The sequence below is a fragment of the Kitasatospora sp. NPDC004240 genome (assembly GCF_053603215.1).
Map to the genome: position 1 here is coordinate 1 of NZ_JBSGFD010000040.1, position 53941 is coordinate 53941.

The 53941-nt window shown below is 72.0% G+C and carries 45 protein-coding genes and 4 tRNA genes; 11 read left to right on the top strand and 38 right to left on the bottom strand.

The genetic code is table 11. From position 1 onward, the window contains the following. Positions 1–56 precede the first annotated feature (56 nt). From ACWEQL_RS13515 to ACWEQL_RS13545, 7 genes are all read right to left on the bottom strand, one after another. Positions 57–1070, bottom strand: a complete 1014-nt coding sequence (locus tag ACWEQL_RS13515) for a glycosyltransferase (protein ID WP_452150386.1) — start codon at positions 1068–1070, stop codon at positions 57–59. A 274-nt stretch (positions 1071–1344) separates the two neighbouring features. After that, entirely contained in the window at positions 1345–2538 is a 1194-nt protein-coding gene (locus ACWEQL_RS13520; protein ID WP_452150387.1) for an acyltransferase family protein, read from the bottom strand. A gap of 211 nt (positions 2539–2749) precedes the next feature. Then, positions 2750–3943, bottom strand: a complete 1194-nt coding sequence (gene tuf / locus ACWEQL_RS13525; protein ID WP_452150388.1) for an elongation factor Tu — start codon at positions 3941–3943, stop codon at positions 2750–2752. Between the two features lie 220 nt (positions 3944–4163). Then, the gene (gene fusA / locus ACWEQL_RS13530) at positions 4164–6269 is read right to left on the bottom strand and encodes an elongation factor G (protein ID WP_452150389.1); all 2106 of its coding nucleotides are present in this window, start codon (positions 6267–6269) and stop codon (positions 4164–4166) included. A gap of 39 nt (positions 6270–6308) precedes the next feature. After that, positions 6309–6779: a 30S ribosomal protein S7 gene (rpsG, locus tag ACWEQL_RS13535; RefSeq protein WP_030055803.1), complete on the bottom strand. Its 471-nt coding sequence runs from the start codon at positions 6777–6779 to the stop codon at positions 6309–6311. A gap of 2 nt (positions 6780–6781) precedes the next feature. After that, positions 6782–7153: a 30S ribosomal protein S12 gene (rpsL, locus tag ACWEQL_RS13540; RefSeq protein ID WP_014144289.1), complete on the bottom strand. Its 372-nt coding sequence runs from the start codon at positions 7151–7153 to the stop codon at positions 6782–6784. Between the two features lie 393 nt (positions 7154–7546). Beyond that, the gene (locus ACWEQL_RS13545) at positions 7547–8041 is read right to left on the bottom strand and encodes a DUF1707 and DUF4190 domain-containing protein (protein WP_452150426.1); all 495 of its coding nucleotides are present in this window, start codon (positions 8039–8041) and stop codon (positions 7547–7549) included. A 387-nt stretch (positions 8042–8428) separates the two neighbouring features. Here ACWEQL_RS13545 and ACWEQL_RS13550 point away from each other — a divergent pair, with 387 nt between their 5' ends. Together ACWEQL_RS13550 and ACWEQL_RS13555 are read left to right on the top strand one after the other, a co-directional pair. After that, on the top strand, positions 8429–9754 hold the full coding sequence (locus ACWEQL_RS13550; RefSeq protein WP_452150390.1) for a DUF2786 domain-containing protein: 1326 nt from the start codon (positions 8429–8431) through the stop codon (positions 9752–9754). A 130-nt stretch (positions 9755–9884) separates the two neighbouring features. Beyond that, complete coding sequence (locus ACWEQL_RS13555; protein ID WP_452150391.1) at positions 9885–11009, top strand: ADP-ribosylglycohydrolase family protein; 1125 nt, start codon at positions 9885–9887, stop codon at positions 11007–11009. Positions 11010–11056: 47 nt separating this feature from the next. On the opposite strand, the gene ACWEQL_RS13560 is transcribed toward ACWEQL_RS13555, so the two are convergent. From ACWEQL_RS13560 to ACWEQL_RS13660, 21 genes are all read right to left on the bottom strand, one after another. Then, positions 11057–12436, bottom strand: coding sequence for a serpin family protein (locus tag ACWEQL_RS13560; RefSeq protein WP_452150392.1), 1380 nt, complete (start codon positions 12434–12436; stop codon positions 11057–11059). Positions 12437–12503: 67 nt separating this feature from the next. Continuing rightward, positions 12504–13505, bottom strand: coding sequence for an ADP-ribosylglycohydrolase family protein (locus ACWEQL_RS13565; protein ID WP_452150393.1), 1002 nt, complete (start codon positions 13503–13505; stop codon positions 12504–12506). Positions 13506–13524: 19 nt separating this feature from the next. Next, positions 13525–14739: a cytochrome P450 gene (locus ACWEQL_RS13570; protein ID WP_452150394.1), complete on the bottom strand. Its 1215-nt coding sequence runs from the start codon at positions 14737–14739 to the stop codon at positions 13525–13527. A gap of 132 nt (positions 14740–14871) precedes the next feature. Beyond that, positions 14872–15624, bottom strand: a complete 753-nt coding sequence (locus ACWEQL_RS13575; protein WP_452150395.1) for an SIR2 family NAD-dependent protein deacylase — start codon at positions 15622–15624, stop codon at positions 14872–14874. A gap of 113 nt (positions 15625–15737) precedes the next feature. Next, on the bottom strand, positions 15738–16352 hold the full coding sequence (locus ACWEQL_RS13580; protein ID WP_452150396.1) for a hypothetical protein: 615 nt from the start codon (positions 16350–16352) through the stop codon (positions 15738–15740). A 223-nt stretch (positions 16353–16575) separates the two neighbouring features. Then, a complete protein-coding gene (locus ACWEQL_RS13585) occupies positions 16576–17283 on the bottom strand; it encodes a response regulator (protein WP_452150397.1) in 708 nt (235 codons plus the stop codon). Continuing rightward, positions 17283–18467: a sensor histidine kinase gene (locus ACWEQL_RS13590; protein WP_452150398.1), complete on the bottom strand. Its 1185-nt coding sequence runs from the start codon at positions 18465–18467 to the stop codon at positions 17283–17285. Before ACWEQL_RS13590 ends, ACWEQL_RS13585 begins: the two co-directional genes overlap by 1 nt. Positions 18468–18573: 106 nt before the next feature. Beyond that, the gene (locus ACWEQL_RS13595) at positions 18574–19239 is read right to left on the bottom strand and encodes a DUF4097 family beta strand repeat-containing protein (RefSeq protein ID WP_452150399.1); all 666 of its coding nucleotides are present in this window, start codon (positions 19237–19239) and stop codon (positions 18574–18576) included. 213 nt (positions 19240–19452) lie between these two features. Then, entirely contained in the window at positions 19453–23346 is a 3894-nt protein-coding gene (locus ACWEQL_RS13600; RefSeq protein WP_452150400.1) for a DNA-directed RNA polymerase subunit beta', read from the bottom strand. 101 nt (positions 23347–23447) lie between these two features. Further along, positions 23448–26924: a DNA-directed RNA polymerase subunit beta gene (gene rpoB / locus ACWEQL_RS13605; RefSeq protein WP_452150401.1), complete on the bottom strand. Its 3477-nt coding sequence runs from the start codon at positions 26922–26924 to the stop codon at positions 23448–23450. A 750-nt stretch (positions 26925–27674) separates the two neighbouring features. Further along, entirely contained in the window at positions 27675–28058 is a 384-nt protein-coding gene (rplL, locus tag ACWEQL_RS13610; protein ID WP_452150402.1) for a 50S ribosomal protein L7/L12, read from the bottom strand. A gap of 88 nt (positions 28059–28146) precedes the next feature. Further along, complete coding sequence (gene rplJ, locus ACWEQL_RS13615) at positions 28147–28710, bottom strand: 50S ribosomal protein L10 (protein ID WP_452150403.1); 564 nt, start codon at positions 28708–28710, stop codon at positions 28147–28149. 380 nt (positions 28711–29090) lie between these two features. Continuing rightward, positions 29091–29963, bottom strand: a complete 873-nt coding sequence (locus ACWEQL_RS13620) for a hypothetical protein (RefSeq protein ID WP_452150404.1) — start codon at positions 29961–29963, stop codon at positions 29091–29093. A gap of 55 nt (positions 29964–30018) precedes the next feature. After that, a complete protein-coding gene (locus ACWEQL_RS13625; protein WP_452150405.1) occupies positions 30019–30978 on the bottom strand; it encodes a hypothetical protein in 960 nt (319 codons plus the stop codon). Positions 30979–31048: 70 nt separating this feature from the next. Beyond that, on the bottom strand, positions 31049–31873 hold the full coding sequence (locus ACWEQL_RS13630; protein ID WP_452150406.1) for a hypothetical protein: 825 nt from the start codon (positions 31871–31873) through the stop codon (positions 31049–31051). Positions 31874–31969: 96 nt separating this feature from the next. Continuing rightward, positions 31970–32758: a hypothetical protein gene (locus ACWEQL_RS13635; RefSeq protein WP_452150407.1), complete on the bottom strand. Its 789-nt coding sequence runs from the start codon at positions 32756–32758 to the stop codon at positions 31970–31972. 195 nt (positions 32759–32953) lie between these two features. Then, positions 32954–33676: a 50S ribosomal protein L1 gene (rplA, locus tag ACWEQL_RS13640; protein ID WP_452150408.1), complete on the bottom strand. Its 723-nt coding sequence runs from the start codon at positions 33674–33676 to the stop codon at positions 32954–32956. A gap of 76 nt (positions 33677–33752) precedes the next feature. Next, positions 33753–34187 carry a 50S ribosomal protein L11 gene (gene rplK, locus ACWEQL_RS13645; RefSeq protein WP_452150409.1) on the bottom strand — a complete coding sequence of 145 codons (435 nt, stop codon included), beginning with the start codon at positions 34185–34187 and terminating at the stop codon, positions 33753–33755. Between the two features lie 162 nt (positions 34188–34349). Beyond that, positions 34350–35225, bottom strand: a complete 876-nt coding sequence (gene nusG, locus ACWEQL_RS13650) for a transcription termination/antitermination protein NusG (RefSeq protein WP_452150410.1) — start codon at positions 35223–35225, stop codon at positions 34350–34352. A gap of 212 nt (positions 35226–35437) precedes the next feature. Beyond that, entirely contained in the window at positions 35438–35764 is a 327-nt protein-coding gene (secE, locus tag ACWEQL_RS13655; RefSeq protein WP_452150411.1) for a preprotein translocase subunit SecE, read from the bottom strand. 149 nt (positions 35765–35913) lie between these two features. Next, positions 35914–35986 (bottom strand) — tRNA-Trp (locus ACWEQL_RS13660). A gap of 258 nt (positions 35987–36244) precedes the next feature. Here ACWEQL_RS13660 and ACWEQL_RS13665 point away from each other — a divergent pair. Then, complete coding sequence (locus ACWEQL_RS13665; protein WP_452150412.1) at positions 36245–37492, top strand: pyridoxal phosphate-dependent aminotransferase; 1248 nt, start codon at positions 36245–36247, stop codon at positions 37490–37492. Between the two features lie 137 nt (positions 37493–37629). After that, entirely contained in the window at positions 37630–38670 is a 1041-nt protein-coding gene (locus tag ACWEQL_RS13670; protein ID WP_452150413.1) for an adenosine deaminase, read from the top strand. Positions 38671–38718: 48 nt separating this feature from the next. On the opposite strand, the gene ACWEQL_RS13675 is transcribed toward ACWEQL_RS13670, so the two are convergent. From ACWEQL_RS13675 to ACWEQL_RS13700, 6 genes are all read right to left on the bottom strand, one after another. Continuing rightward, complete coding sequence (locus tag ACWEQL_RS13675) at positions 38719–39759, bottom strand: UDP-N-acetylmuramate dehydrogenase (RefSeq protein ID WP_452150414.1); 1041 nt, start codon at positions 39757–39759, stop codon at positions 38719–38721. A 51-nt stretch (positions 39760–39810) separates the two neighbouring features. After that, complete coding sequence (locus ACWEQL_RS13680; RefSeq protein WP_452150415.1) at positions 39811–40233, bottom strand: MaoC family dehydratase; 423 nt, start codon at positions 40231–40233, stop codon at positions 39811–39813. 4 nt (positions 40234–40237) lie between these two features. Next, a complete protein-coding gene (locus ACWEQL_RS13685) occupies positions 40238–40696 on the bottom strand; it encodes an FAS1-like dehydratase domain-containing protein (RefSeq protein WP_452150416.1) in 459 nt (152 codons plus the stop codon). A gap of 119 nt (positions 40697–40815) precedes the next feature. Then, positions 40816–40980: a 50S ribosomal protein L33 gene (gene rpmG / locus ACWEQL_RS13690; protein ID WP_006604855.1), complete on the bottom strand. Its 165-nt coding sequence runs from the start codon at positions 40978–40980 to the stop codon at positions 40816–40818. Positions 40981–41064: 84 nt separating this feature from the next. After that, positions 41065–41137: transfer RNA gene (locus tag ACWEQL_RS13695), tRNA-Met, on the bottom strand. A 44-nt stretch (positions 41138–41181) separates the two neighbouring features. After that, a tRNA-Thr gene (locus ACWEQL_RS13700) sits at positions 41182–41254 on the bottom strand. Positions 41255–41451: 197 nt separating this feature from the next. Here ACWEQL_RS13700 and ACWEQL_RS13705 point away from each other — a divergent pair. After that, positions 41452–42717, top strand: coding sequence for a hydrolase (locus ACWEQL_RS13705; protein WP_452150417.1), 1266 nt, complete (start codon positions 41452–41454; stop codon positions 42715–42717). 327 nt (positions 42718–43044) lie between these two features. Here ACWEQL_RS13705 and ACWEQL_RS13710 read toward each other — a convergent pair whose 3' ends face one another. Continuing rightward, complete coding sequence (locus ACWEQL_RS13710) at positions 43045–45036, bottom strand: APC family permease (RefSeq protein ID WP_452150427.1); 1992 nt, start codon at positions 45034–45036, stop codon at positions 43045–43047. Positions 45037–45579: 543 nt separating this feature from the next. On the opposite strand from ACWEQL_RS13710, the gene ACWEQL_RS13715 reads away from it, so the two are divergent. Beyond that, complete coding sequence (locus ACWEQL_RS13715) at positions 45580–46236, top strand: HAD family hydrolase (protein ID WP_452150418.1); 657 nt, start codon at positions 45580–45582, stop codon at positions 46234–46236. 100 nt (positions 46237–46336) lie between these two features. Here ACWEQL_RS13715 and ACWEQL_RS13720 read toward each other — a convergent pair. Beyond that, positions 46337–46417, bottom strand: a tRNA-Tyr gene (locus ACWEQL_RS13720). 216 nt (positions 46418–46633) lie between these two features. On the opposite strand from ACWEQL_RS13720, the gene ACWEQL_RS13725 reads away from it, so the two are divergent. Then, entirely contained in the window at positions 46634–47122 is a 489-nt protein-coding gene (locus tag ACWEQL_RS13725; protein WP_452150419.1) for a YajQ family cyclic di-GMP-binding protein, read from the top strand. A gap of 207 nt (positions 47123–47329) precedes the next feature. Continuing rightward, positions 47330–48646, top strand: a complete 1317-nt coding sequence (locus ACWEQL_RS13730) for a VWA domain-containing protein (RefSeq protein ID WP_452150420.1) — start codon at positions 47330–47332, stop codon at positions 48644–48646. Between the two features lie 103 nt (positions 48647–48749). On the opposite strand, the gene ACWEQL_RS13735 is transcribed toward ACWEQL_RS13730, so the two are convergent. Further along, entirely contained in the window at positions 48750–49475 is a 726-nt protein-coding gene (locus ACWEQL_RS13735; RefSeq protein ID WP_452150421.1) for a DUF998 domain-containing protein, read from the bottom strand. A 189-nt stretch (positions 49476–49664) separates the two neighbouring features. On the opposite strand from ACWEQL_RS13735, the gene ACWEQL_RS13740 reads away from it, so the two are divergent. Together ACWEQL_RS13740 and ACWEQL_RS13745 are read left to right on the top strand one after the other, a co-directional pair. After that, a complete protein-coding gene (locus ACWEQL_RS13740) occupies positions 49665–49988 on the top strand; it encodes a YciI family protein (RefSeq protein WP_452150422.1) in 324 nt (107 codons plus the stop codon). A gap of 76 nt (positions 49989–50064) precedes the next feature. Then, the gene (locus ACWEQL_RS13745) at positions 50065–52284 is read left to right on the top strand and encodes a DUF6596 domain-containing protein (RefSeq protein ID WP_452150423.1); all 2220 of its coding nucleotides are present in this window, start codon (positions 50065–50067) and stop codon (positions 52282–52284) included. Positions 52285–52328: 44 nt separating this feature from the next. On the opposite strand, the gene ACWEQL_RS13750 is transcribed toward ACWEQL_RS13745, so the two are convergent. After that, complete coding sequence (locus tag ACWEQL_RS13750; protein WP_452150424.1) at positions 52329–53336, bottom strand: zinc-dependent alcohol dehydrogenase family protein; 1008 nt, start codon at positions 53334–53336, stop codon at positions 52329–52331. A gap of 181 nt (positions 53337–53517) precedes the next feature. On the opposite strand from ACWEQL_RS13750, the gene ACWEQL_RS13755 reads away from it, so the two are divergent. Continuing rightward, positions 53518–53850: an ArsR/SmtB family transcription factor gene (locus tag ACWEQL_RS13755; protein ID WP_452150425.1), complete on the top strand. Its 333-nt coding sequence runs from the start codon at positions 53518–53520 to the stop codon at positions 53848–53850. The last annotated feature ends 91 nt before the right edge of the window (positions 53851–53941 follow it).

A 53941-nucleotide genomic window follows, 5' to 3' on the forward strand; every position in this document is an offset into this window, starting at 1 on the left:
TGGAGCTCGCCGCCGGGCCCCCCCGCCGCCCCCCCCCGCCCGGCCACGGCCGGTGCTCAGCCCACGTACTCGGTGACCTTCGGGGCCCGCGCGGCCCGGTTGTCCTCGGCCGAGTCGTAGCCGATGAAGTACGCCGGACGGGACTGCGCGGCCGAGTAGATCCGGCCCACGTACTCACCGAGCAGACCGATGCAGAAGAGCTGGACGGCACCGAGGAACAGCATGCCGACGAAGAGCGAGGACCAGCCCGGGACGGTGTTGCCGAGCGTGTACTCCACCGCCGTGTAGATGCCGAGGGCGAAGCAGAGCACGAAGCTGAGCAGGCCCAGCCAGGTGGCCAGCCGCAGCGGGCTGGCGGAGAAGTTGGTGATGCTGTCGATGGCCAGGCGGACCATCTTCGACAGCGGGTAGTGGGTGCTCCCCGCGACCCGCTCCTCGCGCACGTAGACCACCTCGCCGCTGGGGAAGCCCAGCCACGGCACCAGGAGGCGGTAGACGGGCTGGTGCTCGGGCAGCGACTTCAGGGCGTCGACGGCGGCACGGCTCAGCAGGCGGTAGTCACCGGCCTGGTTGGGCATCTTCTTGCCGACGAGCTTGCGCATCAGCCAGTAGTACGCGCCGGCCGTGCGCCGCTTGAAGAAGGTGTCGGTGCCGCGGTCGCCGCGCACGCCGTAGACGATGTCGAGGTTCTGCTCCCGGGCGAGCGAGAGCATCTCCGGGATCTTCTCCGGCGGGTCCTGCAGGTCGGCGTCGATGGAGACCACGTAGTCGCCGTACGCGCGGTGGATGCCCGCGGTCAGCGCGGCCTGGTGGCCGGAGTTGCGGGCGAAGCGCACGATGCGGAACTCGGGCCAGTCCTGGTGGATCTTCTGCATGATCACCGGGGTGGCGTCGGTGCTGCCGTCGTCGATGCCGACGACCTCGTACGTGACGCCGAGCCCGTCCAGGATCGGCCGCAGGCGCTGCACCGTCAGCGGCAGGGCCTCCTGCTCGTTGTAGATCGGGATCACGACCGACAACAGGGGCGTCGGCAGTGCGTCCTGCTCCGCCGAGAGTGCTGCGTTGTACATCGTTGTTCGCCTGTCCCTATGTCTTTGTGAAGGTTCGGCCCGGGCCGGGGTGCGAGGGACGGGCCGGCCGGCCGAGAGATCGGATGCGGGAGGGATGTGCACGACCGGGCCCGGCGGGCTGGGGCCCGCGCGGCCGCGGAATCCCCGCCCCGGTGTCGGGCCGGCCCGCGGGGGACGCGGGGAGAGCGGGAACTGGGCGCCAGGCTAGCAGCAGCTTTTTACCCCTGCATGAAGGGCCCTGGCCGCCCGTCTCACCCGGTTCTCATCCGGCGGATCAGTGCTTGACCACCGGCGGCTCGTCGGAGGCGCGCCGCAGGGTCGCCATCGAACGGTCGAGGCCGTTCTTCAGCACCTTGGACAGCGGCTTCTCCACCAGCTTGTGGATCAGCCAGGCCGTCACCAGCACCACGGCCAGCGCCGTGGCGAGCGCCGCGGCCACGCCGAAGTCCTTGGTGAGCAGGTAGTGGATGAGCGTCCAGCCGACTTCCTGGTGGATCAGGTAGAGCGGGTAGGTGAGCGCGCCGGCCACGGTGAGCCACTTCCACTGCACCCAGTTGAACCAGCCCAGGGCCGCGCCGAGCACCAGGGCGAAGGCCAAGGTCACCGCGGCGGCCATCACCTTCCAGGAGAGGGGGTGGCCCAACACGTTGACGTAGATCGTCTGGATGTGCTCGATCCGGGTGAGGGCGAGGATCCAGGAGAAGCCGACGATGCCCCAGAGCAGCAGGTTCTGGCCGAAGCGGTACATCAGGAACATGCCGACGCCGGCGATGAAGAACGGCGCCTCGTCCGGCAGCACCATCGTGGTCAGCAGCGGGATCCCGGCCGCGGGGGCGAGCACCGACAGGATGCTCCAGATCCCGCAGAAGGCGACCACCTTGCGGTAGGTCAGCCCGGTGGCGACGACGATCGCGAACAGCAGGTAGAAGCGCATCTCGACCCAGAGGGTCCAGTACACGCCGTCGACGTGGCGCATCCCCAGCGGGGTCTGCAGCATCGTCAGGTTGCCGAGGACGGTCCGCGCGTTCAGGCCGTCACCGGCGCCCCATCGGGCGAACTGGTCGAGGTTGAGCACCACCAGCGTGGTCAGCGCGATGCCGGCCCAGTACGCCGGGTACAGCCGCACCACCCGGGAGACGAAGAACTCGCCCGAGCGCTTGCCCCAGCAGCTCATGCAGATCACGAACCCGCTGATGACGAAGAACAGCTCGACGCCCAGCCAGCCGTAGGCGGCCACCCGGTTGAGCAGCGGCAGCGCCTCCTTGGGGGTGACCCCCTGCCACACGCCGGCGATGCCGACGTAGGCCGTCCAGTGGAAGGACAGCACGCTGAGCGCGGCGAAGAGCCGCATGCCGTCCAGCGCGTAGAGCCGGGGGCGCCGGGCCGGTGCTCCCTCCGCGCCGTCCGGCCGGGCCGACGCGCGGCGCCGCAGTCGCAACGGCTTCGTCAGAAGCGGGGCAGAAGTCATTCCAGGGCGCTTTCGGCGAGTGGGGCGGTGGCCCTCGGCCGGTCCTCGCTCCGTGCGGTGACCGCGGGTGGCTCAGTTTAACGGTCGGGGGGCGCCGGCAGATCACCGGACCGCGTCGCCGTCCACCCGACACGCCGGAGGGCCCCGCACACCTCTCGGTGTGCGGGGCCCTCCGGTTCGCCTGTGGTGCAGGCAGGTCTACATCCTCGAATTACTTGAGGATCTTGGTGACCTGGCCGGCGCCAACGGTGCGGCCACCCTCACGGATGGCGAACTTCAGGCCCTCCTCCATGGCGATCGGCTGGATCAGCACGACGGTCATGGCGGTGTTGTCGCCCGGCATGACCATCTCGGTGCCCTCGGGGAGGGTCACGACGCCGGTCACGTCCGTGGTACGGAAGTAGAACTGCGGGCGGTAGTTGTTGAAGAACGGGGTGTGACGGCCACCCTCGTCCTTCGACAGGATGTAGGACTGGGCCTCGAACTCGGTGTGCGGGGTGACCGAGCCCGGCTTGATGATGACCTGGCCGCGCTCGACGTCCTCGCGCTTGATGCCACGGAGGAGCAGACCGACGTTCTCACCGGCCTGGCCCTCGTCGAGCAGCTTGCGGAACATCTCGATGCCGGTGACCGTGGTGGTGGTCTTGGTCTCCTTGATGCCGATGATGTCGACAGTCTCGTTGACCTTGAGGATGCCGCGCTCGATACGACCGGTGACGACGGTGCCACGACCGGTGATCGTGAAGACGTCCTCGATCGGCATCAGGAACGGCTGGTCCACGGCGCGGGCCGGGGTCGGGATGCTCTCGTCCACCGCGTGCATCAGGCCGAGGAGCTTCTCGCCCCACTCCTTGTCGCCCTCCAGCGCCTTCAGCGCGGAGACGCGGACGACCGGCAGGTCGTCGCCCGGGAACTCGTACTCGGAGAGGAGCTCACGGACCTCGAGCTCGACGAGCTCCAGGATCTCCTCGTCGTCCACCATGTCGGCCTTGTTCAGGGCGACGACGATGTAGGGGACGCCGACCTGGCGGGCCAGGAGGACGTGCTCCTTGGTCTGCGGCATCGGGCCGTCGGTGGCGGCGACGACGAGGATCGCACCGTCCATCTGGGCCGCACCGGTGATCATGTTCTTGATGTAGTCCGCGTGACCCGGGCAGTCGACGTGGGCGTAGTGACGCGCCTCGGTCTGGTACTCGACGTGCGCGATCGAGATGGTGATACCGCGCTGCCGCTCCTCCGGCGCCTTGTCGATCTGGTCGAACGGCGTGAAGGGGTTGATGTCCGGGTACGCGTCGTGCAGCACCTTGGTGATCGCCGCGGTAAGGGTCGTCTTACCGTGGTCGATGTGACCGATGGTGCCGATGTTGACGTGGGGCTTCGTCCGCTCGAACTTCGCCTTCGCCACTGCAGTCCTCCTGAGGACAGTTCTGTACGCCGTGCTGACGTCAGTTGGTCTTTGATCGGGTTGGGTACGGGAGGCCGAGGCATCCCATGCCGTCCCGCGGGTGGGGGCCGGAGGCCCCCGGGAGAATCCGGCCGGATTCTCCCGGGACGCCTCCTAATAGCCTAAGGGGTCCTAATCATCCCGAATGTCGGGCTGATCGGATGGCCGGCAGTGCCGGACCTTACTCGCCCTTGGCCTTGGCGATGATGTCGTCCGCCACGTTCCGCGGAACCTCGGCGTACGAGTCGAACTGCATCGAGTAGCTCGCGCGACCAGAGGTCTTGCTGCGCAGGTCACCGACGTAGCCGAACATCTCGGAGAGGGGCACCAGCGCGGAAACGACGCGGGCACCGTGACGCTCCTCCATGGACTTCATCTGTCCACGGCGGGAGTTGATGTCGCCGATCACATCGCCCAGGTAGTCCTCGGGCGTGGTGACCTCGACGGCCATCATCGGCTCCAGGAGGGCCGGGGAGGCCTTCTTGGCGCCTTCCTTGAAGGCCATCGAGCCGGCGATCTTGAACGCGAGCTCGGAGGAGTCGACGTCGTGCGAGGCACCGTCGAGCAGCGTCACGCGGACACCCTGGAGCGGGTAGCCGGCGAGCACGCCGAACTCCATGGCCTCCTGGCAACCGGCGTCGACCGAGGGGATGTACTCCTTCGGCACACGGCCACCGGTGACCTTGTTGACGAACTCGTAGCCCTCGCCGGACTCGATCGGCTCGATCGCGATCTGGATCTTCGCGAACTGGCCGGAGCCACCGGTCTGCTTCTTGTGCGTGTAGTCGATGCGCTCGACGCCCTTGCGGATCGTCTCGCGGTACGCCACCTGCGGCTTGCCGACGTTGGCCTCGACCTTGAACTCACGGCGCATACGGTCGACGAGCACCTCGAGGTGCAGCTCGCCCATGCCCGCGATGATGGTCTGGCCGGTCTCCTCGTCCGTGTTGACCTGGAAGGAGGGGTCCTCCTCCGCGAGACGCTGGATGGCGACACCCAGCTTCTCCTGGTCGCCCTTGGACTTGGGCTCGATCGCGACGCGGATGACCGGGGCCGGGAAGTCCATGGACTCCAGGATGACCGGGTGCTTCTCGTCGGACAGCGTCTCACCGGTGGTGGTCTGCTTCAGGCCCATGACGGCGATGATGTCGCCGGCGCCCACCGAGTCGATCTCCTCACGCTTGTTCGCGTGCATGCGGTAGATCTTGCCGATGCGCTCCTTCTTGCCCTTCACGGCGTTCAGCACCGAGGTGCCGGACTCCAGGCGGCCCGAGTAGACCCGGACGAAGGTGAGCTTGCCGAGGTGCGGGTCCGACATGATCTTGAACGCGAGCGCGGCGAGCGGCTCGTCGTCCGAGGCCTTGCGGGAGATCTTGACCTCGTCGTCGCCCGGCTTGGTGCCCTCGATGGACTCGATGTCCAGCGGGGACGGCAGGTACTTGACGACCGCGTCGAGCAGGGGCTGGACGCCCTTGTTCTTGAACGCGGTACCGCAGAAGATCGGCGTGAAGTCCGAGTTCAGCGTGCCCTTGCGGATCGCGGCCTGCAGCACGTCGAGGGGGATCTCCTCGCCCTCGAGGGCGAGCTCCATGACCTCGTCGCTGACGTTCGACACGGTGTCGATCAGCTGCTCGCGGTACTCGTCGGCCTGCTCCTGCAGCTCGGCCGGGATGTCGACGATGTCGTACATCTCGCCCTTGGCGGCCTCGGCGGACCAGACCAGCGCCTTCATGCGGACGAGGTCGACGACGCCCTTGAAGTCCGACTCGGCACCGATCGGGAGCTGCATGACCAGCGGGGTCGCGCCGAGGCGCTCCACGATGGTGTCCACGCAGAAGAAGAAGTTCGCGCCCGTGCGGTCCAGCTTGTTGATGAAGCAGATGCGCGGGACGCCGTAGCGGTCAGCCTGCCGCCACACGGTCTCGGACTGGGGCTCGACACCGGCGACACCGTCGAACACCGTCACGGCACCGTCGAGGACGCGCAGCGAACGCTCCACCTCGACGGTGAAGTCGACGTGACCCGGGGTGTCGATGATGTTGATGGTGTTGTCGACGTCGTCGACCGTCCAGTGACAGGTCGTCGCGGCCGACGTGATCGTGATGCCGCGCTCCTGCTCCTGCTCCATCCAGTCCATGGTGGCAGCGCCATCGTGGACCTCACCGATCTTGTACGACACACCGGTGTAGAACAGGATCCGCTCGGTGGTGGTGGTCTTGCCCGCGTCGATGTGCGCCATGATCCCGATGTTGCGGACCCTGGCAAGGTCAAGGGAGGTTGCAGCCATGGTGGCTCGTTCTCTCTCTGTCTAGTGACGGGGTTCGGACTACCAGCGGTAGTGCGCGAAGGCCTTGTTGGACTCGGCCATCTTGTGGGTGTCCTCGCGACGCTTCACGGAAGCGCCCAGGCCGTTGCTGGCGTCGAGGATCTCGTTCATCAGGCGCTCGGTCATGGTCTTCTCGCGACGGGCGCGGGAGTAACCGACCATCCAGCGCAGCGCCAGGGTGCTGGCACGGCCCGGACGGACCTCGACCGGAACCTGGTAGGTCGCGCCACCGACACGGCGGGACTTGACCTCGAGGGCCGGCTTGACGTTCTCCAGAGCGCGCTTCAGGGTCACGACCGGGTCCGAGCCGGTCTTCTCACGGACGCCCTCGAGGGCGCCGTAGACGATCCGCTCGGCGGTGGAGCGCTTGCCGTGCAGCAGGATCTTGTTGACCAGCTGGGTGACGACCGGGGAGCCGTAAACCGGGTCGATGATGACCGGGCGCTTCGGGGCGGGGCCCTTACGAGGCATTCTTACTTCTCCTTCTTGGCGCCGTAGCGGCTGCGGGCCTGCTTGCGGTTCTTGACACCCTGGGTGTCGAGGGAACCGCGGATGATCTTGTAGCGGACACCAGGAAGGTCCTTCACACGACCACCGCGCACCAGCACGATGGAGTGCTCCTGCAGGTTGTGGCCCTCGCCCGGAATGTAAGCGGTGACCTCGATCCCGCTGGTGAGGCGCACACGGGCGACCTTACGAAGCGCCGAGTTCGGCTTCTTCGGGGTGGTCGTGTACACACGCGTGCAGACTCCGCGGCGCTGCGGGGAGCCCTTCAGCGCGGGAGTCTTGTTCTTCTCGACCTTGTCCTGCCGGCCCTTTCGGACCAGCTGCTGGATCGTAGGCACCGTTTCTCCGTTTTCTGTGTGCCAAGGCTTGGTGGAACTAACCTGCGGTGTTACCCGTCCCACACGGCCCCGTGGTCGACCCACGCGGTCGGGTGTGTTGGGTTTCTTCCGGCACGGAATCCCATGAGCTGATGTACAGCGACGGCGCTCACGCGCGGGGCGCTGGAGGGCGCTCCGGCTTGGCGCGGCGGCCGGTGTGCATGCACGCACAAGGACCCGGGGACACCCCAGGCACAAGGTCAGAGCGTACCTAGCGCATCGGGCGCGGTCAAAACAAATGCAACGCCGCAGGTCGCCGCCGTGACCCGGGGAGCGGCCGGGTGTCGCCCGGACGGCGGCCCGGTGTCGGGGCCCACACCTGCCGCTCTATCACAGTGCGGGGGGCTTCGCCACTCAGACGCCCAGGAACAGCAGCCCCATCAGCAGCAGCGCCCAGCCCGCGACCGAGAGGTAGCCGAGGACCAGGCCGACGTTCGCCATGCCGTCGCCCTCCTCGTCCCGCTCCCGCAGCTGCTGCTTCGCCTTGTGTCCGAAGATCACGGCCGGGATCCCGGTCAGCCCGCCGGAGGTGAACGTCAGCACGCCCAGGACCAGCGCGGTCACCGCGGCGCCGTTGGTCCGGCGCGGCAGCGGCGGCGGGGGCAGGAAGGTCGCCGGGACGACCGGGACCATCGGCATCACCGCCACCGGCGGCGGCGGGAGCACCGCCGGCGCCACCATCGGCCCGGCCGGCAGGTCGGCGACGACCCGCGCCAGCTCGCCGTACGTCTGCGCCTGGCTCGCCAGGTCGAAGCGCTGGGAGTACTCGTCCGGGGTGAGCCGCCCCTCGGCGAACGCGGCCTTCAGCACGTCCACCGTGCGGTCCCGGTCGGCGTGCGAGGCCCGCATCGCGGTGTGCGGCAGCCCTCCCGACGGCACGGCGACGGGAGGCACCCCTCCGCCCCCGGAGCCCTGCTGACCCCACGGCTGCACGGCCATCCGCCACCTCCCGACCCCGGCACGCCCCGCGTGCACGCTGACGCTCATAGTGCAGGACGAACGACGCCCATCGGTAGTTGCCACTTCCGCCCAACACCTCGTGCGGATTCCGTGCCCGTGGACCGGCCCCGCCGCGGACCACCCGTTCGGCCGCGCCCCGGACGGTCGCGCCCCGGACGGTCGTGCCCCGTTCGGCGGCGCCCGCCGACCGCCGCCCCGCCCCGCCCGCGCTCCGGCATCATGGCTGATGGGCCCGAGCGCCCGAGGACACCGGACGCGACGAGGGCAGGAATCACCGTGGGCAGGCGCAGGCGGCAGGCCGGGGACACGACGGCGGACGGGGGTGCCGTGGCCCTGCTGGAACAGGCGGTGCGGCAGGTCGTGACCGCCCCCGAGGAGGGGCTGGACCTCGCGCTGGACACCGGCGCCTCCCTGCTCGCCGCCTCCCCCGGGCAGTGGCCGGCCGTCGCACGCGCCCTGCTGGCGTACGCGGAGACCGCGCTCGGCCGCTGCTGGTCGGCCGGCTGGCGCCCCGCCGACCTGGCCCGGGTGGTGCGGCGGGACCTCAGGCCCGTACACCTGGCCCTGGCCGTCGACCTGATCGCCGCCGAGGGCAGGCGCCACCCGGCCGCCGCGCTGGACCGGCGCTGGCGCGAGCAGCTGCGCGAGCTGGAGGCCGAGGTGTGGTGGTCCGACGACGCGCAGTACCTGACCGCCTTCGCCCAGCGCCACCGGCTGGACCGGTTCGCGCTGGCCACCGCCGCCCTGGAGCTGCTGCGCGGCTGGGGCCGGCTGCCCCCGATCTCCCCGGTCGGCCCGGCGCCCGGTCAGGCCTCGGCGCCCCGGACGGACCACCGGTCTGACCACCGGGCGGCCCGTCCGGCCGCGCACGAGCCCCGGATGCTGCCGCGGATCCGCGCGCTGCTGGCCAAGGCCGAGTCCACCGAGTACCCGGAGGAGGCCGAGGCGCTGACCGCCAAGGCCCAGCAGCTGATGGCCCGGCACAGCATCGACGAGGCGCTGCTGGCGGTCGACGGCGAGGACGCCCACGCCCCCGGGGCGCTGCGGATCGGGGTGGACAACCCGTACGAGGGGCCCAAGACGATGCTGCTGGACGCGGTGGCCGCGGCCAACCGCTGCCGGGTGGTGTGGGCCAAGGAGTTCGGCTTCTGCACCGTCATCGGCTTCGACGGCGACCTGGACGGCGTGGAGCTGCTGTACACCTCGCTGCTGGTGCAGGCGACCTCGGCGATGCAGCGGGCCGGCTCCCGCCAGCACCTGGACGGGGCCTCGCGCACCAAGGCGTTCCGGCAGTCCTTCCTGGTGGCGTACGCGGCACGGATCCGCGAGCGGCTCGCCGAGGCCACCGAACGGGCGACCAGCGACGCGGCGGCCGGCCGGCACGTGCACGAGGACGGCACCGAGGAGCGGCAGCTGCCCGACGAGCGGCTGCTGCCGGCGCTGGCCGCGCGGACCCGGGCGGTGGACGACGAGGTCGGCCGGATGTTCCCCAAGCTGGTCTCCCAGCGGGTGCGGGTCAGCGACGGCGAGGGCTGGGCGGCCGGCCGGGCCGCCGCCGACCGGGCGGCGCTGGGCGGGCGCGCCGGCGAGATCCGTCGCTGAGCCCGGTCGCCCCGCCCGCCCCGTGGGCCCGTCCGGCCGGCGCGCGGTGGCCGGACGGGCCCACCGTCGCCCCCGCCCGCCCGCGGGGCCAGTGGTAGAACGGACGCCGGGACCAGGTGAGGGGGCAGCGGTGACACAGGCGGCGGCGACGGTGACGGAGAGCGGGTTCGCGGACCGGGTCCGCGGGGCGCTGCTCGGCGGGGCGATCGGCGACGCGCTGGGCTGGCCGGTGGAGTTCCTGCAACTCCACCAGATCCGCGAGCAGTACGGCCCGGACGGCGTCACCGGGCTGCCGACCGGCGGCCGGATCGCCGAGGTCACCGATGACACCCAGATGACGCTGTTCACCGCCGAGGGCCTGATCCGCGGCTTCGTCCGCGGCTGGTCGGGCGGCGGCGGTTCGGTGCCGGAGGCCGTCCACGGCGCCTACCAGCGCTGGCTGCTGACGCAGCAGCAGGGCTCGCCGGACAGCACCCAGCCGGGCGTGCCGTACGACGGGTGGCTGCTGCGCCAGCCGTTCCTGTACGCGCGCCGGGCGCCGGGCAACGCCTGCCTGAGCGGGACGGCGTACCACCGGGAGTTCGAGGCGCCCTCCGCGCCGGGGCGGCCCGGGCCGATCAACGCCCACTCCAAGGGGTGCGGCACGGTGATGCGCTCGGCGCCGTTCGGGCTGGCCCGGCTGGGCGCCGAGCAGGCCTTCGGACTGGCCCTGCAGTGCGCCCAGCTCACCCACGGGCACCCGACCGGCTACCTGGCGGCCGGTGCCTTCGCGGCGCTGGTCGAGCGGGTCGCCGGCGGCACACCGCTGTGGACGGCGGTCGGCGAGACCATCGAGCAGACCGCCGAGCAGCCGCGCTCCGAGGAGACCGTACGGGCGCTGCGCCGGGCCGTGCGGGTGGCCGAGGAGGACGGCGGGCCGTCGGCCGAGGCGGTGGAGCGGGTCGGGCTCGGCTGGATCGCCGAGGAGTGCCTGGCCATCGCGGTGTACTGCGCGCTGGCCGCCGCCCCCGGGCCGGACCCGGCCCGGGAGGCGCTGCTGCTGGCGGTCAACCACTCCGGGGACAGCGACTCCACCGGCGCGGTCTGCGGCAACCTGGTCGGCGCGGCGTACGGGGCGGCGGCGCTGCCGCGGGACTGGACGGAGGCGGTCGAGGGCCGGGAGGTGCTGCTGCGGGTCGCCGACGACCTGCTGGTGCTCTTCGGCAGCCGCGAGCCGGCCCACCCGGCGCTGGAGGACCGCTACCCGCCGCACTGAGCCACCCCCTGCCCGGCCCACCCGCCGTGCTGGGCCGCCCTCCCGGCCTACCCGCCCAGCGGGTCGGTGACCTGGCCGAGGAACAACGGGCGGCCGGTCGCGGTGTCCCGGACCAGGAACAGGAACGGCCGGTCGATGTGCAGCTGCACCAGGTCCTTGGGCGGCGCCGCCGCGGACACGCCGTTCACCACCCCGCTGCCGGCGGCGGCCACCGTGCCCTCCTCGTCGACCTCGACGGTGGCCTTCTGCACGACCGCGCTCACGTTCAGCGCCCGCTGCGCCCCGGGGCCGGGGATGCCGCCGAGGTCGGCGCCGTCGAAGGCGGCCTTCACCCCGAGCGTGCGCAGCGCCGGGACCAGGTCGTGGGAGCTCTCGAAGTGGAAGCGCGGCACGGTCAGCTCGACGGCGCGCCGGTCGAGCGAGCCGAGGATGGTGGCCAGCTGGGCGTCGTCCAGCGCCTTGACGAACTGCTGGAAGCCGCCCTGCGCCGGGACGATCAGGTCCATCGCCAGGGTGCCGTCCCGGTAGGGGAGTTCGACCGCGGCCCAGGGCTGGCCGACGATGCCGCCGGAGCCCTGGGCGTAGCGCAGCGCGGCGGTCTGCTTCATGGTGGGGACCTGCGCGGTGGAACCGTCGGGTCGCCGGAACGGCCGGTCGGCGGTGTCGGCGCGCTTGAACGGCGACTCCCACTTGGCCTTGAGGTAGAGGGCGTCGGTGAGCACCAGCCGGGTGTCCCCGGTGATCGCGCGCTCGCCGAAGAGGTTCTTGATCAGGCCCTCGGTGTCCTTCTCCACCTGCTGGTTGACGGTCCTGCGGGAGCCTTCGGGGTCCTTGGCGAAGTCGGTGGTGTGCACGCCGGTGTCGAAGGCGGCGGCCAGGGTGTTCAGGTAGTCCGGATTGAGCGGGAAGCCCTGCTGGGCCCAGAGCCGGTCGGACTGGCGCAGGGTCAGTTCGCCGCCGGCGCGGGTGGCGCGGTTGAGGGCGCCGGTGGCGAGGGCGTGGTCGGCGGGGGCGAGTTCGGTGTGCAGCGCCCTGGCGAGTTCGTCGGCGGTGGCGCCGCGCGCGCCGGGCAGCAGCATGCTGAGCACGGTGGAGAGCCCGGACGGCGAGAGCACCAGGTTGCGGCCCTCGCCCTGGGGGGCGGCGGCCAGGGCGCGGTAGAGATCGAGGCCGAAGGCGGTGGTGCCGGCGGCGGCCGCGGCGACCCGGTCCGGGGCGACGGGCGCCGGGGTGCCGGGCGCGGTGGCGCGGACCACCACGGGCTCGGCGGCCCCGGTGCTGCCGCACCCGGTGAGCAGCGGCGCGGTGAGCGCGGCGGCCAGCAGCAGCGCGGCCGGGCGCCGGTGGCGGCCGGCGGCACGGGTGGCCGTACGGGCGGCGGCGCGGAGGTCGGCGCGCTCGCCGGTCCGCGGTGCGGTGGGACCCATCTCGGTACGACTCATGGCCCTTCGACGTGCCACCCGGCGGCCCGGTTCCGCCCGGCCGCCGTCGTGCTCAGTCCCAGAGCGCCCCGAAGGCCAGCAGTTCGTCGCGGTGCTCGATGCGCTCCACCCACTCCTCGGGCCAGGCCGCCGCGCCGTGCCGGGCACCGGCGAAGGCGCCGGTCAGGCAGGCGATCGAATCGGAGTCACCCGAGGAGTAGGCGGCCCGGCGGACCGCGGCGACCGGGTCGTCGGGCAGCAGCAGGAAGCAGAGCAGCCCGGTGGCCAGCGCCTCCTCGGCGATCCAGCCCTCGCCGGTCGCCAGGCAGGGGTCGGCCTCCAGGTCGGGACGGGCGAGCGCCGCGTCCAGCCGGTCGAGGACGCCCAGGCACTCGGCCCAGCCGCGCGCGATGAACGCCTCGGCGTCGCGGTCCTGCGCGTGCGCCGCCAGGTCCCCCAACCAGAACCCGTCGTAGCGACGGTGATTGGCCAGCGCGTACGCCCGCAACACGGCGGGCAGCCCGGACGGCGGCAGGCCCTCGGCGAGCTTGCGGACGGCGTACGCGGTGAGGTCGCCGGCGGCCAGTGCGGTGGGGTGCCCGTGGGTCAGCCCGGACTGCAGCTGCGCGGCGCCGGCCAGCTGCCGCCCGTCCAGCTCGCGCACCAGGCCGAGCGGGGCGACCCGCATGTTGGCGCCGCAGCCCTTGGAGCCGATGTCACTGGCCACCTGCCAGGGCCGCCCGGGGTGGGAGAGCCGTTCGCAGGAGCGCAGGCAGGTCATGCCGGGGGCGCGGTTGTTCTCGGGCGAGCGCCACCAGTCGACGAACTCCTCGCGCAGCGGCCGCTCCAGGCGCAGCGGGGTCAGCGGCCCGCGCTCCAGGGCGGTGCGCAGGGCGCGGGCGAGGGCCAGGGTCATCTGGGTGTCGTCGGTGACCAGCGCCTTCTCGGGGAGCCGGAGCCGGCGCCAGTCCGGACCCTCGTACGCGGCGATCATCTCGACCGTGCGGAACTCGGTCGGCCGCCCGAGGGCGTCGCCGATCGCCAGCCCCAGCAGTGCCCCCGTCGCCTTGCCCATCCCCGGCTCCCCCGCCCGCTCAGACCTCGACCAGCAGTTCCTCCAGCCCCCGGATCACGTAGCCGGGACGCCACGACGGCTCGCGGACCAGCCGCAGCCCGGGCGCCCGGCGCAGCAGCGCCCCGTACGACTCGGTGAGCTCCAGTCTGGCAAGGGGGGCGCCGAGACAGAAGTGGATTCCGGCGCCGAAGGTGATGTGCGGGTTGTCGGCGCGGGCGAGGTCGAGCCGGTCGGGGTCGGCGAAGCGGGCGGGGTCGCGGTTGGCGGAGCCGAACAGCAGGGCGATCTCGGAGCCGCGCGGGACGGTGACGCCGCGCACCTCGACGTCCTCCAGCACCCAGCGCTCGAACATCTGCAGCGGGGTGTCCCAGCGCATCAGCTCCTCGACGGCGGTGGGCAGCAGTTCGTCCACCGAGCCGCGCAGCCGGGCGAGTTCACCGGGGTTGCGGAACAGCGCCCACCAGCCGTTGCCGGTGGTGTTGACGGTCGCCTCGTGGCCGGCGTTGAGCAGCAGCACGCAGGTGGAGACCATCTCCTGCTCGGTCAGCGCGTCCGAGCCCTCCTGGGCCTGGATCAGCGCGCTGATCAGGTCCTCGCCGGGGGCGGCGCGGCGCTCGCGGATCAGGGCCCGCAGGTAGTCGGAGAACTCGATGCTCGCGGCGACGGCCCGGCGGGCGGTCTCCTCGGTCGGGTTGAGCTCGAACATGCCGGTGATGTCGGCGGACCACGGCCGCAGCAGGTGCCGGTCGGACTCCGGCACGCCCAGCATCTCGGCGATCACCGCGACCGGCAGCGGCTCGGCGACGGACGCGATCAGGTCGCCACCGCCCGCCGCGAGCAGACCGTCCACCAGCTCGCCGGCCAGCCGACGGACGGTGGGCCGCAGCCCCTCGACCATGCGCGGGGTGAAGGCCTTGGAGACCAGCCGGCGGATCCGGGTGTGGTCGGGGGCCTCCAGATCGAGCAGCCCGTGGTCGTTGAGGGTGTGGAACGGCTCGTGCGCCGGGTCCGGCCCGGGCCGGCCGAACTCCTCGTGGCTGAAGCGGTGGGTGTAGGTGCGGCCCAGCCGGCGGTCCCGCAGCAGCGCGCTGACGTCCTCGTACCGCGAGACCAGCCACTGGCCGCTCGGCTCGTAGTACGTCACCGGCGCGTGCTCGCGCAGCTCGGCGTACGCGTCGTACGGGTGGGCCACGAACGCCGCCGACCAGGGGTCGAACTTCGCCGTCGTCGTCATCGCTCGATCACTCCAGGCCGTGAGGGGGAGCCGGGACGATCATCGTACGCATGCGGCCTGCCCGTTTTAAGACCCCCGCGCGTACGACGTCCCCCGGCACCCCTAGGCCCCCGGCCCCCTCAGCCTCCTCGGTCAGCCTGCCGGCGTCCCGTGGCGCGCGATCAGCCGCTCCACCAGCGCCGGCAGCGCCTGCGAGATCGGCTCGCGGATCACCTCGTCCGCCGCCTCGTCGAACGGGGTCGGCTCGCCGTTCATGACGATCAGCCGGGAGCCGCTCCTCACCGCGTTGTACGGCAGCGCGGCGACCGGGAACACCTGCAGGCTGGTGCCGACCGCGATGAACAGGTCGCAGGCCTTGCTGATGCCGTCGGCCCGGCCGAGCACCTCAGGGTCCAGCTGCTCGCCGAACATCACGGTGCGCGGCCGCAGCATCCCGCCGCAGGCGCGGCAGGCCGGATCCTCCTCGCCCGCCGCCACCCGCTCCAGCGCCTCCTCCATCGGCCCCACCACCCGGCACCGGACGCACTGCGTCTCCCGTGCGGTGCCGTGCAGTTCGAGCACCTTGCGGGCGGGCAGACCGGCCCGCTGGTGCAGCCCGTCGACGTTCTGGGTGAGCACCCGCACCGGCAGCCCGGAGCGCTCCAGCGTGACCAGCGCCAGATGGCCGGGGTTCGGCTCGGCGGCGAGCGCGCCGGTCTCCACGCGCAGTGCCCAGGCCCGGCGGCGGACCTCCGGGTCGTTCAGGTACGGGCCGATGGTCACCAGCCGCTGGGCGTCGGGGTCGCGCTGCCACAGGCCCTGCGGGCCGCGGTAGTCGGGGATGCCGGAGTCCGTCGAGATCCCGGCACCGGTCAGGACGGCGATCAGCGGGCGCTTCTCGTTCATGCCCCGGACGCTACGGTCCGGCCGTCGGGGGCGCCAGCGAAATTCCGCCGACGCCCCTCCGGGGTCCTTGCACCGCCGTACACCGCCGTCCACCGCCGGGCCGGCGGGGCCGCTCAGGCCCGGGCGGCCAGCGGGCGGCGCACCCCGGCGAAGCCGGCCAGCGGGGCCAGGGCCACCAGGTGGAGCACGGCGGCCACCGGGATCAGCGCCAGGTCCGCCGCCGTCATCGCGGTGCCGACCAGCACCAGCACCGGGCTCCACCAGCGCAGCGTGCGCGCCCGGCCCGCCGCGGCGGCCACCAGCAGCGCCAGCAGGCCGACGTAGAACAGCAGCGGACCGACCGAGTAGAAGGCCGGCAGCACCCCCGGCTTGCTCTGGACGACGTCGAACATCCGGTGCTGGTCCGCCTTGTCCACGGCCACCGCGCCGACGTACAGGTCGATGCCGATCTGCACCAGCGAGGCCGCCAGTCCCGCGAACGCCGCCCCCGCGACCGCACCGGCACCGATCCGGCCCGCCACCCCCCGCGGGCGCAGCCCCCGGTGCAGCGCCGCCAGCACCACGCCGAAGAGCAGCAGTCCGACGAACATCAGGGCGTGGCCGACCAGCCAGCCGGCGCCCGGCTCGCGGGAGCCGTCCAGCAGCCGGATGCCGCCGTACAGGCCCATCAGGGCGGGGCCGCCGACGACGGCGAGCGGGGTGAGGCGGGCGGGCTTCGAGCTGTCCATGGTGCGCTCCGTATCTGCGGGTCCGTTCCGACACCACCGATCCTGTCGGCCACGGCCCCCGCGCGGATCGCCCGCGCCGGTGAACCGTCCGGCTCCCCCTCGGGAGGGAGCACCCGGGCCGCGGGAGGGAGCACGGGCGAGCGCCCGGCCCCGGACACACGGACGCCGGGCCGCGGGAGGGACCCGGCCGCACTCAGCCGGGCCGCGTTCAGCCCGGCCGCACTCAGCCCTGGCCCGCCACCACCGCCCCCGCCTCGTAGGCGAACACCACCGCGTGCACCCGGTCCCGCAGCCCGAGCTTGGCCAGCACATTGCTGACGTGCGTCTTCACCGTGTGCTCGCTCACCACCAGCTCGGCCGCGATCTCCGCGTTGGAGAGCCCGCGGGCCAGCAGGCGCAGCGTCTCCTGCTCCCGTCCGGTGAGCTGCTCCAGCAGCCGCGACGGCGCCCGGACGCCCTGCACCCCCTGCGCCGCGCCGCCCGGCCCGCCCGCGCCGCCGGGCCGGCGGGCGGCGAACTCGCCGATCAGCCGGCGCGTCACCGACGGCGCCAGCAGCGCCTCTCCGGAGGCGACCATCCGCACGCCGTGCGCCAGGTCGTCCCGGCGGACGTCCTTCAGCAGGAATCCGCTGGCCCCGGCGTACAGCGCGTCGAAGACGTAGTCGTCGATGTCGAAGGTGGTCAGCATGATCACCTTGGTGGCCGGGTACTCCGCGCAGACCCGGCGGGCCGCCTCCAGCCCGTCCATCACCGGCATCCGCACGTCGAGCAGCAGCACGTCGGGGCCGTGCACCCGCACGGCCTCGATCGCCTCCGCCCCGTCACAGGCCTCCGCGACCACCTCGATGTCCGGCTGGGCGTCCAGGATCATCCCGAACCCGGCCCGCACCAGCTCCTGGTCGTCCGCGACGACCACCCGTATCGGCTGCATCAGCCCGCCCCCTCCGCCAGGCCCGCTGCGCCCAACGGCAGCCGGGCGCTCACCAGGAAACCCCTGCCGTCCGGCCCCGGCCCGGCCTCGGCGCGCCCGCCGCAGGCCGCCGCCCGCTCCCGGATGCCGACCAGGCCGCGTCCGCCGGACCAGCCGCTCGCCAGGTGCTCCGCCGACAGCCGCAGCCCGCGCCCGTCGTCGGCCACCGTGACCGACAGTTCCTCCCCCGTCCGGGACACCCGTACCGACACCCGCGAGGCCCCGGCGTGCTTCACCGTGTTGGTCAGCGCCTCCTGGACGATCCGGTACGCCGCCGCCTCCACCTCGGCCGGCAGCGGCGCGGCGGCGTCGGCGAGGTCCAGCTCGACCGCCGGTCCGGCCTCGCGCACCCGCTCGGCCAGCTCGGCGAGCTCGCCCAGCCGGGGCTGCGGGGCGAGCATCGGCGCCGCCCCCTCCTCCTTCAACACGCCGAGCACGCGCCGGAGTTGAACCATCGCGTCGCGACCGGAGTCGGCGATGGTGTCGAAGGTCCGCACCGCGCGGTCCGGGTCGCTGCGCACCACCAGCGGCCCGGCCTCCGCCTGGATCACCATCAGCGAGACGGCGTGCGCCAGGATGTCGTGCATCTCCCGGGCGATCCGGGCCCGCTCCTCGGCCACCGCGCGCGCCGCGTCGCTGGCCGCCCGCCGGCCGGCCTCCCGGGCCCGGTTGGTCTCGGCCTGCGCCACCTGGCGCTGCACGCGCACCAGCGAGCCGAAGACGAACGCGCCCACCGAGGTCAGCACGCTGAACAGCATCCCGTTCGGCGACCGGGTGCCCAGCACGTTGGCGACCACCAGTACCAGCAGCACCGACCAGCGCTGCCAGTCCGGCGAGCGGTCGGCCACCGTGTAGATCGCGATCACCGCGTAGAGCGGCACCTGCGGCATCGCGCTGTGCGCCAGCACGCTGACCAGTAGGGAGACCAGGCCGCTGACCGCGAACACGGTCAGCGGCGCCCGCCGGCGCCACGGCAGCGGCACCGCCGTCCCGGCCGCCAGCGCGTACACCCACCAGGCCCAGGCCGTGTCGTCCTGGGCGACGGCCCAGAGCGAGACCCCGGCCGCGCAGAGCGCCAGCAGGCCGTCCACCAGGTACGGGTTCAGCCGGGCCGGCCGGATCCACCGGCTCGCCACGCGTTCCATCGCCACCCCTCCCCCGGGCGCGGGGAGGCCGCCCCCGCGGAGGAGATCATGCCCCACCCCGACCGGTACCGGCGACCGGTTCCCGACGGGCACCGGCAGCCGCGTCTCAGCCATGGCGCACCGTGACCCCGCCGGTGTCCGTGTGTGCGGTGATCCGCCGCGCGCCGCCGTCGTGCCGCGGCACCCCCACGTCGACGCCGCCGGCGTCCGCCCGCGCGTCCACCGCGTACTCCTCCCCCTGCGGCACCGTCACCCGGACGCCGCCGGTGTTGGCCCGGGCCTCCACCGTGGTCGGGCTGGCCGCGAAGCCGACCTCGATGCCCCCGGTGCCGGTGCTCACCCGTACGGTCGGCGAGGTCAGCCCGCTCGCCGTCACCCCGCCGGTGCCCACCGTCGCCCGCACCTCGCCGGCCAGCCCGGCCAGCTTCACCCCGCCGGTCTCGCTGCTGACCCGGACGACCGTGCCGGCCGGCACGGTCACCTCGTAGCCGACGCCGCAGTCGTCGCAGTCGTACGTGAGGCGGAGCGTGCCGTCCTTCACCTCGTGGGTGGTCTGCGGCGGCTCGCCCCCGAAGTTCTGCCGCTCGACCACCCGCACCGCGTCGCCGGCGCGGACGTCGATGCCCCCGGTGTGACCGTCGATCACCAGCTCCCGGACCGGCTCGGCCACGCCGTACCGCACCACCCGCTCCTGGTCGTCGTCCCATCCGCACCCCATCGACCCCAGCAGCACCGCCGCCGTGATCCCGGCCGCCCCCAGCACCCGCTTCATCCCACTGCCCTCCCGCTCCGGTTCTCCAGTGCCACCACCCTCCCGCGCGGGCCCCCTCCTCCGCCTCGCCCGCGGGAGCCATTGCGCCCGCTCCCCCGTGGGAGGGAGGACGGGCGGGCAGCCGGACCGGCCCCCGGGAACGCCGCAGGGCGGCCACCCCGTGAGGGGTGACCGCCCTGGCGGTCAATGCCCGTCGCCGGGCAGTGAGGGGACTCAGCCGGTGTACGGGCCGTAGTCGTAGTCGTCCAGCGGGACCGCCTGGCCGGAGCCGGCGCCGAAGGGCGACAGGTCGTAGTCGTCGTAGCCGACGGCCGAGTACATGGCGGCCTTGGCCTCCTCGGTCGGCTCGACCCGGATGTTGCGGTAGCGGGGCAGACCCGTACCGGCCGGGATGAGCTTACCGAGGATGACGTTCTCCTTGAGGCCCAGCAGCGGGTCCGACTTGGCGTGGATCGCCGCGTCGGTGAGGACCCGGGTCGTCTCCTGGAAGGAGGCGGCCGACAGCCAGGACTCGGTGGCCAGCGAGGCCTTGGTGATACCCATCAGCTGCGGACGGCCGGAGGCGGGGTGACCGCCCTCGGAGACCACGCGACGGTTCTCCTGCTCGAAGCGGCCGCGCTCGACGAGCTCGCCCGGGAGCAGCTCGGCGTCGCCCGACTCGATGATCGTCACGCGGCGGAGCATCTGCCGGATGATGATCTCGATGTGCTTGTCGTGGATCGACACACCCTGCGAGTTGTAGACCTTCTGGACCTCGGCGACCAGGTGGATCTGGACGGCACGCTGGCCCATGATCCGCAGCACGTCGTGCGGGTTGGTGGCGCCCATGGTCAGCTTCTGGCCGACCTCGACCGCCTCGCCCTCGCTGACGAGCAGCTTCACGCGCTTCGAGACCGGGTAGGCGATCTCGTCGCTGCCGTCGTCCGGCGTGACGACCAGCTTGCGGGTCTTCTCGGTGTCCTCGACGCGGACCCGGCCGGAGGCCTCCGAGATCGGGGCCACACCCTTGGGGGTACGGGCCTCGAAGAGCTCGACGACACGCGGCAGACCCTGGGTGATGTCGTCACCGGCCACACCACCGGTGTGGAAGGTACGCATGGTCAGCTGGGTACCGGGCTCACCGATGGACTGGGCGGCGATGATGCCGACCGCCTCACCGATGTCGACCAGCTTGCCGGTGGCCAGCGAGCGGCCGTAGCAGAAGGCACAGGTGCCGACGGCCGACTCACAGGTCAGGATCGAGCGGGTCTTGACCTCGCTGATGCCGTGGCGGATCAGCTCGTCGATCAGCACGTCACCGAGGTCGGTGTTGGCCGTGGCCAGCAGCTTGCCGTCGACGGTGATGTCCTCGGCGAGCATGCGGGCGTAGACGCTGGTCTCGACGTCGTCGGCCTTGCGCAGCACGCCGTCCGCGCCGACGGAGCCGATCGCCAGCTTCAGGCCGCGCTCGGTGCCGCAGTCCTCCTCGCGGATGATGACGTCCTGGGAGACGTCGACCAGACGACGGGTGAGGTAACCGGAGTCGGCGGTACGCAGAGCGGTGTCCGCGAGACCCTTACGGGCACCGTGGGTGGAGATGAAGTACTCCAGCACGGACAGGCCCTCACGGAAGGACGCCTTGATGGGACGCGGGATCGTCTCGTTCTTGGCGTTCGACACCAGACCACGCATACCGGCGATCTGACGCATCTGCATCATGTTTCCACGAGCACCCGAGTCGACCATCATGAAGATGGGGTTCGTCTTCGGGAAGTTCTCGTTCATGGCCTCGGCGACCTCGTTGGTCGCCCGGGTCCAGATGCCGACGAGCTCGCTCTTGCGCTCGTCGTTGGTGATCAGACCGCGCTCGTACTGCTTCTGGACCTTCTCCGCCTGCGCCTCGTAGCCCTCCAGGATCTGGGGCTTGCTCGGCGGGACGACGACGTCCGAGATCGAGACGGTGACACCCGAACGGGTCGACCAGTGGAAGCCGGCCGCCTTCAGGTTGTCCAGGGTCGCCGCGACGACGACCTTGGGGTAGCGCTCCGCCAGGTCGTTGACGATCGCGGAGAGCTGCTTCTTGCCCACCTCGTAGTCGACGAACGGGTAGTCCTCGGGCAGCAGCTCGTTGAAGAGCGCGCGGCCCAGGGTGGTGTTCAGGCGGAAGGACTCGCCCTCGAACCAGCCCGGCTGGCCGTCCTCGTCCACCGGCGGGGTCCAGCCGCGGGGCGGGACGGTGCCGATCGGCAGACGCAGCTCGATCGGGGCCTGGACGTCCAGCTCGCGGGCGTCGAAGGCCATGATCGCCTCGGCGGTCGACGAGAAGGTGCGGCCGGCGCCCTTCACGTTCTCGCGGTCCGAGGTCAGGAAGAACAGACCGAGCACCATGTCCTGGGTCGGCATGGTGACGGGGCGACCGTCGGCCGGCTTCAGGATGTTGTTCGAGGACAGCATCAGGATGCGGGCCTCGGCCTGCGCCTCCGCGGAGAGCGGCAGGTGGACGGCCATCTGGTCACCGTCGAAGTCCGCGTTGAACGCGGTGCAGACGAGCGGGTGGATCTGGATGGCCTTGCCCTCGACCAGCTGCGGCTCGAAGGCCTGGATGCCGAGGCGGTGCAGGGTGGGCGCACGGTTCAGCAGGACGGGGTGCTCGGCGATGACCTCTTCGAGCACGTCCCACACGACCGGGCGGGCACGCTCGACCATGCGCTTGGCCGACTTGATGTTCTGCGCGTGGTTCAGGTCGACCAGGCGCTTCATCACGAACGGCTTGAAGAGCTCCAGCGCCATGGCCTTCGGCAGACCGCACTGGTGCAGCTTGAGCTGCGGGCCGACGACGATGACCGAACGGGCCGAGTAGTCGACTCGCTTGCCGAGCAGGTTCTGGCGGAAACGACCCTGCTTGCCCTTCAGCATGTCGCTGAGGGACTTCAGCGGGCGGTTGCCCGGGCCGGTGACCGGACGGCCGCGGCGGCCGTTGTCGAACAGCGCGTCGACGGCCTCCTGGAGCATGCGCTTCTCGTTGTTCACGATGATCTCGGGGGCACCGAGGTCGAGGAGGCGCTTCAGGCGGTTGTTGCGGTTGATCACGCGGCGGTACAGGTCGTTCAGGTCGGAGGTCGCGAAGCGGCCACCGTCCAGCTGCACCATCGGACGCAGGTCCGGCGGGATGACCGGGACGCAGTCCAGCACCATGCCGTTGGGCTTGTTGGTGGTCTGCAGGAACGCGGAGACGACCTTGAGGCGCTTGAGCGCACGGGTCTTCTTCTGGCCCTTGCCGGTGCGGATGATCTCGCGCAGGCGCTCGGACTCCTCCGCCAGGTCGAAGGTCTCCAGGCGGTCCTTGAGGGCCGCCGCGCCCATCGAGCCGGAGAAGTAGGTGCCGAAGCGGTCGCGCAGCTCGCGGTAGAGCAGCTCGTCGCCCTCGAGGTCCTGGACCTTGAGGTTCTTGAAGCGGGCCCACACCTCGTCGAGGCGGTCGAGCTCGCGCTGCGCACGGTCGCGCAGCTGCTTCATCTCGCGCTCGGCACCCTCGCGCACCTTGCGGCGCACGTCGGCCTTGGCGCCCTCGGCCTCCAGCTCGGCCAGGTCGGTCTCGGCCTTCTTGGCGCGGGCCTCCAGGTCGGCGTCGCGACGGTTCTCGATCTGCTGACGCTCGACCGAGACGTGCGCCTCCAGGGACGGGAGGTCGCGCTGGCGACGCTCGTCGTCCACCCAGGTGATCATGTAGGCGGCGAAGTAGATGACCTTCTCGAGGTCCTTCGGCGCCAGGTCGAGCAGGTAGCCCAGACGGGACGGGACACCCTTGAAGTACCAGATGTGGGTGACCGGGGCGGCCAGCTCGATGTGGCCCATCCGCTCACGGCGCACCTTGGCGCGGGTCACCTCGACGCCGCAGCGCTCACAGATGATGCCCTTGAAGCGGACGCGCTTGTACTTGCCGCAGTAGCACTCCCAGTCCCGGGTGGGGCCGAAGATCTTCTCGCAGAAGAGTCCGTCCTTTTCGGGCTTCAGGGTGCGGTAGTTGATGGTCTCCGGCTTCTTGACCTCGCCGTGCGACCACTGGCGGATGTCGTCGGCGGTGGCCAGGCCGATGCGGAGCTCGTCGAAGAAGTTGACGTCAAGCACTGGTCGTCAAGCCCTCTTTCGTAAGTCGAGAGTCGTTCGTTTGGTCTGAGGGGGGCCTGGGGGCGGGCCGGCTGCTCAGCGGGCAGCCGGCCCCACCTCCGTCAGACCTCTTCGACGCTGCTCGGCTCGCGCCGGGACAGGTCGATGCCGAGCTCCTCGGCGGCGCGGAACACGTCCTCGTCGGAGTCCCGCATCTCGATGGACTGGCCGTCCGAGGACAGCACCTCCACGTTGAGGCAGAGCGACTGCATTTCCTTGATGAGGACCTTGAAGGACTCGGGAATGCCGGGCTCGGGGATGTTCTCGCCCTTGACGATGGCCTCGTAGACCTTCACACGGCCGAGGACGTCGTCGGACTTGATGGTGAGCAGCTCCTGCAGCGCGTACGCGGCGCCGTATGCCTCAAGGGCCCACACCTCCATCTCACCGAAGCGCTGACCACCGAACTGCGCCTTACCACCGAGCGGCTGCTGGGTGATCATCGAGTACGGACCGGTCGAACGGGCGTGCAGCTTGTCGTCGACCAGGTGGTGCAGCTTGAGGATGTACATGTAGCCGACCGAGATCGGCATCGGGAACGGCTCGCCGGAGCGGCCGTCGAACAGCCGGGCCTTGCCGGTGGAGTTCACCAGGCGCTCACCGTCACGGGTGAGGGTGGTGTGGTCCAGCAGACCGGTGATCTCGTCCTCGCGGGCGCCGTCGAAGACCGGGGTGGCGAGGTTGGTGCCGCCCTCGACCTGGTCGGCGCCGATCGCCTGGAGGCGCTTGGCCCACTCGTCGGCGAGGCCGGAGACGTCCCAGCCCTGCTTGGCGAGCCAGCCGAGGTGGATCTCCAGGACCTGTCCCGGGTTCATTCGGGACGGGACACCCAGCGGGTTCAGGATGATGTCGACCGGGGTGCCGTCCTCCAGGAACGGCATGTCCTCGACCGGCAGGATCTTGGAGATGACGCCCTTGTTGCCGTGACGGCCGGCGAGCTTGTCACCGTTGGTGATCTTGCGCTTCTGGGCCACGTAGACGCGGACCAGCTGGTTGACGCCCGGGGGGAGCTCGTCGCCCTCCTCGCGGTCGAACACGCGCACGCCGATGACCTTGCCGGACTCACCGTGCGGCACCTTCAGCGAGGTGTCGCGGACCTCACGGGCCTTCTCACCGAAGATCGCGCGGAGCAGGCGCTCCTCGGGGGTCAGCTCGGTCTCACCCTTCGGGGTGACCTTGCCGACCAGGATGTCGCCGGTGACGACGTCGGCGCCGATGCGGATGATGCCGCGCTCGTCGAGGTCGGCGAGGACCTCCTCGGAGACGTTCGGGATGTCCCGGGTGATCTCCTCGGGGCCGAGCTTGGTGTCACGGGCGTCGACCTCGTGCTCCTCGATGTGGATCGAGGAGAGGACGTCGTCCTGCACGAGGCGCTGCGACAGGATGATCGCGTCCTCGTAGTTGTGACCCTCCCACGACATGAACGCCACGAGCAGGTTCTTGCCGAGGGCCATCTCGCCCTCGTCGGTGCACGGGCCGTCGGCCAGCACCTGGCCGGCCTCGACGCGGGCGCCCTCGTCCACGAGCACCTTCTGGTTGAAGGCGGTGCCCTGGTTGGAGCGGGTGAACTTGGCGGCGCGGTACGTGGTGTACGTGCCGTCGTCGTTGGCGACGGTGACGTAGTCGGCCGACACCTCCTGGACGACACCCGCCTTCTCGGCGGTGATGACGTCGGCGGCGTCGACGGCGCAGCGGTACTCCATGCCGGTGCCGACCAGCGGGGCCTCGCTCTTCAGCAGCGGCACCGCCTGGCGCATCATGTTCGAGCCCATGAGCGCGCGGTTGGCGTCGTCGTGCTCGAGGAACGGGATCATGGCGGTCGCGACCGACACCATCTGGCGCGGCGAGACGTCCATGTAGTCGATCTCGGTGCCCGGGATGTAGTCGATCTCGCCACCACGGCGGCGGACCAGGACGCGCGGCTCGGCGAAGTGCAGGTCCGCGGTCAGCGGCGCGTTCGCCTGGGCGATGACGTAGCGGTCCTCCTCGTCGGCGGTCAGGTAGTCCACCTGCTCGGTGACCACACCGTCGACGACCTTGCGGTACGGGGTCTCGATGAAACCGAACGCGTTGACCCGGCCGTACGAGGCCAGCGACCCGATCAGACCGATGTTCGGGCCTTCGGGGGTCTCGATCGGACACATGCGGCCGTAGTGCGAGGGGTGCACGTCACGGACCTCGAAGCCGGCACGCTCACGGGAGAGACCACCGGGACCGAGGGCGGACAGACGGCGCTTGTGGGTCAGGCCCGACAGCGGGTTCGTCTGGTCCATGAACTGCGACAGCTGGCTGGTGCCGAAGAACTCCTTGATGGAGGCGACGACCGGCCGGATGTTGATCAGGGTCTGCGGCGTGATCGCCTCGACGTCCTGGGTGGTCATGCGCTCGCGCACGACGCGCTCCATACGGGCGAGACCCGTACGGACCTGGTTCTGGATGAGCTCGCCGACGTTGCGCAGGCGCCGGTTGCCGAAGTGGTCGATGTCGTCGACCTCGACCACGATGTCGCGCCCGGAGTCGTCGCGCCAGTCGGTCTCGCCGGCGTGCAGCTTCACCAGGTACTTGATCGCGTTGATGATGTCGGGCTCGGTGAGCACACCGGAGTCCAGCGACTCGGCGTTGCCGAGCTTGCGGTTCACCTTGTAGCGGCCGACCTTCGCGAGGTCGTAGCGCTTCGGGTTGAAGTACAGGTTCTCCAGCAGCGTCTGCGCGGCCTCGCGCGTCGGCGGCTCGCCCGGGCGCAGCTTGCGGTAGATGTCGAGCAGCGCGTCGTCCTGGCCCTGGGTGTGGTCCTTCTCCAGGGTGGCGCGCATCGACTCGTACTCGCCGAACTCCTCGAGGATCATCTCGTTGGTCCAGCCGAGGGCCTTCAGCAGCACGGTGACGGACTGCTTGCGCTTGCGGTCGATGCGGACGCCGACCATGTCGCGCTTGTCGATCTCCATCTCCAGCCAGGCACCACGCGAGGGGATGACCTTGCAGGAGAAGATGTCCTTGTCGGACACCTTGTCCAGGGTGGAGTCGAAGTACACACCCGGGGAGCGGACGAGCTGCGAGACGACGACACGCTCGGTGCCGTTGATCACGAACGTGCCCTTGTGGGTCATGAGCGGGAAGTCGCCCATGAAGACCGTCTGAGACTTGATCTCACCGGTCTCGTTGTTGGTGAACTCGGCCGTGACGAAGAGCGGAGCCGCGAACGTGAAGTCGCGGTCCTTGCACTCGTCAATGGAGTTCTTCGGCGGCTCGAAACGGTGGTCGCGGAAGGTCAGCGACATCGACCCGCTGAAGTCCTCGATCGGGGAGATCTCCTCGAAGATCTCCTCCAGACCGGACTTCGTGGGGACGTCCTGACCACTCTCCAGGGCCGCCTCGACCCGGGCCTTCCAGGCCGCGTTGCCGAGCAGCCAGTCAAAGCTCTCGGTCTGCAGGGCCAGGAGGTTCGGGACCTCAAGGGGCTCCTTGATCTTCGCGAACGAGACGCGGAGCGGGGCGGTGGATGCGGCGGAATTGTTCGAGGCGTTGCGCGGCGCGGCCAAGAGGGGGGTCCTTCCGAGGGCTCGGAGCTCACTACGCGCGTACCAGCCGGGGCCTTGAAGAGGGAGAGTTCCCAGGTCAGGGCAGTGCACGCTCCGGGCGACGAGTCACGGAGCAGCTAACAGGCAGCGCAAAGGGACAGTGTAGCCAAAGGGCACACTGCTGTCCAGCTCTGATTCGGAGACCGAATCGGAGACTCCTCCCGGTAGCCGGCGGACGCGGACGCCCTCCGGGTACTGCACTCACCCGGGCCGGGCCCGGGCCTTCGACTCACGTGGAGTCACTTCCCTGCGGAGCCCCCGGTTATGCCTCCGGAGGCGGACCAACCGGGCGGACTCGCGCCTTGAGAATCGCGCGCCTCGCCTGGTTCGTCAAGGGCCCGCCGCGGGTGCGGGCCTCGACCTGTCTATCGGGCGGGCACCCCTCGGCGTTACAGAAGCCGTGGTGGGGGCCACTCCCCGACGTCAGCGATCACCATACCGGTCCGCACCGACGGTGCCGAGTGCGCTGTCCGCCACACCGGTGGTTCCGTGCGGCGACGGGGTGGCCCCGGACGGCTCCGCGGTGTTCCCGGCGGGCGCGGACGGGCCCGGGGCGCGGACGAACCGACCCGGCGGCGCGGACGGACGGTCACGGGAACGCGAAAGGCCGGGCCGGCCACCCGTGTGGGTGGCCGGCCCGGCCCGGTGCTCCCGTCGGCCCCCTCAGAGGGGGCGTGGGGGAACCTCCCAGCCGCTAGGGCTGGGGGAAAGTCACTTGACGGTGACCTTGGCGCCGGCACCCTCGAGGGCGGCCTTGGCCTTCTCGGCAACGTCCTTGGCAACCTTCTCCAGGACCTTGGCACCAGCGGTGTCAACGAGGTCCTTGGCCTCCTTCAGGCCGAGGGAGGTCAGGGTGCGCACCTCCTTGATGACCTGGATCTTCTTGTCGCCGGCACCCTCGAGGATGACGTCGAACTCGTCCTGCTCCTCGACGGCCTCGGCGGTGGCGGCCGGGCCGGCGATGCCGGCAACGGCGACCGGCGCGGCGGCGGTGACGTCGAACTTGTCCTCGAAGGCCTTCACGAAGGCAGCGAGCTCGATGAGGGTGAGCTCCTCGAACTGCGCGAGCAGCTCGTCCTGGGTCAGCTTCGCCATGATGGCGTCCTTCCACTAAATCGGCAGGTGGTGCCGTATGTACGGGTTGGGCGGGCACGGGCCCGCAGCGAGGCGTGAGCCTGCGGAATTACTCCGCGGCCTCGTCCTCGGCGGCGGGAGCCGGCGTACCGGCACCGCCCTGCTCGACCTTGTCGCGCAGCGCGTCCACGGTGCGGACGAGCTTCGACGGCAGGGCCTGGAAGAGCGCGGCAGCCTGGGACTGCTTGGCCTTCAGGGCACCCGCCAGCTTGGCGAGCAGCACCTCGCGGGACTCGAGGTCCGCGAGCTTCTTGATGTCATCGGCGGACAGCGCCTTGCCATCAAGGACACCGCCCTTGATGATCAGAGCGGGGTTCTCCTTGGCGAAGTCACGCAGAGCCTTCGCCGACTCCACCGGGTCACCGGTGACGAAGGCGACAGCCGTCGGACCGTTGAACTGGTCGTCGAGCTCCGTGATCCCGGCCTCGTTGGCAGCGATCTTGGTCAGCGTGTTCTTCACCACGGCGTACTGGGCGTTGTCGCCCAGCGAGCGACGCAGGGTCTTGACCTGCTTCACCGTCAGACCGCGGTACTCGGTCAGCACGGCCGCGTTCGAGCCACGGAACTTGTCCGCGATCTCGGCGACGGCAGCAGCCTTGTCGGGCCTAGCCATAGGCTTACGCCTCCTTCCGTGATGTCGAAGTCGGGCCGACCGCGAAAGTCGGACCATCGGCGCCTCGAACCGGCCGGAGGTCGGGAAGGAAAGCTCCTGCGAAAAGCAGATGAGCCCCGGTGCGCAGGCGCACGGGGCTCGCAAGACCTCGACGGACACATGGGCGACCACGTGGAACCGGAAGTCAAAGCTCCAGACACACCTGCGCGGGCTGCCTGCGCGAAAGCGCAGATCCTTCGGTCCCGCACTCCCTCTCGGGGGCACGGCGACAACCAGCGGTCTTTGGCTTCGACAACTGTAACCGGGGGGCGGAAGGCCGTGCAAATCGCCCACCGTCGCCCACCGCCCGCCGGGGGCAGCGGGAGCCTCGCGGGCCGGCCTCAGCGGGCCAGCGGCGAGACGCTGCGGGTACCCGAGTCCACGGTGTCGGCCTCGGCCGGGGCCTGGACCGACAGGGAGCCGGCGTAGTCGGAGTAGAGCACGGTGTCGTCGGCCTGACCGCCCTCCCCGGTGCCGGTGCGGCGCAGCTTCACCAGCTGGTCCTTGTCGTTCAGCCAGAGGTCCAGGGTCAGCGTGGCCGAGCCGCCGGGGGTCAGCGCCTCCCGCAGGCCGTCCCGGCGCAGCTGGGAGAGGTTGCCCTGGGCGGCCGCGTAACGGCGGGCGTCGGTGGTCACCCGGTAGTGCTCGACGGCGGAGTCGTCCAGCTTCTCCTCGCCGACGTACCGGGCCTCCACCCCGTCGGCGGTGGCCGCGGCCAGCGCCGTCACCGGGCTGAGCAGGTCGATCAGCCCGGCGTACGGGATCTCGCGGTGGCCGTCGGTGGTCGGCGCCCCGGCGAAGCGCTCCCAGTGCCGGTTGCCGCCCAGCCGGGCGGCGGTGGCCGCGTCGCCGCCCTGGTAGGCCACGGTGTCCACGACGATCAGCTGCTGGGTCTCGCCCGGGGTGCGCCGCTTCACCTGGAGGGCGGTCTTCGGCGCCCAGAACAGCGGCCCGGCGCCCGTGTCGGCGCCGAGCCGGTAGTCGACCTTGGCCCGGCGGGCGGTCTGCGCGGCGATCTGGGCCGACAGCAGCACGCCGTGCGGGGACCGGTCGGTGGGCCGGGCCGGACCGGTCGGGGAGGCGCTGCTGGCGGACGGCGAGCCCTGGGCGGGCGGGCCGTCCCCGCCCCCGCCGCAGGCCGTCAGGCCGCTCGCCAGCAGCACGACGACGGCCACCGCGGCCGTCACGGCCACCGGCCGCCGCCGTCCCGCCATCCGCGCCTCCCGTTGCTCCGTTCTCCTCCGGCCCACCTTGCCACCCCGGCCGGGGTCAGCTGGTGGCGCCCCCCTGCGACTTCTTCAGCAGCTCGGTGAAGTCCACCGCGTCCGAGGCGGCCGGCTCGACGGTGTCGACCTTGGTGCCGTAGTCGGAGTAGACCACCGAGACCTTGACCGGGCCGTTCGCGGTCTGGGCCTCCTCGACCCGCTTGACCAGCAGCTTGCTGTCGGTCTCGATCCACACCTCGACGTGCTCGCTGGTGATCCCGGCCGTCTTCAGCTGCTTGGCGAGGTCCTGGGCCTGCTGGGAGTCCAGGCCGCGGGAGCTCGCGGTGGCGAGGTCGTCCGCGGTGAGGTCGCCGCTGTAGTGGACGGTGGCCTTGCCGTTCACGGTGTCCGAGCCGACCTCGGTGACCTTGCCGGCCGCGATCAGCGCGCGCACGCCGGCCTGCGGGTCGGCGCTCTTGAGCTGGTCCTTCATCGAGTCGCCGGCCGGGCCCATGATCTTGCCCAGGTCCTCGTAGCCGTAGCGCAGCCAGTTGCGGCCGTTGTACTCGCTGACCGCCTTGGGGCCGAGCTTCAGGTACATCGCTTCCTTGAGGTAGCGGTACTTGAGGGTGGTGCCGCCGGTCAGCGGGGCCATCTGCTTGCCCATGGGGCTGTTGCCGGCGTCCACGCTGAGCTCGCCCTTGAGGCCGTCGGCCCAGGAGATGGCGCCGTCGTAGATCAGCGCGCCGTTGCTGCCGATGGTCACCTCCTGGTGCACCTTGGCGGACTTGGCGGCGCCGGTCTTCTCGCCGACCAGCTTCAGGTAGGCGGCCGGGGTGAGCTTGGCCGGCGGCTGGGTGGTGGGTGCCGACGCGCCACCGGTGCTGTCCGAGCCCGCCTGGGCGGCGGTCTGCTGCGGCGTGGGCGCCGCCTCGGTCTTGTCGTCGTTGCACGCGGTCGCGGTCAGCGCGAGGGCCGCCACGACGACCGCGGCGGCGATGGTGCGGGTACGGGTTCCAGCCATGATTCCCCCTCCGAGGGTGCCCCGGGCGCACGGTGCGCCCGGGACGGTAGCCGGCTCTGGGCTGGTGGACTCAGCCGAGCAGCTTGCTGAGGTCCGCGGTGCCGATGTCGCCGGCCGCGGGAGCCTCGATCTTGGGAGCGGTGCCCAGGCCGGAGTACTTGACGGTGACGGCGGACTTCTCGCCGTTCTTGTCGCCGTACTGCTTGACCTGCACCAGCTCCTGCTTGGCGTTGATCCAGAAGTCGATGGTCAGCGTCTGGCCGTCGGCGCCCAGGCTCTTCTCCACGGCCGAGCGCTGCTCGGGGGTGAGCGTGGTCAGCGTGGCGACCAGGGCGCTGGTCTGCTGGGTGGTGTGGTAGTGGACGGTCTCGGTGCCGTCGACCTGCTCGGAGCCGACCTTGGACGGCTTGCCGGCGGCCGCGCCCGCGGTCAACTGCAGGACGGGGTTGACCATCTGGGCGGTGGTCAGCGCCACACCGCCGATCGGGCCGAGGACCGGGTCCTTGGGGTCGGGCTTGGTCCAGTGCTTGCCGCCGAGGGCCGCCGCGATCTCCGCGCCGCCGCCGAGGTAGACGTCGCCTCCGACCACCCGGACCTTGTTGGGGCCGTCGCCGCCCTCGGCGGTGACGTCCACCGAGGACTTGCCGTCCCAGCTGGCGGAACCGCTGGCGTTGCCCTCCCCGCCCAGGATGTTGATCTTGGCGTTCTTGGCGTTCTTCATCACGGCGGCCGAGGCGGCGAGGGCCGCCTTCGGGTCCAGGTCGGCGGCCTTGGCCGCGGCCGCGTCACCCGCGGCCGCCTGGGCGGTCGACTTGGCGTCACTGCCGCAGGCGGTGAGGCCCCCGATCAGCACGGCCGACACGACGACGGCCGAGGCGAGGCGCACAGCGCGCATGAATCGTCCCCCTGTTAATGCGATTCTCAGGTTATGCCCAGCGGACTCTAGCCGACCGTGCCGACGGCCCCGCAACCGCATTCCCCCCGGTCCCGTTCACCCCGACGTGGTCGGCGGAGGCGTCACCGCCCCGGGCTCGGAGACGTCCGTCGTGGTCACCGTGGTTCCGTCCGGGCCGGTGGCGGTGGACCGCAACCGCAGCAGCCGGTCGCCCGGGGCGACCCAGAAGTCGTATTCCACGGACACCACGCCGCGCCGCTGGTAGTGGGCCAGCACCGCGGCCAGCCGCTCGTCGGAGAGTCCGGGCTCGGCCGTGAAGTAGGTGGCGACCGGCGCGCTCGCCCGGTAGTGCGCCACCGTGGTGCCCGCGAGCTGTTCCCCGCCCAGCGGGGTGAGCCTGCCGGCCAGCGCCATGGTGTGGGCCGGGCGCCCCGGGTTGCCGACCAGGCTGGTCATCCAGCCCCCGGCGTACCCCTCCGGCGTCCCCGTGCCGCGCGGGTCCAGCGACTCGGCGTCCGCCCGCCCGGCCCGCCGGGGCACGCCGCCGTCCGGGGTGAGCTCGGCCACCCCGTCCCGGACGGTCAGCCGGGACACCGCGCCCCGCTCGTCGGTGACGGTGAGCTCACCGGCGTCCGCCTGCCCCCAGGAGAGCGTGCCGCCGGCGGCGCGCCGGCCGGCCGGACCCTCCTCGACCACCTCGATCCGGGCGCCGCCGAGGTCGTCCAGGTGCTGGGCGGCCGCCAGCAGCACCTGCTTGACCGGACGGACGGTGGCCGGCGGGCCCTGCGCGGCCCGGTCCGCCGGCACCGCCAACAGGCTGCAGCCCGTCGTGGCGCCGAACAGCAGCAGGACCGCCGCCAGGGCGGCTCGACGGTGGGCGGGCACGGCACTCTCCGGCGGTCGGCGGGACGGGGTTCACTCGTCCGGCCGAGCGTACGACGACTCGATCGTCCGTTCGCCCCCGCCCCCCGCCGGGGCCTCCTCCGGGAACGCCGACGGGCCCGCACCCCCGAGGGGGTACGGGCCCGTCGAAACGGATGAGCTGCGCCCAGGACGCGGCTACCGGTCGGAGCCGAGGGCTCAGACGGCGGCCGGGTCCTCCTCGACCAGGAGGTTGCGGGTGCGGTTCGGGTCCACCGGGACGCCGGGGCCCATGGTGGTGGTGACCGCGGTCTTCTTGATGTAGCGGCCCTTGGCGGCGGACGGCTTGGCGCGGAGCACCTCGTCCAGCGCGGCGGCGTAGTTCTCGACCAGCTGCTCGTCGGAGAAGGAGGCCTTCCCGATGATGAAGTGCAGGTTCGAGTGCTTGTCGACGCGGAACTCGATCTTGCCGCCCTTGATGTCGTTGACAGCCTTGGCGACATCGGGGGTGACGGTGCCGGTCTTCGGGTTCGGCATCAGACCACGCGGGCCGAGCACGCGGCCGAGGCGGCCGACCTTGCCCATGAGGTCCGGGGTGGCGACGACGGCGTCGAAGTCGAGGCGGCCCTTGGCGACCTCGTCGATGAGCTCGTCGGAGCCGACGATGTCGGCACCCGCAGCACGCGCGGCCTCGGCACGGTCGCCGGTCGCGAAGACCAGGACCCGGGCGGTCTTACCGGTGCCGTGCGGGAGGATCACGGTGCTGCGGACCATCTGGTCGGCCTTGCGCGGGTCGACGCCCAGACGCATGGCGACCTCGACGGTCGCGTCGAACTTGGTGGTGCTGGTCGCCTTGGCGAGGCGGATGGCCTCGAGGGGGGCGTAAAGGCGCTCGCGGTCCACCTGGGTGTCCGCGGCCTTCAGAGCCTTGCTGCGCTTCACTGCTGCTCCTGAATGGTGATGGGAGTCGTGGTGTCACGGGCCTGCGCAGGCCCTACCACAGGAACGAAAGAGCTGGTCAGCCCTCGACGGTGATGCCCATCGACCGGGCGGTGCCGGCGATGATCTTCGCGGCCGCGTCCAGGTCGTTGGCGTTCAGGTCGGGCATCTTGGTGGTGGCGATCTCGCGGACCTGGGCGCTGGTGAGCTTGGCGACCTTGGTCTTGTGCGGCTCGCTGGAGCCCTTGTCGATACCGGCGGCCTTCAGGATGAGGCGCGCGGCCGGCGGCGTCTTCGTGATGAAGGTGAAGGAGCGGTCGTCGTAGACCGTGATCTCCACCGGCACGATCATGCCGCGCTGCGACTCGGTGGCCGCGTTGTAGGCCTTGCAGAACTCCATGATGTTGACGCCGTGCTGGCCCAGCGCGGGGCCGACCGGCGGCGCCGGGTTGGCCGCACCGGCGTTGATCTGGAGCTTGATAAGCCCCGTGACCTTCTTCTTCTTGGGAGGCATTTCTCTCCGGGTCCTTCCGAGAGGTGATTGCTGGTGCGTGCCGAACCGGGGCGACACCCGGTCGCCAGCACACACATCGGACCAGGCTAACGCGGATGCGCCGCTGGACCAAAACGACTTCGGGGCGGGGCCGCGGCCCCGCCCCGAAGTCGAAGACCTGTACTAGTTCTTCTGGATCTGGTCGAAGGAGAGCTCGACCGGGGTCTCCCGGCCGAAGATCTCGACCAGGCCCTTGACCTTCTTCGAGTCCGGGTTGATCTCGTTGATGGTCGCCTGCAGGGTCGCGAACGGGCCGTCGGTGACGGTGACCGAGTCGCCGACCTCGAAGTCCAGGACCTGCACCTCGACCGGGCGCACCGGCGAGGCCTTGCCGGCCTCCTTGGCCGCCTGGCGCTCCACGTCCGGGGCGAGCATCTTGACGACCTCGTCCAGGGTCAGCGGGTACGGGTCGTAGGCGTTGCCCACGAAGCCGGTGACGCCGGGGGTGTTGCGCACGACGCCCCAGGACTCCGGGGTGAGGTCCATGCGGACGAGCACGTAGCCGGGGAGCTTGTTCTGCCGGATGGTCTTGCGGTCGCCGTTCTTGATCTGGACGACCTCCTCCTGCGGCACCTCGGCCTGGAAGATGTACTCCTCGACGTTCAGCGAGACGGCGCGCTGCTCCAGGTTCTGCTTCACCCGGTTCTCGTAGCCGGCGTAGGTGTGGATCACGTACCACTCGCCCGGCATGAAGCGCAGGTCCTCGCGGAACTTGGCGACCGGGTCGACCTCGACGGCCTCCTCGGCGACGGCCTCGGCCTCGTCGGTCTCCTCGGCGGCGAGCTCCTCGCCGGACTCCACGTGCAGCGCGGCCTCCTCGGCGGGCTCGCCGGCCTCGGCCTCGTCGTACGCCTCGACCTCGTCCTCGTCGCTGTCCGCGGCGTCGACGATCTGCTCGGCGGACTCGGCGTCGTCAGCCAGCTCGGCCGCGTCCAGCTCGGCGGCGACATCCGCCTCGCGGACGGTCTCGTCGGCGTCGTACAGGGGGGACTCAGACACGGTGGCTGCTTCTTTCCTGGAGATGGTGAAGGTGGCGCGCTCCGGGACGCTCCGTCGCCGCTCCGCTACCGCGGGCGCGCCAGGAAACCTCTCGGAGACTTCAACAGTACCGAGTCAACGGTAGCGGCCTCGTACGTTCGCCGCCGACAGCTCGACCCGGACCGAAACATCGGCCCGGGTCGGGAAGCTGTTGCGCGGGTCGTGGGACCGGGTCAGCCGAAGATCCAGAGGCTGAGCTTGGAGAAGCCGTAGTCCAGGCCGGCCACGAGGGCCATGACCACCACGACGAACACGACCACGACGGTGGTGTAGTTGACCAGCTCGCTGCGGGTGGGCCAGACGACCTTGCGCAGCTCCGCGATGATCTGGCGGTAGAAGAGCCCGAGCCGGGCGAAGAAGCCCTTCTTGGCACGCTTGCCGGACTTCTTGTCGCCACGCTTGCGGCGCGACTCGCCCGAGGCAGGGGTGGTCTCAGCGCCGTCGGCACCCTCGGGGTTGCCGCTCTCAGGCGTTGCGGTGGAGCCCGTGGTCTCCGTCACTCGTCCTCACCTGAATCCGGGTCCTGCCGAGCGTCACCTGCGTACCCGAGGGGGCACGAGCGGCCGGCTAAAGCGGTGCTGTTCGGTGCCCTCTCCGCACCAAGCCCGCTCGCTCTGCGGAGCGAACGGGCTGAATACGGATCAAGCAGCAGGGCAAGAGGGACTTGAACCCCCAACCGCCGGTTTTGGAGACCGGTGCTCTACCAATTGAGCTATTGCCCTACGGCGCCTCGCGGAGCCGGTAGTGACGACCAACCTACCTCATCTCCCGCCGCCTGCGTACAGGTGGTGGATCTTCGGCTTTTCTCGGTGGCCGTCGAGAGGTGAGTGTACGTGGTCCGAGGGTGTTTGGTCGAACCTCTTCCGTCCCGCCTCCCCCGCGGACCGTTCCGCGCACGACCCGGATCGCCATTCGGACGGGTCGGTACGCATCCTGAAACCGCCATGCCCGGGCCCCGTCGGGTCTGGGACCATGCAGGCATGAGCGCTTCCACCCCGCAGCCCGACAGTTCCGTCCGCCCCGCCGACCGCCGGGTCTCCGCCCGGATCGGCGCGATCGCCGAGTCCGCCACCCTGGCCGTGGACGCCAAGGCCAAGGCCCTCAAGGCGGCCGGCCGCCCGGTCATCGGCTTCGGCGCCGGCGAGCCGGACTTCCCCACCCCGGACTACATCGTCGAGGCCGCCGTCGAGGCCTGCCGCGACCCCAAGAACCACCGCTACACCCCGGCCGGCGGTCTGCCGGAGCTGAAGGCCGCGATCGCCGCCAAGACGCTGCGCGACTCGGGTTACGAGGTGGACGCCGCGCAGGTGCTGGTCACCAACGGCGGCAAGCAGGCGATCTACGAGGCCTTCGCCGCGATCCTGGACCCGGGCGACGAGGTCATCGTGCCGGCCCCGTACTGGACCACCTACCCGGAGTCGGTGCAGCTGGCCGGCGGTGTGCCGGTGGAGGTCGTGGCCGACGAGACCACCGGCTACAAGGTCTCGGTCGAGCAGCTGGAGGCCGCCCGCACCGAGAACACCAAGGTGGTGCTCTTCGTCTCGCCGTCCAACCCGACCGGCGCGGTCTACACCCGTGACGAGGCCGAGGCGATCGGCCGCTGGGCGCTGGAGCACGGCCTGTGGGTGCTCACCGACGAGATCTACGAGCACCTGGTCTACGGCGACGCGACCTTCACCTCGCTGCCGGCCCTGCTGCCGGAGCTCGCCGACAAGTGCATCGTGGTCAACGGCGTCGCCAAGACCTACGCGATGACCGGTTGGCGGGTGGGCTGGGTGATCGGCCCCAAGGACGTCGTCAAGGCCGCGACCAACCTGCAGTCGCACGCCACCTCGAACGTCTCCAACGTCGCGCAGCGCGCCGCGCTGGCCGCCGTCAGCGGCGACCTGTCGGCCGTGCACGAGATGCGCACCGCCTTCGACCGCCGCCGCCGCACCATCGTGAAGATGCTCAACGAGATCGAGGGCGTCGTCTGCCCCGAGCCCGAGGGCGCCTTCTACGTCTACCCGTCCGTCAAGGCCCTGCTGGGCAAGGAGATCCGCGGGCAGCGCCCGCAGACCTCCTCCGAGCTCGCCGCCCTGATCCTGGACGAGGTCGAGGTCGCGGTCGTCCCCGGCGAGGCCTTCGGCACCCCGGGCTACCTGCGCCTGTCGTACGCGCTGGGCGACGCCGACCTGGTCGAGGGCGTCGGCCGGGTCCAGACGCTGCTGGCCGAGGCCCGCGACTGACGCACCGGCACGCACACCCGGCGTGTCCCCGCGGGCCCGCGCCGGGGTGAACCGCGGCGACCGCCCCCTTTTCACCCCTTCGGGGGATGTGAAGGGGGCGGTTCCCGTAGTGACCCGGGATGCGGCAGGATTCGTGAATGGAACGCCTGCTGAATCCGCGAGACGTCAGGGACCTTCCCAAGGCCCACCTGCACCTGCACTTCACCGGCTCGATGCGCCCGGCCACCCTGCTGGAACTGGCCGACAAGCACGGCGTCCGGCTGCCGGAGGCGCTCAGCTCCGGCGAGCCGCCCAGGCTGCGGGCCACCGACGAACGCGGCTGGTTCCGCTTCCAGCGGCTGTACGACACCGCCCGCTCGGTGCTGCGGGACGAGCAGGACATCCGCCGGCTGGTGCTGGAGACCGCCGAGGACGAGCGCCGGGACGGCTCGCGCTGGCTGGAGATCCAGGTCGACCCGACCTCCTACGCGCCGCGGCTGGGCGGGCTGATCCCCGCGCTGGAGCTGATCCTGGACGCGGTCGAGCACGCCGCCGCGGCCACCGGGGTCGGCATCCGGGTCCTGGTGGCGGCCAACCGGATGAAATCCCCGATGGACGCCCGGACGCTGGCCCGCCTCGCGGTCCGCTACGCCGACCACGGGGTGGTCGGCTTCGGGCTCTCCAACGACGAGCGCCGGGGCCTGGCCCGGGACTTCGACCGGGCCTTCGACATCGCCCGCAAGGGCGGACTGCTGGCCGCCCCGCACGGCGGCGAACTCGCCGGCCCGGAGTCCGTCCGGGACTGCCTGGACGACCTGGGCGCCGGCCGGATCGGCCACGGGGTGCGCGCCGCCGAGGACCCGCGGCTGATGCAGCGCCTCGCCGACCGCCAGGTGACCTGCGAGGTCTGCCCCTCCTCCAACGTCTCGCTGGGCGTCTACGAGCACCCCGAGGACGTACCGCTGCGCCGGCTGTTCGACGCCGGCGTGCCGCTGGCGCTGGGCGCCGACGACCCGCTGCTGTTCGGCAGCCGGCTGGCGGACCAGTACGCGCTGGCCCGTGACGTGCTGGGATTCTCCGACACCGAGCTGGCGGAGCTGGCCCGCCAGTCGGTGCGCGGGTCGCGGGCGCCGGAGAGCGTGCGCAAGGAGCTGCTCGCCGACGTCGACACCTGGCTGGCGGAGGGCGCCACGGACTGACGGCGCCGGGGGCTGCTCCTACCTGCGAAGGCTTCGGCCGGACACGGCCTAGAGGCGTACGCCGATCATCACCGGCTCGTTGACCAGCTCCACGCCGAAGGCCGCGCGGACGCCGTCGCGGATCTCCCGGGCGAGGTCCAGCAGGTCCTCGGCGGTGGCCGCGCCGCGGTTGGTCAGCGCCAGGGTGTGCTTGGTGGAGAGGGTGGCCGGGCCGCTGCCGTAGCCCTTGGTGAAGCCCGCGCGGTCGATCAGCCAGGCCGCCGAGGTCTTGGTGCAGCCGTCCGGCGCCGGGTAGGCGGGGGCCTCCTCGGCGCCCGGGCGGGCCTTGAAGACCGCGTACTGGTCGGCCGTCAGCACCGGGTTGGTGAAGAAGGAGCCCGCCGACCAGGTGTCGTGGTCGCCGTCGTGCAGCACCATGCCCTTGCCCGAGCGCAGCCGCAGCACCGCCTCGTACGCCTCGCGCAGCCCGACCCGCTCGTCCGGGGAGACGCCCAGGTGGCGGGCGGTCTCGGCGTAGCGGACCGGGGTGGAGAGGCCGCCGGCGTCCTCCAGGGCGAAGCGCACCCGGAGCACCACGTAGCGGTCGGGGTCGGCCTTGAAGCGGCTGTGCCGGTAGGAGAAGGCGCACTCCTCGCCGGTCAGGGTGACCGTCGCGCCGACCCGGCGGTCGTACGCGACCACCCCGGTGACAGACTGGGCCACCTCCTGGCCGTAGGCGCCGACGTTCTGCACGGGCGTGGCGCCGGCCGAACCGGGGATGCCGGCCAGGAACTCGATACCGGCCAGGCCGTGCTCCACCGTCCGGGTGACCGCGTCGGCCCAGACCTCGCCGGCGGCCAGCTCCAGCGCGGTGCCGTCGAGGTGGAAGCCGGTGGTGGCGATCCGCAGCACGGTGCCGGGGAACCCGGCGTCGCCGATCACCAGGTTGGAGCCGCCGCCGAGGACCAGCAGCGGCTCGCCGGCCGCGTCGGCCGCGCGGACGGCGTCGACCACCTCGTCGTCGGTGGTCGCGGTCACCAGCCGGCGGGCCGGGCCGCCGAGCCGGAGGGTGGTCAGCGGGGCGAGGGGGGCGTCGAGTTCTACCTGCACGCCCACCAGCGTACGGGGAGGGCTCGCCGGCCCTCCCCGTCCGCCCCGGGCTCAGGCCAGCCGGACCACCGCGCGGGACATGCCCAGCACCTTCTGGCCGCCGCTGGTCGCCACCAGGTCGACCTGCACCTTGCGGTCGTCCAGCAGCTTGGCGACCTTGCCGGTGACCTCGATCACCGCGCCGACGCCGTCGTTGGGCACCGGCACCGGCCGGGTGAAGCGCACGCCGTACTCGACCACCGCGGCCGGGTCGCCGACCCAGTCGGTGACCACCCGGACGGCCGAGGCCATGGTGAACATGCCGTGCGCGATGACGTCCGGCAGGCCGACCTCCTTGGCGAACTTCTCGTTCCAGTGGATCGGGTTGAAGTCGCCGGAGGCGCCCGCGTACTGCACCAGGGTGGCGCGGGTCACGGGGAAGGACTGCGCGGGCAGCTCGGTGCCGACCGCGACCTCGTCGAAGTTGACCGTCATCCTGCTACTCCCCCGTCTCGTCGGCGGCCCGGGCCACCAGGGTCATGATCGAGGTCACCACGTGCTCGCCGCTCACGTCCGACACCTCGCCGCGCACCGTGAGCACGTCGTTGCCCGCGAGCGACTTGATGTTGTCGATGGTCACCTCGACCGAGAGCCGGTCACCGGCCCGCACCGGGCGGGTGTAGGCGAACTTCTGGTCGCCGTGCACCACCCGGCTGTAGTCCAGGCCCAGCTGCGGGTCCTCGACCACCTGGCCGGCGGCCCGGTAGGTGACCACGAACGGGAAGGTCGGCGGGGCGATCACGTCCGGGTGGCCGAGCTCCTTGGCGGCCTCCGGGTCCGTGTACGCCGGGTTGGGGTCGCCCACGGCGACGGCGAACTCGCGGATCTTCTCCCGGCCGACCTCGTACGGCTCGGTGGGCGGGTAGGTCCGCCCGATGAAGGAGGGGTCGAGAGCCATGGGCACACTCCTCGGATGTCCGGTGGGTGACGAAAAAAGACTCCGGGCCGCACCCCAGTGAGGGATGCGGCCCGGAGTCGGAGACCTGGTTCACACAGGCCCGGCGACCCGCGAAGGGGTCAGCGGGTCTCGCGGTGCGCGGTGTGCGAGTTGCAGCGGGGGCAGTGCTTCTTCATCTCAAGACGGTCCGGGTCGTTACGCCGGTTCTTCTTGGTGATGTAGTTCCGCTCCTTGCACTCCACGCAGGCCAGCGTGATCTTCGGGCGGACGTCGGTGGCAGCCACGGGAGTGCCTTCCTTGGACAATGAATAAGAACACAGACAAGAGTAGCCGACCGGGAGTGCGATCTCCCGACCGACTACGCGGGGTAGCGGTGACCGGACTTGAACCGGTGACACAGCGATTATGAGCCGCTTGCTCTACCAACTGAGCTACACCGCCACAGTGATCCGGAGCGAGGCCGAAGCCGAACTCCCTCTCACCAGAGCCCCCATGCGGAATCGAACCGCAGACCTTCTCCTTACCATGGAGACGCTCTACCGACTGAGCTATAGGGGCGAACGAGGAAGAGATTACACGTTCCGCGCCCAGAGGTGAAATCCGTATCCGGCCCCGAAGACCGCAGGTCGGCGGGGGGTACACCCGAACGACCGAAGGACCTTCGTTCGAACGGCCGTGGACGGTACGGCCCGACCCGATACGACTTATGCCCGCCTCCCGGCCGCCCGCGCCCGTGCGCCATAGGCTCGACGTCCATGGACAGCGCACCCGCCGACGGACCGCAGCCCGGCAACGGGCCGGCCGCCAACCCGCTCGGGCACGGCCCGGTGCTGCTGCTCACCGGCGCCCGGCTGGCCGACGGACGGGTGGTCGACGTACGGATCAGCGGCGACCGCATCCAGGCCGTCGGCACCGTCGGCAGCCTGGGCCCGCTGCCCGCCCTGCCCGGCACCCCCACCGCCACCACCGGCGCCCGGATCGACCTCTCCGGCTATCTGCTGCTGCCCGCCCCCGCCGAGGCGCACGCGCACTACGACGTCGCCTTCTCCGCCGCCCTGCCCACCCCGCCGCCGGAGACCCCCGCCGACCTCACCCGCCGGGTCACCGAGGCCGCGCTCACCTCGCTCGGCTACGGCGCCACCGCCCAGCGCACCCACGTCCGGATCGGCGACGTGCACGGGCTGCGCGGGCTGGAGGCCGTCCTCACCGCCCGGCAGGCCCTCAGCGGACTCGCCGAGCTCCAGACCGTGGCGGTGCCCCGGCTGCTCACCGGCCGGGCCGGGGCGGACGGCCGGGCGCAGCTGCGCGAGGCGCTCAAGCTCGGCGCCACGGCCGCCGGCGGCTGCCCCGAGCTGGACCCGGACCCGGCCGGCTACGTGCAGGCGGTGCTGGAGGCCGCCCGGGAGGCCGACTGCCCGGTGGACCTGCACACCACGGCGGCCGATCCGGCGCAGCTGGCGAGGCTGGCCGGCGTGCTGGGCCCGCTGCGGCCCCGGGTGACGCTCGGGCCGTGCGGGGGCCTGACCCCGGGCGCCTCCACGGCGCTGGCCAGCAGCGGGATCCGGGTGGTCGTCCTGCCGCAGAACGGCTGCTGCACCGGGGTGGAGGGCCGTCCGGCCGGGCTGCGGCCCTCGCTGGTGCGGGAGCTGGCCGAGGCGCGGGTGCCGCTGGCGGCGGGCAGCGGGGCGCTGCGCGACCCGGCCTCGCCGGTGGGCCGGGCCGACCCGCTGGAGGCCGCGTACCTGCTGGTGGCGAGCGGGGCGCTGGGCGTGGAGGCGGCGTACGACGCGGTGGCGAACCAGGCCCGGACGGCGCTCGGGCTGCCGCCGGTGCGGGTGGACGCGGGCTTCCCGGCGGAGCTGCTGGCCGTGCGCGGGGACAGTCTGGCCGGGGCGCTGGCGGGCGGGCACAGCCGGCTGGTGGTGCACTGCGGCCGGATCGTCAGCCGGACCAGCGCGGTGCGGGAGTTCGCCGACACGGTGGCGCTGGCGCTGCCCCGGCAGAGCGGCGCGCCGGGCTGACGTACGGCTGCCATGGTGCGCGAGGGGCGCGCGACGAACGTCGCACGCCCCTCCCCCACATTGGCCGCCGACGGGCGCCGGTGAGAACCCGGGCGGCACCGCGGCCCCAGGCATCCCCCACGGAGCGGGACCGCGCTCTCATCACCGACGCTACGCCTACGGACGGCTTCGGGGAACGGTCTTGACGTCCTTCTTTCGCGGGCCCTAAGCCTCTTGACGATTCATCGACGGCCCGTCGGGCCGGATCTTCGAGCTGACGTCACGTCACTTCCGTGCGCCGAGCGCCGTGTTGGCCCTTCCCGGACGCCGGGCGCCGTCCGGCGGCCGTCACGCGTGCTCGGGCGCCGGGAGCCGCTCGTGCTCCGAGCGGACGGCCGGCTCACCGCGCCGCACCGCGCCGGGGGCCCGGCGGGACGGGTGGTACGCCCGGCTGGAGGAGGTCAGCTGCCAGGGCACGCTGATCACCATCACGCCCGGGGTGAACAGCAGCCGGCTCTTCAGCCACAGCGCCGACTGGTTGTGCAGCAGGTGCTCCCACCAGTGGCCGACCACATACTCGGGGATGAACACCGCGACGGCGTCCCGGGGGCTGGTGCGGCGGTACTCGCGGACGTACTGGACGACCGGCTTGGTGATCTCCCGGTACGGCGAGTCCAGCACCTTCAGCGCCACCCGGACGTCGAACTCCGCCCACTGCCGGACCAGTTCCTCGGTGCTGTCCCTCTCCACCGCGACCGTGACCGCCTCCAGGGTGTCCGGCCGGAACGCCTCCGCGTAGCCGAGCGCCCGCAGGGTGGGCCGGTGCAGCTTGGACACCAGCACGATGCCGTGCACCCGCGACGGCCGCACCGCGTCGGCCCGCGGATCGTCGACCGCCAGCTCCGCCGCGACCGCGTCGTAGTGGCGGCGGATGCCGCGCATCATCACCCAGAGCACGGCGGCGGCCAGCACCGCCAGCCAGGCGCCCTGGGTGAACTTGGTCAGCAGGACGATCACCAGCACCAGCGCGGTGGTCACGCCGCCGAGCGCGTTGATGACCCGCGCCCGGTGCGCCCGGGCCCGTACGGCCGGGTCCGTCTCGCTGGCGAGCGCGCGGTTCCAGTGCCGGACCATGCCGATCTGGGACAGCGTGAAGGAGGTGAACACGCCCAGGATGTAGAGGTGGATCAGGTCGGTGACGTTGGCGTCGTACAGCCACAGCAGGGCGCCGGCGACCACCGCGAGGGCGATGATGCCGTTGGAGAAGGCCAGCCGGTCGCCGCGGGTGTGCAGCTGCCGGGGCAGGTAGCGGTGCTCGGCCAGGATCGAGGACAGCAGCGGGAACCCGTTGAAGGCGGTGTTCGCGGCCAGGATCAGGACCAGCGCGGTGGCCGCCTGGATCACGTAGAACAGCACGCTGTCGTCGCCGCCGAAGACCGCCGCCGCCAGCTGGGCGATCACGGTCTGCTGGGGCACGGTCGCGCAGTCGGCGAAGCCGGTGAGGTCGCAGGCGTCCTCGGCGATGTGGACGTCGGCGACCAGCGCGAGGGCCGTGATGCCGGAGAACGTCGTGACGGCGATCAGGCCCATCGCGGCCATCGTGCTCGCGGCGTTCCTCGCCTTGGGCGCCCGGAAGGCCGGCACCCCGTTGGATATCGCCTCGACCCCGGTCAGCGCCGTACAGCCGGAGGCGAACGCGCGCAGGCCCAGCATCAGCAGGCCCAGCCCGGCGAGGGCGTCCTGGCCGTACTCCGGCCGGATGCCGTACCCGGCGCTGGAGGCCACCGGCGCGTCCCCGAACGCCACCCGGACCAGCCCGGTGACGATCATCAGCAGCATGGCGCAGATGAAGAGGTACGTCGGCGCCGCGAAGGCGTTGCCGGACTCCCGGACACCGCGCAGGTTCATCGCCGTCAGCAGCACGACGAAGCCCAGCGCCAGCGGCACCCGGTGGTCGTCCAGGCCGGGGAACGCCGAGATGACGTTGTCCACGCCCGAGGCCACCGACACCGCGACCGTCATCACGTAGTCGACCAGCAGCGAGGCCGCCACCACCAGGCCGGCGTTGGCGCCGAGGTTCCTCGACGCCACCTCGTACGAGCCGCCGCCGCTCGGGTAGGCGTGCACCACCTGGCGGTACGACATCACCACGACCGCCATCAGCGCGACCACGGCGGCCGCCACCCACGGCGTCAGGTACAGGAAGGCGGTGCCGCCGACGGTGAGCACCAGCAGGATCTCCTGGGTGGCGTAGGCCACCGAGGAGAGCGGGTCGGAGGCGAAGATCGGCAGCGCCAGCCGCTTGGGGAGCAGCGTCTCGCCCAGCTCCTCGCTGCGCATGGCTCTGCCGATCACTAGGCGCTTGAGGGCCTGGGGCACGTTGAACACAGGGGCGAGCGTAAGCGCGCCGCGCGGGCCCGCAATGGGCCCGCGCGGCGTGTCCGGCGGGGCCGGTGCGCCCATCGGGCCGGGTGTTCTCGCAGGTCGGAGGCGCTATGGGGAGGCGGGTGGGAAGCCCTCGACGGCGCTGCGGGGGGTGCCGGGCGGGGCCGTTAAGACCTCGTCAAGATCTGGCGGGACGGGCGGTCGTACGGGGCATATCAGGACGAATCGGCACGGCCGGAGGGTGACGGGGGCGGGTGGGCCGCTGTCCCGGCGGGCGCCGGTTGGGAAGACGATCAGCTGGTCCGGAGGACTCCCGGCGCGGACCCGGCACACGGCCGGTGCGCGTCCGGGACGTCTCAGCGACAGGGCTGAACGACCCGACCCACCCCCACTCCACACTGTGCTGCCCCTTGGCAGCAATTGCAAGTGATGTGCAATAACTCGCCCCGGCCGCCTCCAGTCGCGACCCTCCGCCCCCGGTCAACTACGCTCCGCCACATGCACCCCCCGCTCCTCCTCATCGACCTCGACCACACCCTCGTCGAACGCGACGGCGGCACGGCCGACTGGGCACCCGCCTTCTGCGCCGCCCACGGCCTGCCACCGCGGGCCGCCGCCGACGTCCACGACACCCTGAACACCGACCGCTCCCCCGCCGGCTTCACCCGGATCGCCGACCGGTACGGCCTCCCCGACTCCGGGCCCGACCTCTGGGACGAGCACATCGCGTACGAGGCCGGCCGCGTCCACCCCATCCCCGGCGTCCCCGAGGCACTCGCGACCCTGCGCACGGCGGGCTGGACCATCGCCGTCGTCACCAACGGCTACACCGACATCCAGCGCGCCAAACTCGCCCGCACCGGCCTGCTCCCCGCCGTCGACGCCGTCTGCGTCTCCCAGGAGGCCGGCGCCCGCAAACCCGAGCCCGCGATCTTCCACCTCGCCGCCACCCGCCTCGGCCGGGCCCTGCGCCCCGACGACTGGATGGTCGGCAACAACCCGGCCACCGACCTCCGGGGCGCGCACGCCACCGGCATCCGCTCCATCTGGATCACGCCCTTCCCGCCCCCGGCCCTCCCCGACGACCACCCCGCCCCCACCCACCTGGCCCCCAACACCCCCGCCGCCGCCACCCTCCTCCTCGCCGGCCCCTGACCCCTGACCCCGCGACACCCCTCCGCGACCTCCGCCACAACGCAAAACAGACCGGCCCCGAACAGCGTTTCCGCTGTTCGGGGCCGGTCCGGTAATCCAGTGGCTGGTGCAGGGTTCGAACCTGCGTAGCTTGCGCGACAGATTTACAGTCTGCTCCCTTTGGCCGCTCGGGCAACCAGCCAGGATCTCGTTTCCCGGGGCTCGCCCCGTTCGACTCCGTAAACGATACCCGATGGTGGGGGGTGCTTCGCCACTCGGTTGGTCACGTGATGATCAAGGGGTGTGGCGTGGCTGTCGGGGGCGTGGGCGGGGTGGTGCTGGATAGGCTGGGGCGGCGGGTCGTCCGGTGGGGCGGGCCGTGCCAGTGAAGCCAGCGCATCAAGGAGACCAACACACCATGGCCGACTCCAGTTTCGACATCGTCTCGAAGGTCGAGTGGCAGGAGGTCGACAACGCGATCAACCAGACCTCCCGTGAGATCGCCACCCGCTTCGACTTCAAGAACGTGGGCGCCGAGATCAGCCGGTCCGGCGAGAAGATCGAGATGAAGGCCAACGGCGAGGAGCGGGTCAAGGCCGTTCTGGACGTCCTGCAGAGCAAGTTCATCAAGCGCGGCCTGTCGCTGAAGGCCCTGGACACCCAGGAGCCGCAGCTGTCGGGCAAGGAGTACAAGATCTTCGCGAACGTGAAGGAGGGCATCTCCCAGGACGATGCCAAGAAGGTCGCCAAGATCATCCGGGACGAGGGCCCCAAGGGCGTGAAGGCCCAGGTCCAGGGTGACGAGCTGCGCGTCAGCTCGAAGAGCCGGGACGACCTGCAGACCGTGCAGGCCCTGCTCAAGGGCAAGGACCTGGACTTCGCGATCCAGTTCGTGAACTACCGCTAGAGCGGGGGCCACCCGCCGGAGCAGGAGCTCCTGCCCGCGGCGGCGCCCTGCCCTGTCGGAGCGGAAGGGCGCATCGGGGTACGGCACCGGGGAGGGTCCCGGGCGCCGGCCCCGGTGCGCCCTTCCGCGTACCGGCATCGGTACGACCCTTGACGCCCGCCCGGGTGCGACCCGAGTCTGTGATCTTCGACGACGAGGGGACGGACCATGCCGAGAACGGGCCTCGACAAGGGCGCCAACACCGCACTGACCGGGCCCGGGGTGACGGTCACGGTGACGGCCGGCGGGGTGGCGGTGGACGTGTCGGCCCTGCTGGTGAACGAGGACGGCAAGGTCCGTTCGGACGACGATCTGGTCTTCTTCAACAGCCCCCACCGCGACGGGGTCACCCTGGCCGGGACGGCCATCACCGCCGAACTCACCGCGATACCGGGCGATGTGCGGTCGGTGGTCGTGGTCGCCAGCGTCGACGTCGAACTGCCGGGCACCACCTTCGACCCCGCGTCCACCCCGTCCGTGGTCATCCGGGACGGCGCGGCGGAGCTGGAGTTCGTACCGCCCGGGATGTCGGGCGGGGAGACCGTCCTGGTGCTGGCCGAGCTGTACCGGCGCGGCGACGGGTGGAAGGTCCGCGCCGTCGGCCAGGGCTACGCGGGCGGACTCGGCGCGCTGGCACGGGACTTCGGCGTCAGCGTCGCCGATGACGAGCCGGCGGAGGCACCCATGGTGGTACCGGTGGTGGAGGCGCCCTTGGCGGTACCGGTGGTGGAGGCGCCGGCCCCGATGGCGCCGCCCGTACCGTCCGTGCCGGCCGGGCCCGGGGAGTCCGCCATCGGCTTCGAGAAGGTCGCCGCCGTCGCCCCGGCGCTGCTGACCAAGTACCGGAGCGCCGGGGACTCGCTGCGCAAGCGCGGGCTGACGGGGACGCGGGCCGCGGTGTACCTGGTGCTCGACTACTCGGGAAGCATGGAACAGCACTACGACAACGGCGACGTGCAGGCCTTCTCCGAGCAGATCCTCAGCCTCGCCGCGCACCTGGACGACGACGGCACCATCCCGGTGGTGCTGTTCCACCACAGGGTGGCGCACACCGCCGAGCTCGCGCTCAGCTCCTACCAGGGCGGGATCGACCGGATCCGCGACGGCGTCGAGATGGGGGGCACCGAGTACGCCCCCGCGATGCAGGCGGTGATCGAGCTCCACGAACGGCGCGCGCCCGGCACCCCGGCCCTGGTGGTCTTCCAGACCGACGGCAACCCCTGGGACGCGAAGGCCACCAGGCGCACCCTGCGCAGCGCCGCCAAGAGCCCGCTCTTCTGGCAGTTCGTCGGCTTCGGCAACCGCCGGAGCCTCGGCTTCCTCGCCGGGCTCGACGACCTGGGCCGCCGCACGGTCGACAACTCCGACTTCCTCGCCGCCGGCGAGGATCCGCGCGCCTGGTCGGACGAGGACCTGTACGACGCGCTGCTCGCGGAGTGGCCGCGCTGGCTCTCCGAGGCCAGGGCCAAGGGCATCCTGCGCTGACGTCCGTACGGGCGCGGGCCCGCGAACGGCACAGGGCCCGGGTGGTCACGACGAGGATCGTCGTGACCACCCGGGCCTTCGGCGTCGGTGCGCCAACGCCGGTTCACAGGCCGCGGCGGTGGCGGGCGGCGACCGCGGAGATCCAGAACATCGCGATCATCACGCCGACCGCCAGGGTGAGCGTGCCGGCCTTGCCGCCGCCCATCGCCCAGCCGTTGCCGAGCAGCAGCGCGGTGCCGGCGAGGCGGGAGGCGACGGCCTCGGCGCGGCGGCCGGTGCGGGAGAAGTGGCGGCCGAGGACGTAGCAGGCCGCGCCCATCGCGACGAACGTGAGCATGCCGGCCGCCATGTGGGCGTAGCTGTGCCAGGTGAGGGCGGTGGGCATCCCGTCCGGGGTGCCCGCCGGGAAGCCGTCGGCCGGGTCCATGACGAAGACCCCTGCGGCGATCATGCCCAGGCCCTGGACCCGGACCAGCCGGGGCACCCAGGTGCCGCCCGGGGTGCCGTGCAGGACGCGGCGCAGGCCGCTCGCGCCGGCGGTGTACAGGGCGCCGACGAGCAGGAAGTCGGCGATCTGGACCCAGCCGAGGGAGCCGTTGCTCAGTGCGCTGAGCGGGTGGCGGGTGATGTCGAAGCCCTCGCGGGTGGCGGCCTGGGTGAGGGCGACGACCGCCCACAGCGGGGCGGCGAGGGCGGCGGCGGTGAGGAGCGCCCGGGTGGTGGCGGCGGAGGTGGGGGTGCCGGTGCCCTTGACGGAGGTGGCGGTGGCGGAGGTGCCGGTGCCGGCGGAGGAGTCGCTGCCGGTGCGGAGCTGGGTGGTGGTGGCCATGGTGGGGCTGCCTCTCTCGGCGGGGGATCCGTGGTCTGTTCGGTGCTCGCTGACACGTCGAACCGCCGATGTGACAGGGAATGACCGGCGTTCCCTGTCACATCGGCCCGATCGACGTACTGGCAGAACCACCCGCCGGGCACCGAGCCCCGGTGGGACCCGTACGAGACGAACACCCGGGAGAACCCCATGCGCTACCTGATGACGACCGGCCCGTCCGAGACCGCCCCCGACGAGAAGCTGTTCACCGAGATGGCCGCCTTCATCGAGGAACTGACTGCCTCCGGCGTCCTGTTGGCCACCGGCGGGCTGGAGCCGGGCGGCATCCGGATGACCTCCTCCGGCGGCGAGATCACGGTCGTCGACGGGCCGTTCGCGGAGGCCAAGGAGGCGGTGGCCGGCTTCGCGCTGGTCGAGGTCCGCTCCGAGGAGGAGGCCCTTGAGCTGGCCCGCCGGTTCCGCCGGATCGTCGGGGACGGCGAGAGCCTGCTCCGCCGGATCTTCAACCCCTGACCGTCGCGGGAGCCACGCCCGCGCGAACCCCCGATCCGCACCCGTCCCGGCTTGCCCACAGGCCGGGACGAGTGCTGTGATCAACGCCGTGGACGCCCACCGCACGGTCGACGCGGTCTGGAAGCTGGAGTCGGCCAGGATCGTCGCCACGCTCACGCGGATGGTGCGCGACGTGGGCCTCGCCGAGGAACTGGCGCAGGACGCGCTGGTCGCCGCCCTGGAGCAGTGGCCCGTCTCCGGCGTGCCCGCCAACCCGGCCGCCTGGCTGACCACCATCGCCAAACGCCGGGCCGTGGACCACATCCGGCGCGCCCAGCGGCTGGAGCGCAAGCAGGAGGAGCTCGGCCACGAGCTGCTGCGGTCCGGCGACCCGTTCGAGGCCGGGCGGCCGGAGTACCGGGACGGTTCCGGGGAGGAGTACGGGGAGGAGCCGGGTGCGCGGCCCGAGCCGGAGAGCTCCGAGCCCGGGCCCGGCTCCGGCCCCGGCTCCGGCCCCGGCTTCGGCTCCGGGCAGGACGACGTCCTGCGGCTGATGTTCATCTCCTGCCATCCGGTGCTGCCCACCGAGGCGCGGGTCGCGCTGACGCTCCGCCTGCTCGGCGGCCTGACCGCCGAGGAGATCGCCCGTGCGTTCCTGACCACCGGCACCGCCGTCACCCAGCGGATCGCCGCGGCGAAGCGGACCCTCGCCCAGGAGCGGGTCCCCTTCGAGCTGCCGGCCGCCGACGAACTCGCCGAGCGCCTCTCCTCCGTCCTGGAGGTGGTCTACCTGGTCTTCAACGAGGGCTACTCCGCGACCTCCGGCGACGACCTGATCCGCCCGGCGCTCTGCCACGAGGCCCTGCGACTGGGCCGGCTGCTCGCCGAACTCGCCCCCGGGGAGGCCGAGGTGCACGGTCTGGTCGCGCTGATGGAGATCCAGGCCTCCCGCTCGGCCGCCCGCACCGGGCCCGACGGCGAACCCGTCCAGCTCCACGAGCAGAACCGCGGCCGCTGGGACCAGCTGCTCATCCGCCGGGGCTTCGCCGCCATGCTGCGCGCCCGGCGGACCGGCGGCGCCCCCGGCCCGTACGTGCTGCAGGCCGCGATCGCCGTCTGCCACGCCCAGGCGCGCACGGCCGAGGAGACCGACTGGGCGCAGATCGCCACGCTGTACGGGGCGCTCGAACGTCTGCTGCCGACGTCCGTCGTCCGGCTCAACCGGGCGGTGGCGGTCGGCATGGCGTACGGGCCCGGCGCCGGGCTCGACCTGCTCGACGCGCTGGTCACCGATCCGGTGCTGCGCGACTACCACCTCCTGCCGAGCGTGCGCGGCGACCTGCTGGCCAGGCAGGGCCGGAGCGAGGAGGCCGCGCGGGAGTTCCGGCGGGCCGCCGCGCTCACCCGCAACGCCGCCGAGCGCGCCTTCCTGCTGCGCCGCGCGGACGATCTGCCCGGAGGGCGGCCCGCCGGAGTCACGCTGGCGCAGGCGGCCGAGGCGTTCCTCGCCCGGGACGGCGCGGAGGCGGCCACGGTCCGCTCGTACGGGCAGACGCTGCGGCGGCTCTGCCTGGACCTGGGCGGGGACACCCCGCTGACCGGGCTGGACGCGGAGCGGGTGGGCCGGGCGTTCACGGCGGCCTGGGGCACGACGGCGGCGCGGACGTGGAACCGGCACCGGGCCGCCGTCCGCTCCTTCGCCGCCTGGGCAGCCGGGTCGGCAGGGTCTGCCTGGGCTGCCGGGGCCACCGGCTCCGCGGGTGGGACGGCCGGGGTGGCCGGACTCGCGGCGGGCATCGGGCGGCGGACCGAGCCCCGGACCGGCGGCGACGCGTCCGGCACACCGCCCCTCGGCGACGGGATCGACGACGGGTGGCTCGACGCCCTGTGGGCGCGGACGGACCTGCCGCTGCGCGAGCGCGTCCTGTGGCGGCTGCTGCACGAATCGGGGGCGCCGGTGACGACCGTCCTCGCGCTGAACGTCGAGGACCTCGACCTGGACGACCGCCGGACCCGCGCCGGTGCGGGCTCCCGTACCCGCTCCGGGCCGGGTGCCGGCCGGGTGGGCTGGCGTTCGGCCACCGCCCGGCTGCTCCCGCAGCTGATCGGCGGCCGGACCCGCGGGCCGCTGTTCCTCTCGGACCGCCGCCCCGGGCCGGCCCGCACACCCGCCGCGGCCGACCTCTGCCCGGAGACGGGCCGGCGCCGGCTGTCGTACGAGCGGGCCGAGTACCTCTTCAAGCGGGCCACCCGGACGCTCGACCCGGCCGGCGAGGGGTACACCCTGCGCCGGCTCAGGCCGGACGGGCGGCCCTGATCCGGAGGCTCAGGCGGGGCGGCGGGCGGACCTGATCCGCAGGCTCAGGCGGGGTGGTCGACCGTGACGACGATCTTGCCGACCTGGGCGCCCGCCTCCAGGTAGCGGTGCGCCTCGACGATCTCGTCCAGGCCGAAGACCCGGTCGACGGCGGGTGCGAACGCCCCGGTGCGCAGGCCGGAGGCGACGAACGCCTCGGCCCGGCGCAGCCGTTCGCGGTCGGTGGTGGTCTCGAACAGGGTGAAGCCGCGGATGTTGCGGCCCGCCAGCTCCCCCAGCGGGGGCAGCGGGGTGTCCGCACCGGCGAGCGCCCCGTAGACGAGGAGCGTGCCGCCGGGGGCGAGCGCCCGGACGAGGCCGGTCACCCCGGGGCCGGCCACGGCGTCGAAGACGAGCTCGGCGCCGCGTCCGCCGGTGAGCTCCAGCACCCGGGCGGTGACGTCCTCCTCCTCGGTGACGATCACCTCGGCCGCGCCCGCCGCGCGCAGCCGTTCGGCCTTGGCGCGGGTACGGGTGGTGGCGACGGGCACCGCGCCGACGCGGTCGGCGATCCGGATCGCGGCCAGACCCACGCTGCTGGAGGCCGCGGTCACCACGACGGTGTCCCCGGCGCGCATCCCGCCGACCTCCACCAGCGCGCCGTACGCGGTCAGATAGGGCATCCACACCGCGGCGCCGCCGACCGCGTCGAGCCCCTCGGGGCGGTGCACGACGGCGGCGGCCGGGACGACCGCGCGTTCGGCGTAGACGCCGTAGTCGTTCATCGAGAACGCGGGCACCACGCTGACCGGCGCGCCGGCCTCGAATCCCGTCACCCCCGGGCCGACCGCCTCCACCACGCCCGCGGCCTCGGCGCCCAGCCCGGCCGGGAACCGCGCGGCCTGCTCGATGTAGTGGCCGCCGCGGAACAGCGCCTCGGCCCGGTTGAGGCCGATCGCGTCCACCCGGAGCAGCAGTTCACCGGGGCCGGGCCCGTCGAGCTCCGCGTCCTCGATCCGCAGCACCTCCGGTCCGCCGACCTCGTGGAACCGCACCGTCCTGGTCCTGGTCATCCCGCGACCTCCCCTTCCCCGCCCTGCCGGTGAGGGCGGCGCCGGGTGCGCGCCGCCCGGTCCCCAGCCAAGCTGAATGTACGTCAGCTGTCAAACTTTGATTTCTGTCGAACTTTTACCGGTGGCGGGCGCCGAGGTGCCCTACGATGCGGGCAGGCGGTCGAGGCGAGGGGTGACGACGGTGGCGCGGCAGAACGAGCGGGACCGCGTCCCGCCGCACCCGGACCTCCGGAACGTCGCCCTGCAGCAGGTGCTGGAGGCGCTGGTCGACCCGGTGCGCCGCGGGATCGTCGGCGAGCTGTACGCCGCCGACCGGGACATCAGCTGCGGCGGCTTCGACCTGTCGGTCAGCAAGTCCACCGCCACCCACCACTTCCACGTGCTGCGCGAGGCCGGGCTGATCCGCCAGTACTACGTCGGCACCTCGCGGATGAACGCGCTGCGCCGCGAGGAGGTCGAGGAGGCCTTCCCCGGGCTGCTCCGCGCGCTGGTGGCCGGGCGCGCGACGGGCTGAGCGCCGCCCCGAACGGCGGGCCCCGGAGGGCGGGCGTCGCTGCCTGCGGGGTGCCGGACAGCGAGACGGTCCCGGGCCGGCGCCGGCGCCG

Coding starts and splice junctions, on each gene's coding strand:
- ACWEQL_RS13515 (WP_452150386.1), bottom strand. CDS start 1,070: ATGTACAACGCAGCACTCTCGGCGGAGCAGGACGCACTGCCGACGCCC.
- ACWEQL_RS13575 (WP_452150395.1), bottom strand. CDS start 15,624: ATGAACGAGAAGCGCCCGCTGATCGCCGTCCTGACCGGTGCCGGGATC.
- ACWEQL_RS13680 (WP_452150415.1), bottom strand. CDS start 40,233: ATGACGGTCAACTTCGACGAGGTCGCGGTCGGCACCGAGCTGCCCGCG.
- ACWEQL_RS13630 (WP_452150406.1), bottom strand. CDS start 31,873: ATGCGCGCTGTGCGCCTCGCCTCGGCCGTCGTCGTGTCGGCCGTGCTG.
- ACWEQL_RS13665 (WP_452150412.1), top strand. CDS start 36,245: ATGAGCGCTTCCACCCCGCAGCCCGACAGTTCCGTCCGCCCCGCCGAC.
- ACWEQL_RS13705 (WP_452150417.1), top strand. CDS start 41,452: ATGGACAGCGCACCCGCCGACGGACCGCAGCCCGGCAACGGGCCGGCC.
- ACWEQL_RS13585 (WP_452150397.1), bottom strand. CDS start 17,283: ATGCAGCCGATACGGGTGGTCGTCGCGGACGACCAGGAGCTGGTGCGG.
- ACWEQL_RS13730 (WP_452150420.1), top strand. CDS start 47,330: ATGCCGAGAACGGGCCTCGACAAGGGCGCCAACACCGCACTGACCGGG.
- ACWEQL_RS13715 (WP_452150418.1), top strand. CDS start 45,580: ATGCACCCCCCGCTCCTCCTCATCGACCTCGACCACACCCTCGTCGAA.
- ACWEQL_RS13590 (WP_452150398.1), bottom strand. CDS start 18,467: ATGGAACGCGTGGCGAGCCGGTGGATCCGGCCGGCCCGGCTGAACCCG.
- ACWEQL_RS13725 (WP_452150419.1), top strand. CDS start 46,634: ATGGCCGACTCCAGTTTCGACATCGTCTCGAAGGTCGAGTGGCAGGAG.
- ACWEQL_RS13520 (WP_452150387.1), bottom strand. CDS start 2,538: ATGACTTCTGCCCCGCTTCTGACGAAGCCGTTGCGACTGCGGCGCCGC.
- rplK (WP_452150409.1), bottom strand. CDS start 34,187: ATGCCTCCCAAGAAGAAGAAGGTCACGGGGCTTATCAAGCTCCAGATC.
- rplL (WP_452150402.1), bottom strand. CDS start 28,058: ATGGCGAAGCTGACCCAGGACGAGCTGCTCGCGCAGTTCGAGGAGCTC.
- rplJ (WP_452150403.1), bottom strand. CDS start 28,710: ATGGCTAGGCCCGACAAGGCTGCTGCCGTCGCCGAGATCGCGGACAAG.
- ACWEQL_RS13545 (WP_452150426.1), bottom strand. CDS start 8,041: ATGCGGGCCTCGCACGCCGACCGGGACCGCACGGTGGACGTGCTGAAG.
- ACWEQL_RS13710 (WP_452150427.1), bottom strand. CDS start 45,036: ATGCGCAGCGAGGAGCTGGGCGAGACGCTGCTCCCCAAGCGGCTGGCG.
- ACWEQL_RS13750 (WP_452150424.1), bottom strand. CDS start 53,336: ATGACCAGGACCAGGACGGTGCGGTTCCACGAGGTCGGCGGACCGGAG.
- ACWEQL_RS13595 (WP_452150399.1), bottom strand. CDS start 19,239: ATGAAGCGGGTGCTGGGGGCGGCCGGGATCACGGCGGCGGTGCTGCTG.
- ACWEQL_RS13625 (WP_452150405.1), bottom strand. CDS start 30,978: ATGGCTGGAACCCGTACCCGCACCATCGCCGCCGCGGTCGTCGTGGCG.
- fusA (WP_452150389.1), bottom strand. CDS start 6,269: ATGGCTGCAACCTCCCTTGACCTTGCCAGGGTCCGCAACATCGGGATC.
- ACWEQL_RS13740 (WP_452150422.1), top strand. CDS start 49,665: ATGCGCTACCTGATGACGACCGGCCCGTCCGAGACCGCCCCCGACGAG.
- ACWEQL_RS13565 (WP_452150393.1), bottom strand. CDS start 13,505: ATGGGCAAGGCGACGGGGGCACTGCTGGGGCTGGCGATCGGCGACGCC.
- ACWEQL_RS13570 (WP_452150394.1), bottom strand. CDS start 14,739: ATGACGACGACGGCGAAGTTCGACCCCTGGTCGGCGGCGTTCGTGGCC.
- ACWEQL_RS13685 (WP_452150416.1), bottom strand. CDS start 40,696: ATGGCTCTCGACCCCTCCTTCATCGGGCGGACCTACCCGCCCACCGAG.
- ACWEQL_RS13620 (WP_452150404.1), bottom strand. CDS start 29,963: ATGGCGGGACGGCGGCGGCCGGTGGCCGTGACGGCCGCGGTGGCCGTC.
- ACWEQL_RS13735 (WP_452150421.1), bottom strand. CDS start 49,475: ATGGCCACCACCACCCAGCTCCGCACCGGCAGCGACTCCTCCGCCGGC.
- ACWEQL_RS13670 (WP_452150413.1), top strand. CDS start 37,630: ATGGAACGCCTGCTGAATCCGCGAGACGTCAGGGACCTTCCCAAGGCC.
- rpsG (WP_030055803.1), bottom strand. CDS start 6,779: ATGCCTCGTAAGGGCCCCGCCCCGAAGCGCCCGGTCATCATCGACCCG.
- ACWEQL_RS13560 (WP_452150392.1), bottom strand. CDS start 12,436: ATGGGTCCCACCGCACCGCGGACCGGCGAGCGCGCCGACCTCCGCGCC.
- ACWEQL_RS13580 (WP_452150396.1), bottom strand. CDS start 16,352: ATGGACAGCTCGAAGCCCGCCCGCCTCACCCCGCTCGCCGTCGTCGGC.